The sequence below is a fragment of the Streptomyces sp. NPDC048415 genome (assembly GCF_040651675.1).
GTDB lineage: Bacteria > Actinomycetota > Actinomycetes > Streptomycetales > Streptomycetaceae > Streptomyces.
The window spans coordinates 57672-113030 of sequence record NZ_JBEZKJ010000006.1 but is presented as its reverse complement, the minus strand read 5'-3'; the positions used below and the strand labels follow the sequence as shown (position 1 = coordinate 113030).

The window sequence follows — 55359 nt, the reverse complement described above, 5'->3', positions numbered from 1 at the left end:
CACCGGCGAGCTTCCGTCCGCTTCCTTGATCTCCGAGATCTCGCTGTCGAAGGCGAAGGAAATCTTGTCGTCGGAGAAGGCGCGGTTCTGCATGACCTGGGAGGCGCGCAGGGTGGAGCGCCGGTGGACGACGGTGACCGAGCGGGCGAAGCGGGTGAGGAAGGTCGCTTCCTCCATGGCCGTGTCGCCGCCGCCGACCACCACGATGTCGCGGTCGCGGAAGAAGAAGCCGTCGCAGGTCGCGCACCAGGACACGCCCAGTCCGGACAGCTCGGCCTCGCGCGGCAGCCCGAATAGGACGCTCTTAGCGCTTGCGTCGACGCCCGCCCCGGCCTGCGGCAGCTCCGCCGGCCGCCACCGCGCCTGCGGCCGCTGTGGCCGGCTCCGGTCCCGGGCGGTCGGCGGCGACCACCAGTGCCGCGAGCAGGGTCGTGACGGGCACGGAGGCGACGAGGCCGATCGAGCCCACCAGCGTGCGTACGATCTCCTCCGCGACCAGCTCGCTGTTGGCGACCGTTCCCACGCCGCTCTGTGCGATGGAGAAGAGCAGCAGCAACGGCAGCGCGGCTCCCGCGTAGGCGAGGACGAGGGTGTTGACGACGGACGCGATGTGGTCGCGGCCGATGCGGATGCCTGCCCGGTACAGTCCCCGCCAGCCCATCGACGGGTTGGCCTCGTGCAGTTCCCAGACCGCCGAGGTCTGGGTGACCGTCACGTCGTCGAGAACGCCGAGCGAACCGATGATGACGCCCGCCAGCAGCAGACCGCTCATGTCGATCGACGGATACAGGCCGTGGATCAGGCCGGTGTTGTCGTCCGTGTTGCCGGTCAGCGCGGCCCAGCCGATGAACCCGGAGCCGAGCAGGCCGATCAGCACGAGAGAGAGCAGCGTTCCCAGGACTGCCACGGACGTACGGGCCGACAGACCGTGGCACATGTAGAGAGCGATCAGCATGATGGCGCTCGACCCGATCACCGCCACCAGCAGCGGGTTCGAGCCCTGCAGGATCGCGGGCAGGATGAAGAAGGTCAGCAGCATGAAGCTGACGGCCAGCGCGATCAGCGCCATGAGGCCGCGCATCCGGCCCACCACCACGACGGCGAGCGCGAAGATGCCGGCGAGCAGCGCCATGGGGAATCTGCGGTTCACATCGGTGACCGAGTACTGCAGGTCCTTGGGTGCCGAGGGCTCGTAGGCGGTCACGACCTTCTCGCCCTCGTGCAACTGCCGTGACTGGTCGGGCTGCACGATCTCGGTGAACGTACGGCCGTTGTCCTTGCCGGTGTCGACGCGGATCGTCGCCTTCTTGCAGGTGCCGCCTGCCTGCTGCTGGGCGGAGGAGCCCTCGGCGGTGGAGGTGTCGCCCGTCGGGGTCTCGCCGGAGGCGTTCACCGACTTGCAGCTCACGCTCAAGACCTTGGTGACCGTCGCCTGCTGGGTCTGCCGGTCGAACCCTACGCCGGTGCGCTGGTGCGGCGGTGCGCCGCCCGGCCACAGCACCACGAGCCCGACCACCACGGCCGCCGTGAACGGGATGAGGATCGCCGCGATCACTTTGCGCAGGTGCTTGGAGACGGGGGCAGCCGGACCGTGGCTGTGCGAGTGACCGTGCCCGCCACCGGAGACGGGACCGGGACCGGTGCCGGTCACTGCGGTGCGCCCGTCGCCCACCGGGCTGTGCCCGTGGTCAGGCGCAGGGGAGCGTATATGGCCAGGGGAGGGTGTATGGCCCGCGTCGGCATCGGGGCCGTAGCCGCGGTGAGTTGCTGACTCGGAGAACTCCCCGTGCTCGTAGTCGGCTCCCATGCAATCTCCCTCGCGGTTGTCCGTGCCCCCTCCCGAGCCGGGCCTGCGCGGCGGCTCCGAGGAAGGGTACGGGACAGCTGCGGCGTGGTCTCAGCACGATCACCGCGAGAACATCGGGGGTGCTCTGTTCACCGTCCCTGGGTCATGCCGGTTGCGGGGCGGACCTTCGGGATCCCCACCGACGGGTGCGGTAGATGCCCGCCATTCGGCAGGCGAGGTAGATGGTGAAGGAGATCGTCGTCACGTACGGGCTGATGGGGATGCTGCTGCCCAGGGCGAGCAGGATGCCGCCCTCGATCGACATGACCGCGAAGGCCACGCTGAGCAGGGGCAGCAGCACGGGCGACGCGGTGACGCGGGCGGCGGCCGCCGCGGGGGTGACGACCAGCGTGAGGACCAGCAGCGCGCCGACGACCTGCACCGACAGGGCTACTGCGAGCCCGAGCACGATCATGAAGGCGAAGGACAGCCCGCGCACCGGAACCCCGCGGGCCTCGGCGACGTCCGGGTCGGCGCTGGCGAACGTCAGCGGCCGCCACATCACCGCCAGTGCGACGAGTACGACGGCTGAGGTCCCGAGCAGCCATGCCATCTGCGGGGTGTCGACTGCGACGATCTGGCCGGTCAGCAGGCCGAACTTGTTCGCTGCCCGGCCTTTGTAGAGCGCCAGGAAGAGCACTCCGAGGCCCAGGCCGAACGGCATGAGGATGCCGATGGCCGAGTTGCGGTCCCGGGCCCGTGTCCCCAGGACGCCTATCGCGCCGGCCGCGACGAGCGAGCCGACGATGGAGCCTGCTACGACGTTGGTCTCCAGCAGCAGTGCCGCCGAGGCGCCGGCGAAGGACAGTTCGCTGATGCCGTGTACGGCGAAGGGCAGGTCGCGCATGATGACGAAGACCCCGGCCAGGCCGCCGATCAGGCCGAGGGCGGCGCCGGCGATGAGGGAGTTGCGGACCAGGGCGAGGAGCTCGCCGTAGTTGTCGTAGGCGAAGATCTGGTGCCAGATGCCGTCGGCGAGTGTCATGGGCGGACTTTGTCGCTCTCGTGGAGTTCCTGGGTGTGGTGGGGTTGGACGGCGGGTTCGTCGGGGGCTCCGACGACCACGATGCGGCCGTGGACGCGGACCACGTCGACCTGGGTGCCGTACAGCCTCGACAGCGACTCGGAGGTCAGGACCTCCTCCGGGGTGCCGACCCGGTGGCCGCCCGGTGCCAGGTAGAGGACCCGGTCCACCAGGTCGAGGACCGGGTTTATCTCGTGCGTGACGAAGACGACCGCCGTGTCGTGGGTGCGGCGCCGGGCGTCGATCAGTTCGGTGACGGCCCGCTGGTGGTGGAGGTCGAGGGAGAGCAGCGGCTCGTCGCACAGCAGGATCCGGGGGTCGGTGGCCAGGGCCTGCCCGATGCGCACCCGTTGCCGTTCACCGCCGGACAGCAGGCCGAGGGGGACGTCGGCGTAGGCGGCGGCCCCGACCGCTTCCAGGATCTCGTCCACCCGGCCGCGTACGGCACGCGTGCGCAGCCCGAGTCCGAAGCGGTGCCCGTCGATGCCGAAGCGCACCAGGTCGCGGGCGCGCAGCATCGCCTGCGCGGAGAGCGTGGCTTGTTGCGGGACGTAGCCGATGTGCCGGCTCGCCTCGCGAGGCGAGTGGCCCAGGATGGCCAGCGTGCCGGCGGACAGCTGCTGTCGGCCCAGCAGGGCCTTCACGAGGCTGGTCTTGCCCGACCCGTTCGGCCCGAGGACGGCGATGAACTCCCCGGGCCGAACCTCGAGTTCGAGGCCCTGCCACACCGTGCGCGCGCCGTAGGACAGCGCGGCACCGCGCAGGCTGATCACCGGGGTGGTGCCGATGCCGGCACCGCCCGTCCCGGTCCTGGTGTGGCCCTCGCGGGCCTGCGGTACGGAGGCCATGCCCGGCCGCCTCACTTGTCCAGCGCCGCGGCGAGCGCGTCGATGTTGGCGGTCATCCAGCCGAGGTAGTCCTTGCCCTTGGGCAGGGTCTCGGTGACGGGCACGACGGGGATCCCGGCCGCCTTCGCCGCGTCCTCGACCCTCTGCGTCTGCGGTCCGGAGGTCTGCGCGTTGTACACCAGCGCCTTGACCTGCTTGCCGCTGTACAGCGCGAGCGTCTCCTGCAGCACCTTCGGGGAGACGTCGTCGCCTTCCTCGATCGCCTCGCTGAAGTCGGCGGGCGTCTTGTTCACCAGGCCGCTCGCCTCGGTCAGGTACAGCGGCACGGGCTCGGTGATGCTGATGGCCTCGCCGCCGTGCTTCTTCTTGATGTCCGCTTCCTTGGTCTCCAGAGACGTCAGCTGCGCCTTGAAGGCTTCGGCGTTCTTGGTGAAGGTCGCGGCGCTCGCGGGGTCGGCCTTGCCGAGGGCCGCGGCGATCCGGTCGGCGATCTTGGCGACGGTGGGGAAGCCGTACCAGACGTGCTCGTTGAGCTCGCCGCCCTTGGGGGCGGTCTTGCCGGACACCTTGACCGCGTTGATCAGCTCGGCGGAGGAGTTGTTGCCGCTCTTGAGCATGCGGTCGATGAAGTCGTCGTACCCGCCGCCGTTCTCGATGACGACCTTGGCCTTGGACAGGGCCAACTGGTTCTGGGTGTTGGCCTCGTAGGAGTGCGGGTCCTGGTCGGGGTCGCTGATGACCGCGGTGACGGAGACCTTGTCGCCGCCGATCTGCTTGACGATGTCGCCGTAGACGTTCGTGGAGGCGACCACCGGGATCGCGGAGTCGGAGGCCGGGCTCGCCGAGGCGCTCCCGTCGCTTCCGGAGTCCGACGAGCTGCCGCAGCCTGCCAGCAGGGCCAGACAGGCGCCCGATATCAGGGCTACCAGGCGACGGGACGGGAACGCGGGCATGGATCCTCCACGACAGATGGGGCGATGTCACCGCCACGCTAGATGGAAACGAATGTCAAGACCAGGTTCCAGCCTGATCGATATGAAAATCGTTGCCAAGTGTTGACTTCTCCTGGCAGCGGTCGCAGATGCCGGAGAGCTCCACGGTGTGCTCGACCTCGGCGAACCCGGTGTCTGCGGCCACGCCGTTCGCCCAGCGCTCGACGGCCTCCGCCTCCACGGCCCGGCTCAGGCCGCAGCGACGGCAGACCAGATAGTGCCGGTGTCCGTCGGTGGGCCGGGGGCGATAGAGGCGCTCACCGGCCTTTTCTCGTACGACGTCGACGTGCCCGTCCCGCTCCAGCGTTCGGAGGGTTCGGTAGACCGTGGTGAGCCCAACAGCGGTTCCTGCCGCCGTCAGTGCCTCGTGCAACTCCCGGGCGGAGATGAAGCCGGGGCAGTCCAGCAGTACGCGCAGCACGGCGTGCCGCTGCCGGGTCAAACGCCAGGCCGGCAGCCGCTCCCCGGTCGACGAGTCGTGCACGGCGCACCTCCCGCGATGCTGGGATCGATTCGCCGTGTCAAGTTAGTTGAACATGATTTCCATGACTAGCGTCAATCTCGCCCCGTCGGGCCGTATTGGCGTCCGCCGGGCTGCTCACCGCCCATGTTCGTGCCACCCCTGGGGCGGTCGCGCGCGAGGGCGTCGCTGTCCCGGCGGCGCCGCCCAGCGAGGTGAAGGCGTGAGGCATCCGGCCTCAGCAGTCGCGGAACTCCGGTGTCTGGTTGAGGATCTGGGCCCGCAGCGAGGTGAAGCGGGTGTGGGTCTCGCTGCCGCGTGCCTCGGGGTGGAAGGCGGCGACGCGGTGACAGTTCTGGAACGCCAGTGTCACCCCGAAGTGCCGTTCCAGGCTGCCGCGGATGGCGTCGCTGGACAGTGCGCGCAGCAGCTGGCCGCGTTCCTTCTCGGAGGGCGGAGGGGTCTGGTTGTCCGCGAACTCCGCGGTGCCGGAGCGCAGTTCGTCGGCCAGGCGGGCGATGAGGTCGTAGGCGTACGGCAGGGAGGTGCGGACGGTTTCGACGAAGTCCTGTTCCCGCACCTCGCCGTTCTCGGCCTCGGCGAGCAGTTGCGGGGAGACGTCGAGCGACATGAAGGGCTGTCCTGTTCTGTGGTTCTGATCTTGCGGTGGTGGGCTCAGGCGAGTGCGGCCAATGCCGTGGGGCCGTGCTGGAAGTCCGGGTCGACCTGAGTGGCGAGGTCCTGGCCGGTGGCTTCGTTGGCCCAGGCGGCGGCGTTGCGCAGGTGGAACTCGACGGCGTGCTTCTGGAATGCGGTCCAGTCCTTGGGGCGGGCGTCCACGGCCGCGCGCAGCCGCTCCAGCGTGCGGGTGTTGTGTGCTTCCAGATCGCCGTGGCCGCGGCCCTGTTCGTGGGCGCGGACGTAGGGGGACTGCACGCAGTGGGCGAGCAGGTCGTCGCCGACGTGGGTGCGGAGGAAGTCGAGGTCGTCTTCGCCGGTGACCTTGTTGCCGACGACGGCGACCGGGATGCCGAACTCGGCGGCGTGGTCGCGGTACTGGCGGTAGACGGACACGCTCTTCCGGGTGGGTTCGGCGACCAGGAAGGTCATGTCGAAGCGGGTGAACAGGCCGGAGGCGAAGGCGTCGGCGCCGGCGGTCATGTCGACGACGACGTACTCGCCGGGCTCGTCGACGAGGTGGTTGAGGTAGAGCTCGACCGCGCCGAGCTTGGAGTGGTAGCAGGCCACTCCGAGGTCGCTCTCGTCGAATGCCCCGGTGACCATGAGGGCCACACCGTCGACCTCCTGGACGTGGTGGGAGTGGACCTCGTCCTCGCCCAGCAGCCGCAGCAGGCGGGAGCCGCGTCCGGGCGGGGTTGTCTTGACCATGGCCTCACGGGACGGGATCCGCGGGTTGGTGCCCCGGAGGTAGTCCTTGATCTCACCGGTCCGCGCGCTGAGCGGCGGGGCCATGAAGAGCTCGTCCTCGTCGAGGCCGAGGGCGTAGGCCAGGTGCTGGTTGATGTCGCCGTCGATGGCGACGACCGGCGCGCCGGAGCGCGCCAGATGACGGGAGAAGAGGGCGGACAGGGTCGTTTTGCCGCTGCCGCCCTTGCCCACGAAGGCAACGCGCATGACTAGTCACCCCTGTTGGAAATGGAATTCATGAGCATAGGCTGGTGGTGTGCGGAACGGGAGTCAAATCACCCGCGCCCCAACTCACCCGACTGCTGGGCGAATTGGGGCGCCCATGGCGCAAACAGGGGCTCTCTTTGACCATCACGCAGGAGGCACGGAGTTGAGCGAGGACAGATACGACCCTCGAAGCCGCCCGTTCACCCTCGTCGTCTGCGGCGCCTGCCATGCCGCCGCGGCCGGGCGCGTGAGGGACCTGCTGCGCCGCGCGGTCCGGGGCTGCCCTCATGGGGTGATGGTTTCCACCGGCTGCCTGGAGAAGGTGGTCCACTGCCGGAGCGGCCGTGGGCTGTACGCCGCCGCGCAGCCGTGCGGGGTCGACCGCAGGCCCACCGGGGCCGTCGTACGCCTCGGCCCGCTCGCGAGCGAGGATGACGCCGAGGCGGTCGGGGCCTGGCTGCGGGCCGGAATGCCCGACGACGGCACACTGCCCGACCGGCTCCGCGCGGCCCCCGCTCCACGGCAGGTGGCCCACCTCAACTGACGGGCTACTCCTGGGCGTGCCGGATGGCGTCCAGCACGATGTGAGCGACGTGGTCGTCGGTGAGGGCGTACTGGATCTCCCGGGCCTGGCGGTGTGCCGTCACGATGCGGGAGGTGCGCAGCACGCGCAGGTGCTGGGAGACCAGCGGCTGGCTCACTCCGAGGGTGTCGACCAGTTCGTGGACGTATTTCCCGCCCTGGGCCAGCTCGCGGACGATGCCGATGCGGACGGGCGAGGCCAGTGCCCTCAGGAGGTCACTGGCCGCTTGCAGGGCCCGTATCGGCTCGTCCGTCGATGGTGTCGGGGAAGAGGGAGTCGTCACATGCACACATTAGCATGTGGCAATGATTTTCGATTTGGGGCGGCGGGTGCGGCAGGCGGTCAGTGGTCGTCCCAGTGGCCCTCGTGGGCGGCGTGGCGGTGGCCGTCGTGCACGTAGTCGACGTGGTCCTCGTGCGGCAATGCCACGTGGCCGCAGCCCTCGCCGTGCCGGTGGTCGTGCGCCTCGTGGGTGGTGTGGCCTGCACTCGCACACTCGTCGACGTGGCCGTCGTGGAGCTTGTGGAGGTGGCCGTCGTGGGCGTAGTCGGTGTGGTCGCCGTGCGGGACGGCGACGTGGCCGCAGCCCCCGCCGTGGGTGTGGGTGTGATTGTCGTGGGTGCGGTGTTCGGTGGCGGTGGTCATGTGCTTCTGCTCCTGGGCGTGCTGATCGGTGGTCCGCGGGTGGTGCTGTCGCGGACCGTGCATGGCGAAGTTAATATATAGCAATCCTTGCATGTGTTGGCGGGGGCGCGCCGAGTCGGCCGTGATGTGCGGTCAGCCGAGGTCGCGTACCCCGAGGCGCAGGTGCTCGATGTGGTGGACGGCCTGGTCGAGGAGCTGGGCGACGTGGTCGTCGTAGAGGCTGTAGACGATGCGGCGGCCGTCGCGGCGGCCGGTGACCAGGCCGAGGGCGCGCAGCAGGCGCAGCTGGTGGGAGACGGCGGACTGTTCCATGCCGACGGCGGCGGCGAGTTCGGTGACCGGGTGCGGGGACTGGCGCAGGGCCGTGAGGATCAACAGGCGGGACGGCGTGGCGAGGGCCTGCAGGGTGGTGGCGACGGAGGCCGCCGTGACGTCGTCGAGGCAGGCGGCCGTGACGACGTCATCAGCGGAGTGATCAGGTGCCTCACCGGCGTGCATGTGCCCGGGCCTCTCGCGGCGGCCGGACGAACTGCAGCTCGAGCGCGGCCGGGGGCTCCGCGACGCCCGGTCCGCCGGCCTCTGCCCAGCGCAGCAGTTCCTCGGTGCAGTCGTCGTCCATGGCGAAGCCGATCCAGGTCGCCCGGCCGCCCTGGCGCCGCCCGGCGCCGGAGGGCTGTATGACGATGACGTTCGCCTGGTCGCAGGGGCCGAGGCAGTCCGTGGTACGGACTGTGAACTGCCCACCGGACGCCTCGGCGCCCGCCTGCAGCCGTTCCAACTGCCAGGCGTGATCGGTGTCGGGATACTTACGCGCGTTGCCGCAGCAGCAGCCCCGGCAGACGACCAGGGTGCAGGGCCGCTCGCGCGCGGTGCCGATCACCACCGTGCGAGGGTTCACAGGGCGGTCGGCGAGGGTACGCCGTACGCCTGGACGCGCCCGTCGCGCCGGGCGGTGACCAGCAGATGGGGTCCGGCCCAGGCCAGCGCGGCCACCGGGGAACCGCCGTCCTCCAGCGTGCGTGCCGGGCGCAGCAGCGCCTCGGGCCGTCCGGCCGTCGCGTGCCACAGCGCCACCGTGCCGTCGTCGCCGCCGCTGGCCAGCTGTCCGGCGGCGCCTGGCCGCCAGGCCAGAGCCGTGACGGTCTCGTGGCAGCGTAGGGAGCGCGGCGCCGTCCTGGCGGGCCCTTTGCCGGAGAAGTCCCAGACCGTCACGTCCGGTGCGCCGTCGGCGGCGAGCCAGAAGCCGGTCTCGTCGAAGGCGAGCCGGGAGACCTTCTCCGGGTATCCGGACATGGTCAGTTCATTGCCGTCGCGGGTGCGCCAGATGTGGATGGAGGCGTCCTGGTTGCCGCTGCAGATCCACTGCCCGGTGGGTGCGACGGCGAGCGCCAGGTGCGAGCCGATGTAGGGGTAGGTCACGACCGGTTTCTCGGTGTGCCGTTCGTGACCGTGCACAGCGCCGTAGGCGGCCACGGCCAGGCGTCGCCCCTGCCGCATCCAGGCGAGATCGGTGACCGTCGACGCGGCCGGCTCCGTGCGCCACAATTCGCCGCCGTCCTTGTCGAGTACGAACGCGTGACGTCCGGAGGTGACTGCGACCCGCTCGTGGTCCGCCCAGGCGGCGGCCGCTGACCAGGCACCGGACTCACATACCGTCGTCTGGCCGTCCGCGCGCCGCCACAGCGCGTACCCCATCGGGCCGGTGGCCACCAAGTGCCCGGCGTCGGGGGAGAGTTCGACACTCAGTGCGCCACTGGGCAGTTCCAGGGCGCCGATCTCGGCGCCCATGGCTGCATCGAGGACGCGGATAGTGCCCTCGGCCCCGGCGACGGCCACCAGGTCGCCGCGCGCGCTGAGTGCGACCGGCGCGTCGTCGACGGTGATGTCCCAGGCGGTGGCGAGGTCGGAATCGATGGTGGCGCTCATGCGGCGGCTCCTGCCGTGGCCAGGCAGTCGGCGAAGCCGCGCTCCAGTGCGTCCCGGTAGAGGTTTCGACCGATGAAGACGAGCCGGTTGCGGCGCTCCTCGCCGTCGTGCCAGTCCCGCCCGAACTCGCCGTCCAGCAGCATGTGCACGCCCTGGAAGACGTACCGCTTCGGCGCCCCGGCGATGGCGAGGATGCCCTTGGAACGGAAGATGTCGACGCCCTTCGTACGCAGCAACTGCCCCAGCCACCGGTTGAGCCGGTCCTCGTCGAGCTCGCCGGGCAGGTCGATGCCGACCGAGGTGACGGTGAGGTCGTGCTGGTGCTCGGTCTCGGTGAGGAAGGACGGGTCCTCGGCGAGCACCCGCTCCAGGTCGAACGCGCCCACGTCCAGCACCTGTTGGAGGTCCAGCTTCGCGTGCTGGGCCGGGATGATCCGTACGCCGCTGTTGATGGCGCGGATGCGTGCGGTGACCTCGACGAGGGTGGCCTCGTCGGCCAGGTCGGTCTTGTTGAGGACGATGCGGTCGGCGAAGGCGATCTGCTCGACGGCCTCGTTCTCCACGCCCTCGGGCTTGACCTCGTCCAGATGCTGGAGGACATGCGCGGAGTCGACGAGGGTGACGATGGCGTCCAGGCGCAGCTGTGAGGCGATCTCGTCATCCATGAAGAACGTCTGCGCGACCGGCGCCGGATCGGCGAGGCCGGTGGTCTCGATGAGGATGTGGTCGAACTTCTCGCGCCGGCGCATGAGCGCGCCCAGGATGCGGATGAGGTCCCCGCGCACGGTGCAGCAGATGCAGCCGTTGTTCATCTCGAAGATCTCTTCTTCGGCGTCGAGGACGAGGGCGTCGTCGATGCCGACCTCGCCGAACTCGTTCTCGATGACGGCGATCCGCAGGCCGTGGTTCTCGGTGAGGATGCGGTTGAGGAGGGTGGTCTTGCCCGAGCCGAGGAAGCCGGACAGGACGGTGACGGGCACCCGCTCGTCACGGGGTTCGGGGGTGGTCATTCACAGGCTCCTTCATGCGAGGTGTCGAGCAGGGCGGCCCGCAGGTCGTCCTCGGTGATCTGTTCGGCGGGGCGGTGCAGGGTCCAGCGACGGGCCTCGCCGTCCATCGGGAGGACGGCGACAACCGTCTCCAGTGGCGGGCAGCCCGGCTCGGTGCAGGCGAGTTCCCGGACCATGACCGCGGTGTCATCGTCGAGACCGAGCAGGCTGCGCACGGTCTCCTTCAGCTCGCGCTGGCCCGGGCTCGGCCCCGGTCTTCCCGGGCGGGCTCCCAGTGGCATGGCGGCGGTTCTCCTTCGTCCGGGGCTGGTTGGCAGCCGGCGCAGATGCCGGTGAGTTCGACGGTGTGCTCCACCGCGGCGAAGCCGGTGTCGGAGGCGATCTGTCCGGCCCACCGCTCGACGACCTCGGATTCAACTGGGCGGCTGCGACCGCAGCCACGGCAGATCAGATAGTGGCGGTGCCCCTCGTCGGGTCGCTGCCGGTAGAGCCGCTCGCCGACGTCGTCGCGTACGACATCGACACCGCCCGACGCCTCGAGCTCCCGCAGGGCCCGATACACGGTGGTCAACCCGATCCGGGTCCCGTCCGTGGTCAGCAGGCCGTACAGCTCCTGGGCTGACACAAAGTCCTGACAAGCAGTCAGGACATGCAGGACCGCTGCTCGCTGCCGGGTCGTTCGGCTGCTCACACAGATCACCCCCAAGGCGGCTACCAATTGGTGCGCTTCCAACATGTTCACCGTAGATGAAAATGAAACCCATCGCCATATGAATGGCGAGTCATGGATGGGGGAGCGTCGGCGCCCGGTGTGTCGGTGCCTACTGTGGGGCTGCTGCCATCCGAACGCACCCGCATGGAGAGGGCGGTGGCCATGTGGCCGTGCGCGCTGGGGTCACGTGGACGCGCTGGCCATGACGGGTACTGGAACGACCACTGATCCGACGTGCTGACGGGTGGCCTTACAGGTGAGGGTCGGCCGCCTGTTTGTGAGGGTTGCGGAGGTGCGGCTCGCCCTGCTGGATCAGGGCGCGGTCACCGCGGAGGTGGTGGCGGCCGGGGTGTCGCGCAGGCCGAGGCGCAGGTGCTCGACGTGGTAGAGGGCCTGCTCGAGGAGTTCGGCGACGTGGTTGTCGTGGAGCGCGTAGACGACCGAGCGGCCGCGGCGCTCCCCGGTGACCAGGTCGAGGTTGCGCAGCAGTCGCAGCTGGTGTGAGCAGGCGGACTGTTCCATGCCGACGGCGTCGGCGAGTTCGGTGGCCGCGCAGGGGCCTTCCTGGAGGCGGGCGAGGATGCGCAGCCGGGAGGGGGTCGCGAGGGCCTGGAGGGTGGCGGCCACGTCGGCGGCGCCCACGGTTTCGAGGCGCTCGCGCGCGGTTGCGGTGATCTCGGCGTCAGCTCCATGGCCCATGGCGCCATCCTACCGATATGAAGAAATGAATGAGTCTTCATGTGTTCCTGTATGGTGGAGGGGATAGCCGCGGGCACCCGGCGTGCCCGTGCGCCCTCATGTGTCCCCCATGAAGGACCTCATCCTGATGACCTCTACGCTCACCCCCACCCCGGCCGGCCTGGCGGCCTCCAGGCGTGATGCGGGCTCTCCCCGCCGGCGCACCCGGATCCTCGCGCTGCCCGAGGCGCGCTGGGCCGCTTCGGCCACCGTCCTCTTCCTGCTTGCCCTGCCGCTGCAGTTGAGCGGCGTCCCGGCGTGGACGTGGGGACCGCTGTACGCGCTGGCGTACGCCACCGGCGGCTGGGAGCCGGGCTGGGAGGGGCTCAAGGTGCTCCGTGAGAAGACCCTCGACGTCGACCTGCTGATGATCGTTGCCGCGCTCGGCGCGGCCGCGATCGGGCAGGTGATGGACGGCGCGCTACTGATCGTCATCTTCGCGACCTCGGGCGCCCTGGAGGCTCTGGCCACCGCCCGGACCGCCGACTCGGTGCGCGGCCTGCTCGATCTGGCGCCCGCCACGGCCACCCGGCTGACGCCGGACGGCAGCGAACGGACCCTCCCCGTCGAGGACTTGGCGGTCGGAGACACCATCCTGGTACGCCCTGGAGAGCGCGTCGGCGCCGACGGCCGAGTGCTGGACGGGGCGAGCGAGGTCGACCAGGCGACCATCACCGGCGAACCGCTCCCCGTGGCGAAGGAATGCGGGGACGAGGTGTTCGCGGGAACGGTGAACGGCACGGGCGCACTGCGCGTCCGGGTCGAACGCGACGCCTGCGACTCGGTGATCGCCCGGATCGTGCGCATGGTCGAGGAGGCGTCCGAGACGAAGGCGCCCACCCAGCTGTTCATCGAGAAGGTCGAGCAGCGCTACTCGTTGGGCATGGTGGCCGCGACCCTGGCCGTCTTCCTCGTCCCGCTCGCGTTCGGCGCGGAACTGGCCGCCTCGCTGCTGCGGGCCATGACCTTCATGATCGTGGCGTCGCCGTGCGCGGTGGTGCTGGCCACCATGCCGCCCCTGCTCTCCGCGATCGCCAACGCCGGACGGCACGGTGTGCTGGTCAAGTCGGCCGTGGTGATGGAGCGCCTCGGGCAGATCGACGCGGTCGCGTTCGACAAGACCGGCACGCTGACCGAGGGCACGCCACGGGTCACCGACGTCCGGCCGCTGCCCGGATCCGGCCTGGGGGAGAGCGGGTTGCTGGCGCTTGCGGCGGCGGCCGAGCACCCCAGCGAGCATCCGCTGGCACGCGCCGTGGTGGCCGCGGCGCGCGAGCGCGGACTGGCACTGGCCGCGGCGGAGGACTTCGCGTCCACGCCGGGCGTGGGGGTGACGGCCGTCGTGGACGGTCGAGTCCTCGCGGTGGGCGCCCCGGCCCGGCTGCCTCGTAACGCGACGGACGCGGGTTTCGCCCGGGCGGAGGCGCTCGCGGCTGAGCTGGAGGACGGCGGGCGAACCGCCGTCCTGGTCACGGCCGACGATGTCCCGGTCGGTGTCCTGGGCCTCGCAGACCGCCTGCGTCCGAGGGCCGCCGCGACCGTCGCTGCACTGACGGAACTCACCGGATCTGCGCCGGTGCTGCTGACCGGCGACAACCCGCGGGCCGCGATCCGCCTGGCCGCCGAGGTCGGCATCGAGGACGTACGAGCCGGGCTGCTGCCGCAGCACAAGGTGAGCGCGGTCAGGGAGCTGGAGGGGACGGGCCGCAAGGTCCTGGTCGTCGGGGACGGCGTCAACGACGCCCCGGCCCTGGCCGCCGCGCACATCGGAGTCGCCATGGGCCGGGCGGGCTCCGACCTCGCCCTGGAGACGGCCGACGCGGTGATTGTCCGCGACGAACTCGCCACCGTCCCCACGGTGATCGCTCTCTCCCGCCGCGCCCGGAAGCTGGTCGTTCAGAACCTGGCGATCGCCGGGGTGTTCATCGCCGGCCTCGTCGTCTGGGACCTGGCCGGCAACCTGCCGCTGCCGCTCGGCGTCGCGGGCCACGAGGGCTCGACCGTCATCGTCGGCCTCAACGGACTGCGCCTGCTGCGCGACGCGGCCTGGAAACGGGCCGCGTCGCAGGACACCGGGTGAGCCGTTGCAGGATCAGAGCTTCGGCGGCCGGGGGACGCTTGATGAAAATGCCCCTGCTGGCGCTGTCCGTGGGGCGGAAGCTGCTACCTGCTTGAGTAGGGCAGCAGGGCCATCTCCCGGGCGTTCTTGATCGCTGCGGCGATCTGCCGCTGCTGCTGGGCGGTGACGCGGGTGACGCGGCGGCTGCGGATCTTGCCGCGGTCGGAGATGAACTTCCGCAGCAGGTCCGTGTCCTTGTAGTCGATGTAGGTGATTCCGGCTGTGTCGAGGGGGTTGGGGCGGGCTTTCAGGGGCTTATGGGGGTCGGGGCGGCGGGCCATGAGAGTTTCCTTGCGTGATGGGTGCGGGAAGGGGCGGATCGGCAGCCAGGTCTAGGAGACGGGGTCGAGGAGGGAGTCGAAGGCGGCCGGAAGGTGCTTCCATGCCTCGGGGCCGGCCGCGTACTCGGCATCGGTGAGCAGGCACGACTGCAGGAGCTGTGCCAGGCCGTGCCGGTCGAGGCCAGGGGAAGTGAAGACCAGGTGCTGGCAGCGGTCGCCGTGCTCGGGGTGCCAGTCCAGTGCGGCAGCGGCTCGGCGCATCGGGGGCACCATCTCCCAGGCGGCGTCCGGCAGTGCCGCCATCCAGGGGCCGGCGTTCTCCACGCACAGCGCGCCACCTGCGCAGTCCCAGGCGAGCAGGGTGTCCGGGCGGTCGGCGAGCCAGAAGCGGCCGCGGCTGCGGGCGGCTGCGCAGCAGAGGTCTTCCAGTGCCTGGTAGAGGCGTTCGGGGTGGAAGGGGCGGCGGCGGTGCCAGACGAGGGTGGCGACTCCGGCTTCGTCGGCCTCCTGGGGGAGCAGCGCGCAGGCCGGGTGCTGGGCGGCCGCTGCCGATTCCACGTCGAAGCCGGCGAAGGCCAACTGGCCGAGTTCACCGGATCCGGCGGGCACCTGGCGGGCGGTCGGATGCAACTGAGCGAGCAGGGCGCGGTCCTCGTCATCGGCGTCTTCGCTCTCGATGAGTGCGAGCACGGGCGCGTACTCCAGCTGCCGGGCCCAGGTGTCTGCGACGGTGCGCTGGTCGGTGGCGGCCGCCGCGAGGCCCACCTTCGCCAGGTCGTCTCCGTTCGCGAGGCAGGGCAGCACGAGGGCGGGGTCGACGGCGGTCATCACACTGGTGAGGTCGAGGACGTCGCCGCCGTGTGCGGCGACGACTTCGGCCATCGCCTTGGGCTCGACGGAGTCCCACAGCTCGACGATCGCGAGCCGGGTCAGACCGCTGGCGGCCAGCCGCTCCAGTTCGGGAACCAGGTCTTCACGCAGCGCGCAGCAGGCGCAGTCGTTGACGAGCGGGGCCTCGCCACAGGACAACTGCCCCGAGGCGTCCCGGACACTGCGCTGCACGGTGCCGTCGGCGGCTGTGGCCAGGTCGTGGTGGAGCGCGACACTGCCGGGAACCGTGCGCAGCAGGCGGTCCACGACTTCTTTGCGGGCCTCGGAGTGGAGCCCGCCGACGATGACGACGGGCAGCCGGGCCTTGTCCTGCATCAGTGCGCCCCGCGCCGGCCGTAGCGGCGTTCGAATCGCTCGACGCGGCCGGCGGTGTCCAGGACGCGGGCGGTGCCGGTGTAGAAGGGGTGGCTCACGTTCGAGATCTCGACGTCGACGACGGGGTAGGTGTTGCCGTCCTCCCACTGGATCGTCTTGTCGCTGGTCATCGTGGAGCGGGTGAGGAAGGCGGAGCGGGCGGCCTTGTCACGAAAGACGACGGGGCCGTACGAGGGGTGGATTCCAGGTTTCATGACGTGGTCCTTCGAGGTGGCTGAGGAGGTGGGGTCAGCGTTCTTCGCGGAAGTCGACGTGCTTGCGGGCGATCGGGTCGAACTTGCGCAGGACCATGCGGTCGGGATCGTTGCGGCGGTTTTTGCGGGTGACGTAGGTGTAGCCGGTCCCCGCGGTGGAGCGGAGCTTGATGATCGGGCGTACTTCGTTGCGGGCCATGAACCGGCACTATATGGGAATGGTTACCATTATCAAAAGCACTCGCCCGACGAGAGGCAGGTAACCCCTTGTCCGCCCACTGCCAACTGACCGGCGCCCAGCCGGGCTTCGGCAACAACATCTCCCACTCGCACCGCCGCACCTCCCGGCGCTTCGACCCCAACATCCAGCGCAAGCGGTACTGGCTGCCGAGCGAGGGCCGGACCATCCGGCTCACTGTGAGCACCAAGGCGATCAAGACCATCGACAGCATCGGCATCGAGGCCGCTGTGGCCCGCATTCGCGCCCGGGGAGTGAAGATCTGATGGCCAAGTCCAGCAAGATCGCAATGAATGAGAAGCGGAAGGCGACCGTCGAGCGGTACGCGGCCCGGCGAGCCGAGCTGAAGGAGATCATCCGCCGGCCGTCCTCCACCGACACCGAACGCCGGGCGGCCGTTCAGGAGCTTCGGCGCCAGCCCCGCAACGCGAGCGCGACCCGGGTGCGCAACCGGGACAGCGTGGACGGCCGGCCCCGCGGACACCTGAGGAAGTTCGGACTCTCCCGCGTCCGTATGCGCGAGCAGGCCCACGCCGGATTCCTCCCCGGGGTCACCAAGTCGTCCTGGTGACGCCGCCGCCCGCGTGACGGATGGCGGCGCCTGGCCGTGACTCGGCGGGGTCACGACCAGGCTGCCCCGGGTGCGCCGCCCCCTTGGGATCTCGACGCATACGAGCCACCCTGCCCCACGCGGACACTCCCGGAGTGACGATCAGGGCCCCCTCGTACCTGTGAACTGTGCGGCGCCGTGTGCTTCGCCGGGACGCGGCACCGGGCCTTCTCCCGCCTTGCCGCACTCAGCGCAGCCGAGGCCGCAGACCGCGTCCTGGTTGTGGCGACCGGTGACGAGGGAGGCGACCGGCGAGCCGCACGGTGCTCCGCACGCCTTCCTGGTGCGTACGGATTCACAGGTTTCCCCGCGGCCCGGCACAGGCCGGACGATTAGCCTCCGGGTCGCGAACGCGTAGGGTCGCGGTTCGAGGTTGGGGCGGCGAGGCGGGGAAACGAGGGCGTGGAAAACCGTGAGTACGTGGAGAGTCGCTGGGGTCTGGCCGACGGGGTTCGTTTCGTCGTCCGTGCGCTGGTGTACGCAGTGCTTGGCGGAGTGGCCCTGATCGCGATCGCCACGGTCGCCTCGGTGCTCGGGCCAATGATCGCCCTCGACCTCTACACACCCGCGGTCGCCGCCTGGTGGACGGTCTTCACGGCCGTGGTCGTCCAGGCCATCCCGTTCCTGATGCTCGGCACGCTGGTGTCAGCAGCGATCGGGGCCTTCGTGCCGGAGCGGGTGTTCAGCAAGGTGCTGCCGCGAAATCCCGCGCTCGCCGTGCCGGTCGCGGGTGCGGCGGGCGCGGTGCTGCCGGGGTGCGAGTGCGCGTCGGTGCCGGTGGCCGACAGTCTGATGCGGCGCGGTGTCGCGCCGGCCGCCGCGCTCGCGTTCCTGCTCTCCGCGCCCGCGATCAACCCCGTTGTGCTGGTCGCTACGTCCATCGCCTTCCCGGCCCAGCCGATGATGGTGCTGGGCCGGCTGGTCGCGTCCCTGGCCACAGCGGTCGTCATGGGCTGGCTGTGGGTCAGGTTCGGGCGGGAGGAGTGGCTGCGGCTGCCGAAGCGGCCCACGACCGCCGGGGTGGAGAAGATCGGAGTGGGCCGGCTGCTGGAGTTCCGGGCCGGTCTGCAGCACGACTTCCTTCAAGCGGGCGGGTTCCTGGTTTTGGGTGCGGCGGCCGCGGCGACGTTCAACTTCGCCGTGCCGCGGTCGGTGCTCGATGCGTTCACCGGGTCGGGCTGGCTGTCGGTGCTGCTGTTGGCCGTCCTCGCGGTGGTGTTGTGCGTGTGTTCTGAGGCGGATGCGTTTGTGGCGGCCTCGCTGAGCGGGTTCTCGCCGATGGCGCGGCTCGCCTTCATGGCCGTGGGGCCGATGGTCGACCTGAAGTTGATCGCGCTTCAGGCGGGGACGTTCGGGCGGGGCTTCGCGGTGCGGTTCTCGGCGGCCACCTGGGTCGTCGCGGTGGCGAGCAGCGTGCTGGTGGGGTGGTGGTTGCTGTGAGGCGATACGGTCCGGCGTTGCTGCTGGTTCTGAGCGGCGCCGCGGTGCTGCGGATCTCGCTGTTCAGCGAGCTGTATCTGCGGTACGTGCAGGCGGGGCTGCGACCCTACTTGATCATCTCAGGCGTGCTGCTGCTCGTTCTGGGGATCGCGGGCGCCTTCGTTGCCAAGCGGTCGGCCACGCACGAGAACGACCATGACCATGATGGCGAGCACGTCGACGACGGGCACGGGCACAATCACAGCCGCGGGCCCAAGGCCGCCTGGCTCCTCGCGGTCCCGGCCGCCGCCCTCCTCCTCTTTCCGCCGCCAGCCCTCGGTTCGTACAGCGCCGAGCGGGAGGCGGCGAAGTACGACGCCCAGGGCATTGGCACGTTCGACCCGCTCCCGAAGGAAGACCCGGTCGATCTCACCCTCAGCCAGTTCAGCTCCCGGGCCATCTACGACAGCGGCAAGACGATGAAGAGCCGCACGATCCGGATGATCGGGTTCGTCACCACGGACGACGACGGCACCTGGTACCTGACCCGGCTCCTCATCTCCTGTTGCGCCGCCGACGCGCGCTCGGAAAAGGTCGAAATCCGCGGCGCCGACGCCCCCACCGTCGACAGCTGGGTGACGGTCACCGGCACCTGGCACCCCAAGGGCAAACTCGGCTCGGACGCGGCGTGGCCTCCTGCGCTCGACGCCACCGACGTCAAGCAGGTCAAGCAGCCCGAGCGCCCCTACGAGAAGCGGTAGCTTCGCGCTCGCCGATCGGTCTCCGGGCGAGCGGACGCGGTAGTCACAGCAGACTGATCTACCCCGCATGCTGGGTGGGCCACGGCGACTGCTATCTTGGCGGGTGGCTGCGAGCAGGCATGGACCGCGCTGCTCGCCTCGTGTCACCTCGGCGGAGATGTCGATGCCGACCTCGCGCATAGCCTCGACGACGGCCAGGTTGACGTTGGCGCCCGGTTGGGATCGGCGGAGCGGACCTCGACGCGGTCCCCGGCCAGGTGGGTCAGCCAGGCGGCAGCCATCTGGGAACGGCGCACTACAGGCGCCTGTCCGGACTTCTGGCCACCCCAGCCACCGTCGCGTCTTCCCTGGCGCCGTTCGCGGGAGCCGCGCTGGCTGGATCATTCGGCGGCTATCCCGGCCTGTTCGCCGCGCTCGCACTGGTCTCCGCCGCAGCGGCCCTCCTCGCGCTGGGAGCTGAGGAAGGTCACTGAAAATTGGGAAACGTCTCGCGGTCAGACCCGGGGATCTCTGGGTGTCTGCGGGCGGTCAGTTGCAGCAATCGCAGCCTGGGCGGCAGCCACACGCACCGTCCGCCTCAGCGCCGATGGTCGGGACCGCCGCCGCTGGGGGCGCGCAGCAGCTTTTGCCCTGCCGGGCGTCGCGACCTTCCTTTGTGGCAACGGCTGCGATGACGAGGGCGGCAATGGGATCGGCCCAGGACCAGCCGAGGGTGGCGTTGAGGACCAGGCCGACCAGGAGCACGGCCGAGAGGTACGTGCACAGCAGGGTCTGCTTGGAGTCGGCGACCGCGCTGGCGGAGCCGAGTTCACGGCCCGCGCGGCGTTGGGCGGCTGACAGGAACGGCATGACTGCGAGAGAGAGGGCGGCGAGCACAATGCCGGGGATGGAGCGTTCCGCCTCCCCCGTGCCGGTCAGCGCGCGAACGGCGTCGACGCTGACGTAGGCGGCGAGCGCAAAGAACGACAGCGCGATGATCCGCAGGGTTATCTTCTCTCGTGCCTCGCGCGCGGCGTGGTCACGGGCGGAGAACTGCCAGGCCACCGCAGCGGCAGAGGAGACCTCGATGACCGAGTCCAGGCCGAAGCCGATCAGGGCGGTGGACGAGGCGAGAGTTCCCGCGGTGATGGCGACGATCGCCTCGATGACGTTGTAGATGATGGTCGCCGCGACCAGCAGACGTATCCGATGGGCGAGTTCGTCTCGGCGGGCCGGGGAGGGTCCGAGGGATATCGCGGTCATCAGCAGCATCCCTTGTCGTCGGCGTCGGCACAGGTGCGGTCGGTCTCCACGGCCACCACAGCGGCGCGCAGGTCGTCCAGCGCGTGACCGAGGCGCTCGTCCGCCAGTTCGTAACGGGTGCGGCGGCCGTCGGGCAGTGTGACGACCAGGCCGCAGTCGCGCAGGCAGGCGAGGTGGTTGGAGAGCCGGGTGCGCGAGACGCCGAGAGCGTCGGCGAGATCGGCGGGGTAGGCCGGGGCTTCGCGCAGCGCGAGCAGGATGCGGCAGCGGATTGGATCGGCGAGCGCGCGGCCGAAACGGGCCAGCACCTCGATGTCTGAGGCAACAGTCAGCACAGCACGACAGTACACAGTTTCCTGAATTCAGAAAAGCATGGATCGTGGGCTGAAACGGCGGTGCGCGCTCTTCCGGGACGCTTGCGCCGCCGGGGCGAGTGCGTCGTGACCGAGCCCCGAAGGGTCGGCGGAGTATGTGATACGTCATCCCAATCCTCGGCCGGGCAAGCTCGTGCAGTTCTTGAGTTCTGGTGATCGTCCCAACATCGAAGACCCGGGACGAGGTCAGCGACGCGCTGATAGTGATCACCTGGCGATGTGCTGGGACATGCCGGGCCGGCCGAAGGAGCAGCGGCTCGCCGTGTCCTGCGGCACGGGCCTTTCGTACCCGGTCCGGGGCAGCTGGAGATGCCGTCGGAAGACCGGCTGGTCTTGCAGTGGTTGGCGCATGCCCCTGTCGACCAAGGAGATCCACTCGGCCGTCGGTGCCGCCGCAGGCTGCGGCCGGGAGGCGCCATCGTCTCCACCGTCCGTCATACCGGCGACGCCCACTGCGGCGCCGGCGTGCCCTGCGGAGACGACATCTTCGTACACGGCGGCTTCGCCGTGCACTTCTTCTCCCGGGCTCTCGTCGAGGCCCTCGCCGAGGGCTGCTGGAAGAGGTGTATCGGTGCTAGGAGGGCGAACTGCCGCATCGCCTAGTGTTCACACCCGCCGGGCCCTGCACACGCCACCGGCGGATGCCATTCGCGCCCGGTGAGGCCGGATAGTGTCGCGGGTACCCTGGGAGCAGGTGGTTTCTGTTTCAAGCAGCTCACCTCGCCCGGAGGTCGTGATGGACGTCCTGGTATTCATCGGCCGCATCCTGTTCGCTGCGCTCTTCCTCGGCTCGGCCGTCGGCCATCTCACCCAGACCAAGGCCATGGCGGGGTATGCCTCCTCGCGGGGCGTGCCTGCCGCCGTGCCGGCCACCTTCGGCAGCGGTCTGCTGCTGCTCCTCGGCGGTCTGAGCGTGCTGCTCGGTGTCTGGGCCGATCTGGGTGCCCTGCTGCTGGTCGTGTTCCTGGTGCCGACCGCGCTGCTGATGCACGCGTTCTGGAAGGAGACGGAGCCGCAGGCGAAGCAGATGGAGATGGTCCAGTTCAACAAGGACATGGCGCTGGCCGGTGCGGCCCTGATGCTGCTGGCGTTCTTCGCCTACGCAGGCGGGGACCTGGGGCTGACCCTCACGGGCCCGCTGTTCGACCTCGGCTGACGCGCAGTCAGCGGCCGTGGCCGGGCGGGGCCCGCGGCATGGCGGTGGACGGTTCGGCTCTCCTTGGGGTGCCGCATGCGATCACCGCAGGGCCGGTGGCCCTGGCCGAAGGCTGCGCGCCCGAGCGGACTGAAGACTGTACCGGCCGACGTGGGCGGACGAGGCGTTGACCGCCGTCGGCCGGGCGGGTTTCGGTTGGAGTTTCGCCTTCGAGCCGAGGCCGGGCGCCGGCTCCGACGAGCGGCGGTTCGTTTCCCCGGGCATCACCGCTTCCCGGGGCACCCGCGCGGTGACGGTGTGGAGCGTGCCCTTTGACGGGCACCGCCCCGGTGTTTTCCATCTGTCCGTCACGGAGAACGGCGAGGAGCGGTACGGATTCACCGTCCGGGCGGACGCCATCAGCAGACGGGGGCCAATGCTGGCCGCGCTGGACCCGGTCCGTCTCTTCCCTTCGGACGAACCGCACGAGGAACGGCTGGGCGAGCGCCGCGCCTTGGAAGCTCTCGCCACCGAGCTCGGCGTCCGGCTGCCGCGGTTCGCCCTCACGCGCGGACGTTTGCACACTTTTCGCACCCGGTCCTGGACCCGGCCTCCGGGCCCCGGCGAGACGTACGTGACGGTGCGCATGTTGCGGCAGCGGCCATAAGTGAAGGTTCCTGGCATGTGGGGTGCACAGCACGCCGTGCCGGCGCTGCGGTTGGCCGGAAATGAGAGTGCCCAACGGCGGTTGGTCTGGCCGACTGATCAGGTTGTTTCGGCCTTGGGAGTGGTGAGGTCGGGTGGGTAGCCCTTGGCGCGAAGGAAGGCGTCCAGGGCGAGGGCGACGATGTCGCCGTGCTGGATGCCGGTGTCGGCGTTGTAGCGGCGGATGCGCTGTTGGAGTTGGAGGGCTTCGGGGACGGCGTAGTTGAGTTGGCTTCGGCTGGTGTGGCGGGTGCTGAGGATGGTCTGGGTGTTGGGGTGGGGGGCGAAGGGGTCGTCGGCGGGGTCGGATTGGGCTTCGAGGGCGTCGGCCAGGCTCCGCAGCAGGCGGACGTGGTGGGAGTGGTCGGGCACTGGTTGCTCCGGTTGGTTCGACTAGCCGAATAGTGATCCGCCTAGTCGACTATTGGCCTATTGGAATAGTCGGCAAGGGGTGGCCGTGAACGTGCTGTTGCGTTCCCGGCCACCTCCTGCCTTGCGTGGGTTGCAGTGTTGGGCCGTCAGAAGCCGCGGGCGGTGAGCCACTCGTCCAGCGCGACCGAGACGATGTCGCCGATCGGCAGGTGATCGAGTTCGTTGTCCAGAGCGAACCGCTTGAGCCGCTTCTTCAGCTTCAGGGCGGCGGGGACCGAGGAGTCGAGGCTCTCCCGCGTGATGATGCGCTGGTTGAGAACGACGGCCGCCTCGGGGATGTCCTGGGGCCGGCCGGAGCCCTGGGTCCACGGCGCACTCTGGCTGGGGGCCGAGTGCGTCCTTTCGTCCTGTTCCTGCCGGGTTCTTTGACCATCGGTCCTCACCGGGAACGTCGTTCCACCTGCCATCGGGGCAACGGTTTGGCGGACCGCCACTTCACCGGCCACGGCCACAGCTGGAGTGGCTGTCGTGGCGTGGAGTGTTCCCGGCTGCACCGCCTGCCCGGTCGGCTGGTCGCCGTGAACCGTCGGCAGCACAGGGGCGGCAGCCGGAACCGCAGGAGACGCCTGCTGCTCCGCCGGCTTCTTGGCGGACTGCCACCGTGCGTCGGGGGCGGGGGTGGCAGGGTGAAGCGGCTGGTTCACTGCCGGTTCTGGGTCACGGCCGTCCGGCGTGCCCTCCACAGTCGGCTGCGGAGTAGCGGCCAGCACCTCGGGCGAGGTCTCGGTGCGGCCCTGCGCCGACCCTTCGACGGGGACCGTGGAAGGAGCGGGCTCAACCTGCGACTCGTTGGCAGCGGGGCGGCCATCGCCCTGGTCGGCCGCCCGTTCGGCAGCGAACTGCTCGGGGGTGAGCTCGGCAGCTGGCGGAGGGGGAGGAGGGGTCGTCTTCTTGGCTCCGCCGAGGGTGCGACCGGTGGTTCGGCGGGCCGGGGGCTTCATACGGTCGGTCATGCCGTCAGCTCCTTCATCAGGCTGCCGTACTCGCTCAGTTCGGTCGGGATCTCGCCGAAGGCCTCCATGTAGTGCACCCAGGAGTGGATGACGGTCTGGGCGAGCGGGAACGGTTCGTCGCGGTCCGGGCCGATGCCCTCGCCCTTGACGGGATCGAGCAGCTTGTCCTTGGCGGTGCGGGGCAGGCTGGTGCGGTCGTCGGCCTTGACCAGGACCACGTGGGCGGTGACGTCGCGTTCGTTGCGGGCGGCAGCGCGCTCGGCCTCGTCGAAGGTGGCCACGAGCTTGCGGCGCTCGATCTTGGTGGGGGCGACCGGCACGATTAGCCGGTTCGCCTCGGTAACAGCCTCGTGGAACAGCTTCGCGCTACCGCCGCCGGCGTCGACCACGATCGCGCCGAACTCGGCACGCTTCTCACGGATGTACTCGGCGATGTCATCGAAGGGGTACCGCTCGACCATCAGGTTCTCCGGGATTTCGAAGCCCTCGGCCTTGGCGACCTTGAACCAGTCGTAGGCGGACTGGCTGGTCGCGTCGGCGTCCAGGAGCAGCGTTGGCAGTTGGAGGACGACGGCGTAGTAGAGGGCGATGAACCAGGCGGAGGTGGTCTTGCCGGTGCCGCCCTTGAGCATGCCGACGACGATCACGAAGGCGTCCCAGGTGCGGGCTGTGGCCTCGGCCAGGGTCTTGTGACGGGTGTTCTCGTTCACGTGTGCTTGATCTCCTGAAACTGGAAGGTGTGCTGTCTTTTGTGGGTCAGTGAGCGGAGCGACGTCCGAGTGGCCGCTGGGTGTCGACGAAGGGGGTGCCCGTGCCGCAGGGCTGCGGCCGGGATAGCGCACGGTCCGCCTCTTGATGCGCTGGCCACGGTTGGGAACGCCGACGAGGACGGGGGCGTTCATGCGTTCTTCCTCGCCTGGTTCGCCGGGCCGTGGCGATGCCGGGGCCGCATGGGCGTGTTGGCCTCGTGCAGGAGCCGGTAGACCGTTGCACCGGAGTAGTTGCACTGCTCGGCGAGTTCCGGGACTGTGGCTCCGGCCTCGTATCGCGCCCGCAGAGACAGCGCGAGCTTCTTCCGCTCGGCGGCACGCGCTGCGGAGCGCATCCGCAGCGTTTGCTGCGTCGTGCGCACGGTGCCGCCGGCCTCGATCAGCAGGCGTCGCGCGGCACGCCTCGTCTCTCCCGCGGCTGCGGCGAGTTCGGTGAGGGTTGCGCCGTGATCGTCGTATAGGGCGCGAAGATGGCTCGCGAGACGTTGGCGCGCTTGTGGGTCCTCGCGCATTCTGCGGGTCTGCCAGGAGGTGCGCATCACGGTTCCGGCATCGTGCAGCCGGTTGAGGACCGTGCCGTAGGAGAGGCCGCTGGTGGCGACGAGTTCGTCGACCGTCGCACCGGACTCGTACTGCTTGCGCAGGGACTCAGGGGTCACGGTTTGGCTCTCGGCGGTGCTGGTTGGAGGGGGTTGTGGGTTCATGCGGCGGAGTTCCATTCGCTGAGGGCTTCGGCATGGGCGGCGGCCAGCTCGTCGTAACTGCGCTGGTCGGCAGGGGTGGTGAGGATCAGGCGTCCGTCGGTGGCGATGCGCCAGTCGGCGGTAGGGCGGCCGGTAGCCGGGTCGAGGACGCATCCCCCGGGGGCGTGCCACGTGGGCGGGATCTCGTCCGGGCGGGGTGCCGGGACCAGGACCTGGCACCCGTCGCGGACGATCACTACGGCCTTGCTGCGGTGTTCCGCGAGCCGCTCCAGCGCCTGCCGGTAGGCCGCGCGCTCGGCTGCGTGAAGGGCCTTGCGCCGGGCTGCGACGCCTGTCGTGTCGTGCCGCCGGGCGACCTCGTCCCAGCCCTGCGCCGGCCGTTCCTGCGGGCCGGTGACAGCATCCAGAGGGCTGTTGCCGAAGCCTTCCAGCGCACGGGGGGTGAGGGCCCAGGTCTCTCCGGTGCGGTGGACGAGGCCGTGGTCGGCCAGGCGTCGCATGGCCCGGTAGGCGGTGGCACGGGACACTGACGCCGTCCCGACGAGTTCACCGACGGTCTGGCCGGGCCGGGCGTGCAGTGCGCCGATGATCATGAGGGCGGAGCTTCCGAGGCCGTGGTGGGCGAAGGCGTCGTGGCTCATCAGGTGGGCGATGACGGTGGAGTCGATGTCGGCCGTCGTGGCTGTCTCAGGGGTGGGCCACTCCTCAAGTGCCGGGTCGGGGGGGAACTGAGTGGTCCGGAAACGAGACAACGAAGCGAGGGCGCCGTGCGGGTGGGTGCTGCCGTGGTCGAGGTACCAGGTGGAGCCCTCCCGGTCGTGGCCGACCCGCAGTCGGCGCAGCCAGCCGCGCGGTTTGAGGACGGTCTCGTAGACCACCCGCAGCGTCGTACGAGAGACGCCTGCTTCCTCCGCGGTCTGCCGCTCGCTGGCATGGTGCAGGGGGCCGCCAGCGATCTCGGCGAAGTTCAGATGCGCCCGCAGTACCCACAGCGCGGTTCGTCCCCGTTCCCCGCGCCAGGGCGTCGTCTCGATGTGGTCCCGCAGCGCGGCGAGAACCTCGTGGGCGTGCTGGCGGGACTCCACCCCGGTAGTGCTGCTGACGGCTGCCGTCGCGCTGGCCCACACCCGGCGGATGTAGTCCAGGGCGCGTGCCTGCCCGGAGCGCAGCATGATGTGCCGGGCGTGCCGACCGCCTTCGTGCTCGGGGTGCAGCAGCAGCCGGGTCAGCTGGTCGACATTGCCGCCTGCCCGGGCCATGTGGCAGGCGATCGCCGCGGTGATCCGGTGGCCGTGCTCGGCCGCGCCCTGACGGTCTTCTCGCAGGGCCAAGGTGCGGCCGTCGGAGCCGAGCCTGCTGTAACTGCCAGTGGCGTAGCGGCCGGTGAGGTCCCCCAGCAGGACGAGATCGGCCGCGGCCGACGGCAGTTGGGAAAGGCCCAGTGGGCCGCCAGGGTGCGTGGGGCGTCGTTGGAGGAGTGGCTGGTTGCTGTCTGACATTGTGGGGTCGTCTCGCAAGGACGTGGACGCCACCCAGGCCCGCTAAAACCACGGGTGGTATCCGGAACCGACCTCCATCGGCGCCAGCGAATTCTCCAGGATTGCCGTTCCTGAGAATTCGCGCTTCTGGCCCCGAGTGGAGGCAGGCGTCCCCATCACAACTCGACCGAGGTCGGAAAAGAGAGCCGTCGAGGTTGTCGCATTTGATCGACACCGGTCAACTCCGGGCGCTCGAAGGTAATTTCAGAGGGATCGCCTCTGACTGCCTCCGAGCGGCCCGGGTCGATCCGGGGTCGAATCAGAGCGTTTTCCTCTGACTGCCTCCGATCGCCTCTGCAACCCGTCCTAGCAGGTCACAGCCGCTTCGACCCTCCATAAGCCCAGGTCAGAGAGGTGCGGCAGATTTACCACGAGTACACGGTCATCACGCCGGGCTCCTCGACGCGTGGCGCCCGTCGCATCGTGACCGGTGAGGAGTACCAGGAGGACTACTACACCTCGGATCACTACGTCACGTTCAAGCTGATCGACTTCGGCTGCTGATCGGCTGCTGATCGGCCGCCGATCCGCAGCTGATCGCGACGCTCGCGTCCGCTCCATGTGATGACCCTCGCCCCGCGGCCCCCCCCACGTTCACCGGCCGCGGGGCGAGACATGTACGACCGAAGTCTGAAGGGATGCGACTTTGGTCGCTGATCCCGCTCGAAGGGAAGTGGCGGCGGGCGCGCCTGCGTAGATTCGTCGACCGTGAGTGGTGACAGTCCGGGGCACGAAGCGCGGGAGACGGCGACCGCGGCGCACGAGGTGCCGCCTTCGCCGGAAAGGCTGACGGCGCCGGTGCGGGCTCTGCCGGGGCGACGGTGGCTGCTGCCTTCGGCCGTGGTCGCCGAGCTGGATCCCGACACCGACCGCAGGGACCGCTCCGGACGGCCGCGTCGCACCCTGCGTGACTGGATCGTCGACTTCGGGTTCTTCCTGCTGGCCATCGTCATCGGGCTGGCCGCCGCGAACACGCTGACCCACGACCCGAACACCCCGCACGGCCTGGCCGTCACGGACCAGTGGCTCGGCGCGCTCGCCTGCGCGGCGGTCTGGCTGCGACGCCGCCTGCCGCTCGGGCTCGCGGTGGCGATGGTTCCCGTCGGACTGGTCTCGAACACCGCGGGCGGCGCGGGCATGGTCGCCCTCTTCACGCTCGCCGTGCACCGGCCCTTCAAGTACGTGGGCTGGCTGGCCGGTGTCTCGCTCGCGCTGATTCCGGTCTTCTTCTGGCTGCGGCCCGACCCCGATCTGCCGTACGCGGCGGCGGTCGGCGTCACAGCGCTGCTCACCGCGACGGTGGTCGGCTGGGGCATGTTCGTACGGTCCAAGCGTCAGCTCATGCTGAGCCTGCGGGAGCGGGCGCGGCGGGCCGAGACGGAGGCGGCGCTGCGGGCCGAGCAGGCCCAGCGGCTCGCGCGCGAGGCCATCGCGCGCGAGATGCACGACGTGCTCGCGCACCGGCTCACGCTGCTGAGCGTGCACGCGGGGGCGCTGGAGTTCCGGCCGGACGCGTCCCGGGAGGAGGTCGCGCGGGCGGCCGGGGTCATCCGGGAGAGCGCGCACGAGGCGTTGCAGGACCTGCGGGAGATCATCGGGGTGCTGCGGGCCGGGGACTCCGACGACGCGGGGCGGCCGCTGCCGACGCTCGCCGCGCTCGACGCGCTGGTCGCCGAGTCCCGCTCGGCGGGCATGAAGGTCGTCCTCGACAACCGCGTCGCCGATCCGGCCGCCGTGCCCGCGTCCGTCGGGCGGACCGCGTATCGCATCGCTCAGGAGGCTTTGACGAATGCCCGCAAGCATGCGCCGGGGGCGGAGGTGACGGTGACGGTCCGGGGTGCCGTCGGCGACGGCCTCACCGTGACGGTCCGCAATCCCGCGCCCCCCGGGGACGTCCCTCGCGTCCCCGGCTCGGGGCAGGGGCTGATCGGCCTGACGGAGCGGGCGACGCTGGCGGGGGGCCGGTTGGAGCACGGGGCCGAGGAGGACGGCGGGTTCCGAGTGCGGGCGTGGCTGCCGTGGGCCGGGTGACGGCGGGGTTTTCGCCCCCTCCGCCCCTACCCGTCCCGTATCTGGGGGGGCTCCGCCCCCCCAGGCCCCCCGTATCGCGCTTCGCGCTCGTCCTCAAACGCCGGACGGGCTAGAGGTTTTCAGCCGCTCCGGCGTTTGAGGAGCGGGTACTTGGGGGCGGAGACCCCAAGTACCCAGGCGTCCTGACCGTGGGCGGCCGACCTGGTTAGGTGGGCCCCATGACCGCGATCCGACTGCTCCTCGTCGACGACGACCCCCTGGTGCGAGCCGGCCTGTCCTTCATGTTGGGCGGCGCCGACGACATCGAGATCGTCGGTGAGGCCGCCGACGGCGACGAGGTGGAGGCGCTGGTGGACCGCACCAGACCCGACGTCGTCCTCATGGACATCCGCATGCCGGCGGTCGACGGCCTCACGGCCACAGAACGGCTGCGTGCCCGCAGGGAGGCGCCGCAGATCGTGGTCCTGACCACCTTCCACGCCGACGACCAGGTGCTGCGGGCGCTGCGCGCGGGCGCGGCCGGGTTCGTACTGAAGGACACCCCGCCCGCGGAGATCCTGGCCGCGGTGCGGCGCGTCGCGGCCGGCGATCCCGTGCTGTCACCCGCGGTCACCCGCCAGTTGATGGAGCACGCCGCCGGCTCCGCGCTCGACACCCGCCGCTCCGGTGCCCGTACGCGGATGGCCGCCCTGAACGACCGCGAGCGCGAGGTCGCCGTCGCGGTCGGACGGGGCGGCTCCAACGCCGAGATCGCCACCGAGCTGTTCATGAGCGTCGCCACGGTCAAGACGCACGTCTCGCGCATCCTCGCCAAGCTCGACCTCAACAACCGGGTACAGATCGCCCTGTTGACGTACGACGCCGGGCTTCTTGAGGGGGACGGGCGCTGAGCGGTCTCAGTCCCGTCCGCCCAAGATCTCCGCGAGCCGCACCGGGCGCCGCTCCCGTCGCGACAGCTCGCAGGCCTCGGCGATGCGCAGCGCCTGCAGGGCCTCCCGGCCGTCGCACGGGTTGGCGCGCTCGCCGCGGACCACCTCGACGAAGGCGGCGAGTTCGGCCTCGTAGGCGGGGCCGAAGCGCTCCAGGAAGCCCATCCACGGCTTGTCGGCGGGCGGCGGCCCGGCCGGTTCGGTGGAGGCGATCGGCGTACGGTCGTCCAGTCCGACGGCGATCTGGTCCAGTTCGCCGGCGAGTTCCATGCGGACGTCGTAGCCCGCGCCGTTCACCCGGGTGGCCGTCGCCGTGGCGAGCGTCCCGTCGTCGAAGGTGAGCACGGCCGCGGCGGTGTCGATGTCGCCCGCCGCGCGGAACATCGCGGGCCCGGCGTCCGACCCGGCCGCGTACACCTCGACGATCTCGCGGCCGGTGACCCACCGCAGGACGTCGAAGTCGTGGATCAGGCAGTCGCGGTAGAGCCCGCCGGAGAGCGGCAGATAGCCGGCCGGGGGCGGCGACTGGTCGGACGTCATCGCCCGGACCGTGTGCAGCCGGCCGAGCCGTCCCGACCGCACCGCCTCGCGCGCTGCCGTGTAGCCCACGTCGAAGCGGCGCTGGAAGCCCAGCTGCAGAACTGTTCCGGCGGCGTCGACCTCGGCCAGCGCGGTCAGCGTGCCCGGCAGATCGAGCGCTATGGGCTTCTCGCAGAAGACGGGGAGCCCGGAGCGTGCTGCCCGACCGATCAGTTCGGCGTGGGCCGACGTCGCCGCCGTGATGACCACGGCGTCCACGCCCCAGGTGAAGATCTCGTTCACGCTGGGCGCCGCCGTCGCGCCCAGCCGGTCCGCCAGCTGATGGGCCCGCGCGGTGTCCGCGTCCGTGACGATGAGGGAGCCGCCGACCTCACGGTGACGGCTGAGAGTGGTCGCGTGGAATGTACCGATACGACCCGCTCCGATAAGTCCGATGCGCATGGGAACAAACTGAGGGCCGAGCCCACACCATGTCAATGGTTTGTCCGGACAATCGAACTTCACGACTTCCCGTCAACATCTCCCGGAGCTACGCTCGGGCCGTGCCGAAACCAGATGTGGATCCGACCGTGTCGCTCCAGCTCAGCGTCGACCGCAGCAGTCCGGTCCCGCTCTACTTCCAGCTGTCCCAGCAGCTGGAGGCCGCGATCGAGCACGGAGCGCTGACCCCGGGCAGCCTGCTGGGCAACGAGATCGAGCTCGCCGCGCGGCTCGGCCTGTCCCGGCCCACGGTCCGCCAGGCCATCCAGTCCCTCGTCGACAAGGGTCTGCTCGTGCGGCGCCGCGGAGTCGGTACCCAGGTCGTGCACAGCCAGGTCAAGCGCCCGCTGGAGCTCAGCAGCCTCTACGACGACCTGGAATCGGCGGGCCAGCGCCCGGCCACTCACGTGCTCGTCAACGCCGTCGAACCGGCGTCCGCCGAGGTCGCGGCCGCGCTGGGCGTGCCGGAGGGCGGCGACGTACACCGCGTCGAGCGACTGCGCCTGGCCCACGGCGAGCCGATGGCGTACCTCCGCAACTTCCTGCCCCCCGACCTGCTGGAGCTGGACAGCGAGCGGATGGAGGCGACCGGGCTGTACCGGCTGATGCGCACGGCGGGTATCACGCTGCACAGCGCCCGTCAGTCCGTCGGCGCCCGCGCGGCCACCGTGGAGGAGGGCGAGCGGCTCGGCGAGCCGGCCGGCGCGCCCCTGCTCACCATGCAGCGCACGACCTTCGACGACACCGGCCGCGCCGTCGAGTTCGGCTCCCACATCTATCGCGCCTCGCGCTACTCCTTCGAGTTCCAGCTCCTCGTACGACCCTGAAGCCCCCTGTAGTCCGGTGCCCTGACGTCGCGGTCGTGAAATGCGCCGGCCGTCGCAGCCGCCGCGACCGGAACGGACGTACCCCCACCCGGCGCGCTCACGCGCGCGGGACCCGCTGGTGGGGTGCATGATCCCCGTGATTGATACTTGGGCGTTTGGGCCGGTGAGACGCCGGCCCCGAAAGGGCCTACGGAAGGGCCCGCCGGGCCGATCCGCAGGGCCCGGCGACCAAGGAGCACGGCAAGAAGGGCACGGCCTCGTGGCACGGACTCGGACCTGGGTAAGCATCGCGCTCGCAGGGGCGCTGGGGGTGTCCCTCGCGGGATGCAGCAGCACCGGCGGGAAGCGGGCCGAGGACGCCCGCAAGGCGGCGGCGGCCCAGGGCAGGGCCGCGGTGAACACGCCCAGGTGGACCTTCGCCATGATCACCCACTCGGGCGACGGCGACACCTTCTGGGACATCGTGCAGAGCGGCGCCAAGCAGGCCGCCGTCAAGGACAACATCAACTTCCTGTACTCGCACAACGCCGAGGCGCAGCAGCAGGCGCAGCTCGTGGACGCCGCGGTCGACAAGAAGGTCGACGGCATCATCGTCACGCTCGCCAAGCCCGACGCGATGAAGGCCGCCGTCGCGCGCGCCCGGAAGGCCGGCATCCCCGTGATCACGGTGAACTCCGGCTCCGAGGAGTCCAAGGCGTTCGGCGCGCTCACCCACATCGGACAGGACGAGACGATCGCCGGTGAGGCGGTCGGCGACGAGCTGAACAAGCGGGGCCGCAAGAAGGCGCTGTGCATCCTGCACGAGCAGGGCAACGTCGGCCACGAGCAGCGCTGCGCAGGCATCAAGAAGACCTTCGACGGCACCGTGCAGAATCTCTACGTCCAGGGCACCAGCATGCCCGACGTACAGGCCTCCATCGGCGCCAAGCTGCAGGCGGACAAGTCCATCGACTCCGTCGTCACGCTCGGCGCGCCCTTCGCGGACACCGCGGTCAAGGCCAAGAAGGACGCGGGCAGCAAGGCCGAGATCGACACCTTCGACCTGAACGAGAAGGTGGCCGCGGAGCTCAAGGCCGGCACCCTCGGCTTCGCCGTCGACCAGCAGCCCTATCTCCAGGGTTACGAGGCCATCGACCTGCTCTGGCTCTACAAGTACAACGCCGACACCCTCGGCGGCGGCAAGCCGGTCCTGACCGGGCCGCAGATCATCACCAAGGACCAGGCCGGCGCGCTCGAGGACTACGCGAAGCGGGGGACCCGATGAGCACCACGGCACCCGCGCCCGCGCCGTCGCCGGGCACCAAGACCGACGAGCGCCTGCTGAAGACCTCGCCGCTGCGCAAGCTCATGGGCCGCCCGGAGCTCGGCTCGGTGGTCGGCGCGATCGCGGTCTTCGTCTTCTTCGCGCTCTTCGCGGACAGCTTCGTGCGGGCGCCGAGCCTGAGCACGGTCCTGTACGCCTCGTCGACCATCGGCATCATGGCCGTACCGGTCGCGCTGCTGATGATCGGCGGCGAATTCGACCTCTCGGCGGGCGTCATGGTGACCAGCTCCGCGCTGATCTCCTCGATGTTCAGCTACCAGATGACCGCGAACGTGTGGGTCGGCGTCTTCGTCTCGCTGCTCGTCACGCTCGCCATCGGCGTCTTCAACGGCGTCATGCTGACCCGCACCGACCCGCCGAGCTTCATCATCACGCTCGGCACGTTCCTCATGCTGACCGGCATGAACCTCGGCTTCACCAAGCTGATCAGCGGCACCGTCTCCACGAAGTCGATCGCCGACATGGAGGGCTTCTCCTCCGCCCAGGACGTCTTCGCCTCGACGCTCACCATCGGCGGCGTCGACTTCAAGATCACCATCCTGTGGTGGCTGGCCCTGGTCGCCGTGGCCACCTGGATCCTGCTGCGCACCCGCGTCGGCAACTGGATCTACGCCGTCGGCGGCGGCGAGGAAGCGGCCCGCGCGGTCGGCGTCCCGGTCGACAAGACCAAGATCGGCCTCTACATGGGCGTCGCCTTCGGCGCCTGGATCTCCGGCCAGCACCTGTTGTTCTCGTTCGACGTCGTACAGTCCGGCGAGGGCGTCGGCAACGAGCTGATCTACATCATCGCGGCCGTCATCGGCGGCTGTCTGATCACCGGCGGCTACGGCTCCGCGGTCGGCGCGGCGGTCGGCGCACTGATCTTCGGCATGGTGAGCAAGGGCATCGTGTTCGCCGAGTGGAACCCGGACTGGTTCAAGTTCTTCCTGGGAGTGATGCTGCTCCTCGCGACCCTGCTCAACCACTGGGTCCGCAAGCGCGCGGAGGCGACGAAGTGACGACGGACGCGGACATGATGACCGACTCGACCGCCACGGAACGTACGGCGCTCGTCGAGCTCGACGACGTCAGCAAGTACTACGGCAACATCCGCGCCCTCGAAGGCGTCTCGCTGGAAGTCCACGCGGGGGAGATCTCCTGTGTGCTCGGCGACAACGGCGCGGGCAAATCCACCCTCATCAAGATCATCGCGGGCCGCCACCAGCACGACGCGGGCACGCTGCGCATCGAGGGCGCGGAGACCCGCCTCGGCTCGCCGCGCGATGCCCTGGACCGCGGTATCGCCACGGTCTACCAGGACCTCGCCGTCGTCCCGCTGATGCCGGTCTGGCGGAACTTCTTCCTCGGTTCCGAGCCGCGTAAGGGCGTCGCCCCCTTCAAGCGCATGGACGTCGACTTCATGCGCCGGACGACCCACGCGGAACTCCTGCGCATGGGCATCGACCTCCGTGACGTCGACCAGCCGATCGGCACCCTCTCCGGCGGCGAGCGCCAGTGTGTGGCGATCGCCCGCGCCGTCTACTTCGGCGCCAAGGTCCTCGTCCTCGACGAGCCCACCGCGGCCCTCGGTGTGAAGCAGTCCGGTGTGGTCCTCAAATATGTGGCCGCCGCACGGGACGCCGGACTGGGTGTTGTGTTGATCACCCACAACCCGCATCACGCGTACCTGGTGGGCGACCGCTTCGTCCTCCTGAAGCGCGGCACGATGTTCAGCAGCAACGCGCGTGACGAGATCACCCTGGACGAGCTGACCCGCCAGATGGCGGGGGGAAGCGAGCTGGACGATCTGCGCCACGAGCTGGAACGCGCCCCTTAAGGGCCCCGGGGCCGTGACATTGTGCGGCTCCGCGGCCGGGTGCGACCAGCCACAGGCGGCCCGCAGCGCACTGGCGGCAGCAAGCTCCCACAGTGCAGCGGGCCGGGTGTGACCAGCCGCAGGCGGCCCGCAGCGCACTGGCGGCGGCAAGCTCCCACAGTGCAGCGGGCCGGGTGCGAGCAGCCGCAGGCGGCCCGCAGCGCACTGGCGGCAGCAAGCTCCCACAGTGCAGCCCCGCCGGGGCGTAAGGCAGAATCGGCCCGATGAGCACCTACCGCGACCTCGCACACCGCGGCTCCGCGCGGGCCACCGTCCTGCGGACCGTGGGCACGCGTGAGCGCCGTTCCCACCTCACGGCGCCCCGCGTCCCCACCGTCGGCATCGACATCGGCGGCACGAAGGTGATGGCGGGCGTCGTGGACGCCGACGGCAACATCCTGGAGAAGGTCCGCGCCGAGACGCCGGACAAGTCCAAGAGCCCCAAGGTCGTCGAGGACACCATCGTCGAGCTGGTCCTGGACCTCTCCGACCGGCACGACGTGCACGCCGTCGGCATCGGCGCGGCGGGCTGGGTCGACGCGGAGCGCAACCGCATCCTGTTCGCCCCGCACCTGTCGTGGCGCAACGAGCCCCTCCGGGACCGCATCTCAAGCCGCCTCGCCGTCCCCGTCCTGGTCGACAACGACGCCAACGCCGCCGCCTGGGCCGAGTGGCGCTTCGGCGCGGGGCGTGGCGAGGACCACCTCGTCATGATCACGCTCGGCACCGGTATCGGCGGCGCGATCCTCGAGGACGGCCAGGTCAAGCGCGGCAAGTTCGGAGTCGCGGGCGAGTTCGGCCATATGCAGGTGGTCCCCGGCGGCCACCGCTGCCCGTGCGGCAACCGCGGCTGCTGGGAGCAGTACAGCTCCGGCAACGCGCTGGTCCGCGAGGCCCGCGAACTCGCCGCCGCGGACTCCCCGGTCGCGTACGGGATCATCGAGCACGTCAAGGGCAACATCGGCGACATCACCGGCCCGTTGATCACTGAGCTGGCCCGTGAGGGCGATGCCATGTGCATCGAGCTGCTCCAGGACATCGGCCAGTGGCTCGGCGTCGGCATCGCCAACCTGGCCGCCGCCCTCGACCCCTCCTGCTTCGTCATCGGCGGCGGCGTCAGCGCGGCCGACGACCTGCTGATCGGTCCGGCGCGCGACGCGTTCCGCAGGCACCTCACAGGGCGCGGCTACCGCCCCGAGGCCCGGATCGCCCGCGCCCAGCTCGGCCCCGAGGCCGGCATGGTCGGCGCGGCCGACCTCGCCCGCCTCGTCGCCCGCCGCTTCCGCCGCGCCAAGCGGCGCCGGGTGGAGCGCTACGAGCGGTACGAGCGCTTCACCGAGACGCGTCGTACGACCCAGGGGTCGCTGTGACGCCCTCGTTGCCGCGCCAGGCGTCGCCGCCGGACGAGCCGCAGCGGCCCTCGGAGGATCCGCGCCACAAGGTCCGCCGCCGCGCCCTGACACTGCTGATCATCGTGCTGCTCATCGGCGTCCCGGCCGGTTACCTGGTGATCTCCGCCAACCAGAGCCGCGACAGCGGCAAGCAGAAGGAGGAGAAGTACTCGGCGACCGGCCTCACCTCGGGCTGGCCGTCACGCGTCCAGCGCCGCCTCTACCAGGTGCCCGTCCCCGACAATTCCACCGACGTCGCCTACTACGAGACGAACAACTGGAAGACCAGCCGCCTGTACGTGCAGTTCGGCACCACCGACGCGGGCCTCGACAAGTTCCTCGCGGGCGTGGGCACCAGCCGGGCCGCGCTGAAGAAGAACGACATCACCGTCAGCGACCGCAACCAGAAGGTCGTCGGCTGGGAGTTCACCGGACCCGGCCCCTGGTCGGGCCTCGTACACGAACAGAAGGACCCGGCGCCCACCCAGGACATCGTCGTGAACGGGTCCGAGCCCGGGCACCCCATGGTGTACGTGGTCTCGCGCACCATTCCCTGACCGGTCCCGGAGCCGCTCGGCGTGGCCGCCGAGGCCGATTGTCAGACCCCGCCCGTAGAGTCGAAGACAACTGATTCGACTGAGGGGCGGGAGGTGACCGGGCGTATGGGGGACGGGGTGGACTCGGTGGCCGAGCGGTCGCTCTCCGCGCGTGCGCTTCCCACAGGGGCGCATCCCGCGCGGGCGGTGTCCGTGCGGCTCGCCGCCGTCTTCCTGCCCGCGCCGCTGCCGCGCGAGGGGCGGGTCGCCTTCTGGGACCCGGCGGGGGAGCCGCTGCCCTCGGGTGAGCTTGTCGAGGGCATGGCGTCGGGCGGGTCTGTTGAAGGTGCGGCGTCGGCTGACCGCACCGAGCTGACGGTCGTACGACCGCACGGCCCCGGAGTCCGCCGAGGCACCGTCCCCGCGGTGACCCTGCCCATCGGCGAAGCCCTGCCCCTGCTGGCCGGGGCGCGCCGTGATCCCGCCGCGCATCCCGCCACGGCCTGCTGGGGCGCCGCCGCGCTGCACGCCCTGCGACTCGTCGCGCGCGGGCGGCTGCTGCCGGGACTGACACCCGACGGTCTCGACGCCTGGCGCGCCGGCCCGCTGGACCCGGACGACATCGCCCACCTCAGGGCGGTGGCCACGGCGCTCCCGTACGAGGGACACGCCGTTCCGCTGCCCGGCAAGGGCCCGCTGCGGCTCCCCGAACCGGAAGCACTGATGCGCTCCTTCCTGGACGCGGTCGCCGACACACTGCCACGCACGCCGGCCGCCCCCTACACCTCCGGGAGGCCCTTCGCGGCGAGCGAGCCGCAGCGGCTGCCCGGCGCGCACGACTGGGCCGCCGAGGTCGCCGCGGGCATGGACGCGGGCGTCCGGATCTCGCTGCGCCTGGACCTGTCCGCCTACCAGCTCTTCGACGACGGCGAGGGGGCCCGTCGCGCGGGCGCGGCCGTCGTCCAGGTGCACAGCCTCGCCGACCCCACCCTCGTCGTGGACGCGACGGCGCTGTGGGCGGGGGAGGCCGACGCGACCTTCGGCCCCCGCGCGCGCGTCGACGCGGCCCTGGCCGTGCGCCGCGCGGCCCGTATCTGGCCACCGCTGGACCGGCTGTCGGAACAGGACGTGCCCGATGTACTCGCCCTGTCCGAGGAGGAGTTGTCCGATCTGCTCGGGGTCGCGGCGACCCGCCTCGGCGCGGCCGGAGTCGCCGTGCACTGGCCCCGTGACCTCGCCCACGACCTGAGCGCGGCGGCAGTCGTACGGCCCGCACCCGGCTCGGCGACCGATGGCACCGGGTTCTTCGAGAGCGAGGAACTCCTCCAGTTCCGCTGGCAGTTGGCCCTCGGCGGAGATCCGCTCAGCGACGCCGAGATGGACGCCCTGGCCGAGGCCCACCGCCCGATCGTCCGGCTGCGCGACCAGTGGGTGCTCGTCGACCCGGCCCTCGTCCGCAAGGCCCGCAAACGGGAGCTGGGCCTGCTCGACCCGGTGGATGCCCTGTCCGTCGCGCTCACCGGCAGCGCCGAGGTCGACGGCGAGACGGTCGAGGCGGTGCCGGTCGGCGCGCTGGCCGCGCTGCGCGACCGCCTGACGGCGGGCGTGACACCCGTTCAGCCGCCACCGGCCCTCCAGGCCCGGCTCCGGGACTACCAACTCCGTGGCCTCGCCTGGCTGGACCTCATGACCTCCCTCGGTCTCGGCGGCTGCCTCGCCGACGACATGGGGCTCGGCAAGACCGTCACCCTCATCGCGCTGCATCTGCGGCGGGCCCGCAGCGAGCCGACTCTTGTGGTCTGCCCGGCGTCGCTGCTCGGCAACTGGCAGCGGGAGATCGTCCGTTTCGCGCCCGGTGTCCCCGTGCGTCGCTTCCACGGCCCCGACCGCACACTTGACGACCTCGACGGCGGCTTTGTCCTCACCACGTACGGCACGATGCGGTCCACCGCGCCGCGACTCGCCCAGCAGCGGTGGGGCATGGTCGTCGCGGACGAGGCACAGCACGTCAAGAACCCGTACTCGGCGACGGCGAAGGCCCTTCGTACGATCCCGTCCCCCGCGCGCGTGGCGCTCACCGGCACCCCCGTGGAGAACAACCTCTCCGAACTGTGGGCCCTGCTGGACTGGACGACCCCCGGCCTGCTCGGCCCCCTCAAGTCCTTCCGCGCCCGGCACGCGCGCGCGGTGGAGAACGGCGAGGACGAGGAGGCGGTGTCCCGACTGGCCCGGCTGATCCGCCCCTTCCTGCTCCGCCGCAAGAAGTCGGACCCCGGGATCGTCCCCGAGCTTCCGCCCAAGACGGAGACGGATCACCCGGTTCCCCTGACGCGGGAACAGGCCTCCCTCTACGAGGCGGTGGTCCGGGAGTCGATGCTCGCGATCGAGACCGCCGGCGGCATCGCGCGCCGGGGCCTGGTCCTGAAGCTCCTCACCTCGCTCAAACAGATCTGCAACCACCCGGGGCTCTACCTGAAGGAGGACGCGCGAGCCGCCGCCCACGGACCGACCACCCGCTCCGGCAAACTCGCCCTGCTCGACGAGCTGTTGGACACGCTGCTCGCCGAGGACGGTTCGGCACTGGTCTTCACGCAGTACGTGGGCATGGGTCGCCTGATCACCGCCCACCTCGCCGCGCGCGCCGTCCCCGTGGAGCTTCTGCACGGCGGCACACCGGTGGCCGACCGGGAACGCATGGTGGACCGTTTCCAGAGCGGTGCGACCCCGGTCCTGGTGCTTTCCCTCAAGGCCGCGGGCACCGGCCTGAACCTCACCCGCGCCGGGCACGTCGTGCACTTCGACCGCTGGTGGAATCCCGCGGTCGAGGAACAGGCCACCGACCGTGCCTACCGCATCGGCCAGACCCAGCCCGTCCAGGTCCACCGCCTCATCACCGAGGGCACGGTGGAGGACCGCATCGCCGAGATGCTCGAAGCGAAGCGCGCACTGGCCGACGCGATCCTCGGCTCCGGCGAGTCCTCCCTGACAGAACTGACGGACCGCGAGCTGTCCGACCTGGTGTCCCTGCGGAGGTCCGCGTGAACGGTGCGGAGAGCGACATGGACGGCCTGGGTTCCGGCGGCCCGGGCGAGGTGACCGGGCGGTCGCGTGCCGAGGGCAGTGGGCGACTGGGTCCTGGCGACGGGGACGAGGGAATCGAACGGCTGGGTTCCGGGGGCCGGGGCGAGGAGACCGGGCGGTCGCGTCCCGCCGATGCGGCCCGTCGGGCGCTGCGGGCGGCACGGGAGCGTGAGGGGTGGGCGGCCGAGCCCGCCGACGACCGGCCGGAGCGCCGCTCCGCGCGCGGACCGGCAGATACATCGACCGACGCCGGGGCCTCGTCCGGAGCGCGGCCGGGCGACGCGGCTCGCGAGGCCTTGCGGCGGGCGACGGGCGCGGGGAGGCCGTCGAGCGCCGATGCCGCCGCGTCGCCTCCGGTGTCCGGCGGGGCCGGTGGGGCCGCCGGGGCCGACGGGACCGGCGAAACAGGCTCGGTGCGAGCAGACGACGAGACGGAGAGCACCCCGGTGAGCCGCCGTCCTGCTGAAGGGGCCTCAGGAGGTGCACGTCCCGGTGACATCGCGCGCGAGGCGTTGCGCGCGGCGCGGGACGAGGCACGGCGGCCGCGGACGCGGGCGGGGGCCGAGGACACCGAGGTACCGGACGCTGGAGCCGAGTGGGCGACCGGCGCGGTGTCCGCCGGGGGCAAGGCAGTTGAGGCGGGCCGCCGATCCGCCGAGCCGACCGGTTCCGGGGCTCGACCAAGCCAGGATCAGGGCCCCCGGGTCCGTGACGTACGGGATCTGCTCGCCGGGGCCTTCGAGTTGCCCGCCGACGTGGCTCCGAGCGACGCCTCCTCCACGGGGCGCCCGGGGCGCACCGAAGGCGAGGCGCGCGGGCGCCGGTCCGCGCTCGGGGGCGCCCCGCACGAGGCGGCCTCGGACGCGCCCCCGGTCCGGCTCGGGGACGCGGCGCAGGAGGTGCTGGGCACGGGCTCCACGCATCCCGGGATCACCCGCGAGGACTCCTTGGACACGCGTCCTGCCCGGTCCAAGGAGCCGGAAGCGTCGACCTCGGGTACGCGGGTCGGGCAGCCGGGCGAGGAGGATGAGGCGTCACTGGGGCGGCGCTCGGTGCGTCCCGGGGCGGGGGAGGGCGTCTCGGGTACGCGGTTCGGGCGGCCGGGCGAGGAGGATGAGGCGTCACTGGGGCGGCGCTCGGTGCGGCCTGGGGGCGTCGGGGAGGTGATCTTGGGTGCGCGGTTCGCGCGGGCCGGTGAGGACGACGAGGCGTCTTTCGGACCTCGCCCCGCGCGGGCCGGGTCCCCGTCCGACGCGAACCCTGGCGGCCAGCCTTCGTCGTATCCCGGCTCCGAGCAGCGGGCCGTGCCTCCGCCGTATCCCGGGCCGGACCGGCGGAGCGCGCTCTCGGCGTCGTCCGGACCGGAGCGGGCCTCGGGACCGGTCGGCCGCCGCCCTCGGTCCATGGGATCGCCAGGGCGGGACGGGGAGTTGCGCCGGACCTTCCCTGCCTTCCCGGCGCGGGTGTCGGGGGCGGACTCCTTCGCGGAGACGTGGTGGGGGAACGCATGGGTGAGCGCCCTGGAGGAAGGGGCGTTGGACGCGGCGCGGCTGGCGCGCGGGCGGGTGTACGCCGGGCACGGGCATGTGGACGCGATCACGGTCACGCCGGGGCTCGTGCTCGCGTACGTTCACGGGAGCCGCCCGCGGCCGTACCGCGTGCAGGTCAGCGTGCGGACACGGTCCGACAGTGACTGGGACCGTTTCCTGGACGCGGCCGCCGAGCGGCCCGGGCACATCGCCGCGCTGCTCGACAAGGAGATGCCCAAGTCGCTCGCGGAGTGCGGGGTCCCGCTGCTGCCCGGCCCCGGCGAGCTCGAACCGCACTGCAGCTGCCCCGACTCCGGGCACCCCTGCAAGCACGCGGCCGCCCTCTGCTACCAGACGGCACGTCTCCTGGACGAAGACCCCTTCGTCCTTCTCCTGCTGCGCGGCCGCGGCGAACGCGAGCTGCTCGACGAATTGTCCCGGCGCAACGCCGCCCGCGCGGCCCGCGCCGCCCAGGAACAGGAGCCGGCCCCCCTCCCCGGCGTACGCGCCCGAGACGCCCTCGCGCGCCGCACACTGCCACCGCTCCCCGCGCCGTTGCCACCGCCCGCGCACCCCGAGCAGCCGCCGACCTACCCGGGCGCGCCGGGGGGCCCTGACCCGTTCGCGCTCGACCAGTTGGCCACCGACGCGGCTGCCCGCGCGCACGCGCTGCTCACCACGGGTCGCGATCCGGTGGCGGAGCTGACGCTCTGGCAGGACGCGGTGCGCATCGCCGCGGCCCGGCCCGGTTCCGGCCTCACCGCCGCGACCCGCGCCCTCTACTCCTCGCTCGCCTCCGCGACGGGGCGTACCCCGGCTGACCTGGCGCGGGCGGTCGCCGCGTGGCGGCAGGGCGGTTTCGAGGGGCTCCGTGTGCTGGAGGAGCCCTGGGATCCGCCGGCGGGCCGTTTCGACCGAGCCCGGCCGCTCCTCCTCGCCGCCGACCTCCCCGCCTTCCGCCCCTGGCGCAATCACCTCACCCACCCCCGTGGCCACGCCCAACTCCGCCTCGGCCACAACGGCCTCTGGTACGCGTACGAGTCCGAACCGGGCCGCGACGACTGGTGGCCCCGAGGCACCCCCGACCTCGACCCGGTCGGAGCCCTCACCGGCCTCGGCACACCGGACGACACCTGACGCGCCGAGGCGTACCGAGCGGCGCATGAGCGTGCGGAGGCCTACTGGCCAAGACCCGCGCACTGCTCGTCGGCGCCCGCGCCCGCGCGACCTGAGGCACCCCGGTCGCCCACCGGCGTACAGGTGCCGAGGCCCGCCGGACCGAGCCCCGCGCCCCCCCGGAACCGTCACGACGTCGGACCCGCCCCCGACTGACCGAATTCCCCCGCGAGTTGAGCCGCCGCCTCGTACCATGGCGCGCATGATCCTCGGCATCCACCACCCCGCTCCGCGGTCCCGCGCGCTGCTGTCGCGCGGTCGTTGTCGCTGATCCTCGTCACCTCGCCCGTCACGCGGCCCATGCGGCCCGCGTCACCTGCGCCGCGATCGTGTGGCCGACGCCGTAGCCCGGTTTGGTTCCGGCGTCCCCGTCCCCGCAGCGCCGTCCTCCACGCACGGCCGCATCGCCGAGCCCCGCCCCTCGCCGCCCGGCTCCAGCTTCCGAAAGGCAGGCCCTTCCATGCCCCACCCCGCATCCACCTCCGAATCCGGCTACGACCGCCGCAGACTCCGTCAGTGGCTCGCCGGCGACGCCCGTGCCGACGGTGTTGCCCGCCGCGACATGCTCAGACTGCTGGCCGCGGCCGGACTCACGGCGGCCGCGCCAGCCGCGTTCGCCGGGCCGGCGGTGGCCGCGACGGGGACCACCGCCACCGCGGCGGGCATCGTCAAGCCGCTCCCCGACGACTGGTTCACGATTCGCGGGACCAACGCCGAGACCAAGTTCGCGGCCCTCGCCGGAACCGGTTATCACACGCCCATCGACCACTTCTTCGTACGGAACCACACCGCCACCCCCGTCCTCGATGCCGAGACGTGGAAGCTGACCGTCTGGGGAGACGGCCTCGCCCGCCCGGAACCCGTCGAGTTCACGCTCGAAGAGCTGAAGCGGCTGCCGGTCACGACCCGGAGCGCGTTCGTGGAGTGCGCGGGCAACGGCCGTAGCCTCTTCACGACGCAGCAGGGCCAGACGGTCACCGGCACGTCGTGGACGCTGGGCGCGATCGGCACGGCGCGCTGGAAGGGCGTACGGCTGGCCGAAGTCCTGAACAGGGCTGGGCTCACCCGTCGCGCCGTGGACGTGTTGCCCCGCGGCCTCGACGCCGAGTACGTCACCGCGGACGGCACCAACCTCGGTCATGTGCGCCGCCCGCTGCCGCTGTCGAAGGCGCTGGACGACGTACTGCTCGCGTACGAGATGAACGGCGAACCACTGCCGCCGGACCACGGTCACCCGGTGCGCCTGCTCGTACCTTCCTGGGTCGGCATCGCGTCCATCAAGTGGGTCGGGGACATCGAAGTCGCCGACCAGCCGCTCTACTCGCCCTGGAACACCGACTTCTACCGGCTGTTCGGCGACGCGTATCCCGAGGGCGGCAGCGCACCCCTCACCCACCAGACGCTGAAGAGCGCCTTCGAGCTCGGCTGGAACGCGACGCTCCCGGCGGGCACCGACCACCACCTCACCGGCCGCTCCTGGTCCGGCACCGGTGGCGTCGTCCGTGTCGACGTGAGTACCGACGGCGGTGCGACCTGGCTCCGGGCCCGGCTGCACGACGCCCCGCACCGCGCGGGCTGGGTCCGCTGGTCCACCGACTGGCGGCCGTCGACTCCAGGGACGTACACGCTGCTGGCCCGCGCCACCGACACGACGGGCCGCAGCCAGCCGGAGACCACGGCCCTCAACACGCAGGGCTACCTCTTCGACGCGGTGGTCCGGCACCCCGTGCAGGTGGCCTGACCACATGTGATGGAGCCGTGCGGGCGGCGTGGACAAGCGGGGCCCATGTCCGCCCCCCACTGGAGCGGAAGCCAGCGTGGTGCGCGGCATGCCCTCCGGCATCGGCGGCATGAACGAGGTCGACACCGGCAACGACTGCGTGCAGACCTACGCCACCCGCGTCAAGCAGGGCGAATGGCACTTGTACGACGACATCCGTGAAGCTGCTCCGACCTGGAAGGAAGTATGTGGCCGCTCGGCCATGTCGGGCTGGATCAACTCCACCTCGATGGGCGGGGCCTTCAGCTCGGGCTTCTCGGGCAAGTACCGGCTGCTGGACAAGGACCCGTACTGGGTGGACTTCCCGCAGTTCGCGCACTGCGACGCATCGAAGGCGACCGTAGCCTGCACGGTTCCCAAGCCCTGACCGGCTACTGACAACTGGTGGGGCACAGCACAAGATCTACGCTGTGCCCCACCAGCTCTACGTTACGAACGGGAGGGAAACCAGCAGTGCCCGAAAATCTTGCCTGGATCGCCGACGCCTGGCGCGGCACCAACCTGAACGCCAGCGACCTCTACATCACCTGCGCCCGCGGCCTCAGCCCCCAGCAGCTCGCCGAACGCATGTCCGACCATGAACCTGTCGAGATCGGCGCAGCCCTCACCGGCCAGGAAGCATCCGCCCTGGTCGACCTCACACAGATCTACTGCGTCGGCCGCCTCGGCCGAAGCGGCAACTGGTCGTTCATCGTGGAGTCCGGAGGCAGCGAAGGTTGGGCTCTCGACCCGGCAGTCTCCCGAGACGGTGCCGAGGTACTGATCTTCGATCCGCGGCCGGACGACCCGCCCTCCTTCTTCCGATACCTCGCCGACGGTGAGGTACAGCTGCACTTCGAGCTGGGCGCCGGCTACTACCCCAGCGGCGCCCAACCCGACCTGCTGCGCCCGGCGCTGGAAGCCGCAGGGGCCATCGCGCCGGAAGACTCCATCGATGACCTGCTCGGCGACGACGAGGAACTGTCGCCTCTCGAAGCCAAGCGCAAGGCCCTTCAGGTCATCGGTGAGCATTTCGGACTGGCCCTGTCGCGGCAGGTGCTCGAGAGCGGCCAGCTTCCTTCCGTGGTCACACGCACCTCGCCTCCCACATCCTGGTGACCATCCTTGCCGCCTCGCAGTGTCACGTGTCGGGGCTACAGTCTGTCCGACGGCTCGTCTGATTCAGGTGGGAGTTCCCTGGATATCGGACGGCACGCAGAGAAGCTGCTGCCGATACGTCGCCGCCGAGTCAGTGCCGTGTTCCACCAGCAAGCAGGACCCCCATGAGCAGCCGCGTATCGCCGCCCCGCTCGTCAGCGGAGGACGCGGCTGAAGCTCTACTTCCGGACACTCAAGGGCCCACGTGCCCCGGCGGCGTGGGGACGCGGCCTCGCACCGTCGGTCGCTCAGCCCTTGAGGGTGGCGGCAATTCCCTCGGCCAGGGGGATCGACGCAACGAATCCGAGGTCGATGCGGGCCCGTTCGGTTGAGCACGTCCATGCCGTGCAGCGCAGTTCCCGGGTCTTGTCTCGGTTGAGTGGTGGTACGAAGCCGCCTAGCCGCCCCAGTGCTTCGGCGCACTCGGCGACCCCTCGCGTAACGGCGTGCGGGACGGGGAGCACCAGCGGAGGGCGGCGACCCAGCGCGTCGGCCACTGTCCGGCAGATCCCTTGCCAGGTGTGTTCCATGCCGTCCGAGACCGTGTAGACGCCCGAGTCCTGGACTTCGGGGCGCATCGTCCTGCCCCGGGTTGCGGCTGCGAGCAATGCGGTGCACAGGTCGTCGACGTGGATGACGGAGTAATGCCTCGGCCCGAAACCGCTTTTGACGACGAGTCCGCTGCGGATCATCGGCAGCAGCGACGGCAGGAACGCCGGGTCGCCCGGCCCGTACACGATGGGCGGCCGGATCGCGACCACTGCCAGGCGGTCGGCGAGTTCTCGGACGGCGAGTTCTCCGGCGAGCTTGCTGCGCCCGTAGTGGGAGACGGGGGCGGGTGGTTCGTCCTCGGTTCGCGGCTGCCCCGGCCGTGCGGGACCGGCGGCGGCCAGCGAGGAGCACACGACCAGGCGCGGCGGGGAGGCAAGAGAGGCCAGCGCCTTGGCGAGTCGTCCGGAGCCCGCTGCGTTGCAACGCCAATAGCCCTCGGCGGAGCGGGACTTGACCACTGCGGCGAGATGGAACACGCAGTCCGCAGCGGCGGCCGCCTCGCGCACCGCCTCGGTGCCCTCCGCGGTGGTGAGATCGCCCACGGTCAGTTGCGCGTCGGAGGGGAGGCCGGACCGGACGGAGGTTTCTCGCACCAGGGCTGTGACCCGGGCGCCTTGTGCGGTGAGTCGGGCGCACAGGCGCCGTCCGACGAAGCCAGTGGCGCCGGTGATCAGAAACCGTTGCCCGGCGAGATCGTCGAAGCCGTGGCGGGTCACTGTACGACTCGCTGCTCGAAGTCCGCGCGGACGACCGAGCTGTGGCGGTGATCGGCCTTGGCGGCCCGGTGCGCCTCGGTTCTGTGGAGGGTCGGGCTCCGCACCATGCCTGCCTTCGGGGGTGGTTGTCGCCAGGAACGGCACCGTATCACCGTAAGTACGCTATGTATGTGGCCTGTTACTTTCCGTGTCTGATCTCGTTGAAGAGAAGGCAGTCCGGAAAGCGGGTCGAGGAGGACCATTTGGTGGCGTACGACGGGGACCTCGCGCGACCGTGCGCGACGTTGACCGAGGTTCTTCGCACGCACGCTCGCTCGGGGGTGTCGGCCACGGTGGGGGCGGTGGGGGACGCGGAGTTGACCTATCCCGAGTTCTGGGTGCGCGTCGTGGAACGTGCCGCATGGTTCACCGGGCACGGGGTGAAGCGGGGTGACGCCGTCGCACTCGAGATGGACAGCACCACGGTGGCGATGGTGGCGTCCTTGGCGATTCCGCTCTGTGGGGCTGTCCTGGTGCCGACCGGTGTGCCGAGAGGGTTCGGCCCCAATACCCAGGAACGGCTCCGGGCCCTGGCCGCGCTGCGGGTCGGCGGAGCGCGCTGGTATGTGTCGGACGGCGCACCCATGATCGCCCCGGAAGAGACTCGCGCCGCCGGACTGAAGGTGGCGCATCTGTCTCTGGCGGAGGTGCCGGAGCGGGTCGCCGCACATGGGGCGGAACCGCCCGTACTCACGCCCGATCCGGACGACGTCGCGGTGGTCCAGTTCAGTTCGGGCAGTCTCGCCGCCCCCAGAGGAATCGTTCTCACCCACCGCAACCTGGCCGTGAATCTGCGCGCCATCACCGAACGCATCGGACTCGTGGCAGCCGGGCGCGCGGTGTCGTGGCTCCCGTTCTCCCATGACATGGGCCTGATCGGCAGCTTCTGGGCCAGTCTGTACGCGGGATTCGCCTTCCGGGCGCTGCCGCCGGGTTCGTTCGTACGTGATCCGCTGCGCTGGATCGAGCAGTTGGGCGACTTTCGCGCCACACACACTACCGGCCCTCCCTTCGCCTACGAGATGGCCGCCCGCGCCGCGGGGCGTGCGCCCGCCCGGCTGGCCGGTGTCGACCTGTCCGCGCTGAGCGTCGCTGTCATCGGCGCGGAGCGTGTCGCGCCGCGGCTCTGCGAGCGGTTCGAGGAGACGTTCGCCGGGCAGGGGATGCGTCGCCATGTGCTCCTGCCCGCTTACGGGTTGGCGGAGAATTGTGTCGCGGTCGCCTGCCGGGCACCGCTGGTCGGCTCGGTGGTGCGCCGCTTCGACACGGCTGCCCTGGAGCGCGGACGCCTTGTCCCGCTGCCGCAGCCCCGATCCTCGACGGAGTCGGCCGACGGCAGCGGTGGCGTGCGGGAACTCATCGGCCACGGCGCCCCGTTGCGGGGCACCGAGGTGCGGATCGTCGGCCCGGACGGGCGAGAACTGCCCGAAGGACGAGTCGGCGAGATCCTGATCGGCGGAGCGTCGGCGGCGCGCTGGACGATCGGCCCCGACGGCGTACGACGCCCGGCGGCCGGGGACGAGGGCCTCGTTGCGACAGGGGATCTCGGTGCGCTGGCCGACGGCGAGCTCTTTGTGATCGGGCGTTCGAAGGAAGCCGTGAAGTACGCCGGACGGCTGCTGGCCCCCACGGACATCGAGCAGACGGTTCTCGACGCCTCGCCGGAGACATTCGGAGCGGTCGCCGCGGTCGCCGTGGCGCGGGAATCAGCGGCGACCGAGGACCTCGTGTTGTTCCTGGAACTGGCGGATGCCCGGAGGACAGCCACCGGGGCTGCCGGCGAGGCCGCTCTGGTGAACAGCGCCCGGCTCACCGTACTTCGTGAGTTCCGGGTGCCGGTGAGCGATGTCTACATCGCACGGCGAGGCGCGCTCCCACGGACGGCCAGCGGCAAGGTACGACGGCTCAGCCTGGGCGCCGCCGTCATGGCGGGAGAGCTTCCTCCCGGAGTGCGACCGGCCGTCTCGGCGGAGTCCTGAACCCTCAAAGTCCTGAACCCTCGGTGTCCTGGCCGCTCGGCCCGACACGCACGGATTCCCGCCCCCCCAGTACCACGCGAAGACCGAAACAAGGCAGAGGAAGAGGACACCGTGGAAACAGCGCCGACGTCGGCCGAGGCAGTCCGTCAGGTCCCGGACCGGGAGGGCCTCAAGCAACGTCTGGCCGCTCGGCTGCGTATTGACGCGGCGGCGCTTTCCGAGAAAGCCACGCTTGATCAACTCGGGCTCGATTCACTGCTGTTGGCGGAGACGGTGGCCGACGTCGAGACTCGCTACCACGTGGAGTTCGACATGGCGGTGTTCGCCGAGAACCTCGTACCCACTCTCCCTCTCGGCGCGTTCCTCGACCTGCTGGGCGAGGGGCAGAGCCGGGGTTCCTCCCATGCCGGCGCCTGACCGGGGTAACGACGCGGGGCTGGGCGGGGCCGTGCTCGGGACCGTCGCCCGACGGCTGACCCTGCACCTGCTCGACCGTTTGGCACCGGACTCCTCGACACGGCCGGACCGGGTGAGTACCGCGCTGGGCCATGCGACCACCCACGGCCTACTGGGCACCCACTGCGACATCGCACTGCACGGACCCCCGGGCCGCCTGGAGGCACACGGATACGCGGATCAGGTTCTCGGTCTGCCCGACGCCCGGGCAGTGCTCGCCGAGGGCATCCGCCGACATGACGGTCGTCCCGTACTGCTTCTGCTACACCTCGACACTGCGCACACGCAGGTACGGGAACAGCGGTTCGGCGCCTTGGCCGGCGTCCGGTTCGCCAGGCTGGAGGTGACCGCCCTTCCCGTGCCCGACCATGCGCTGCTGGGCACCGTGGAGCAGCATGCTCCGTTGCTCGGCGACGCCGTGGCGGCCACCCGGCTGGGTCTTGCCCGGCTGCTGACCGACCTGGCCCAGCAGTCCGTCTCGGATGTCCTCGGGTACGCGAGCCGCAGGCCGTTTCAGGACGGTGTTCTGGCGGACCGCCAGGCATTCCTGCACGCTGTGGCAGAAGCTACCGCGGAGGTGCGGATGTGCCACGCGGTGACGCGTCGCGCAGCCACCGTGCACGGACCCGCCCAGTGGGACCGTGCCGTGCGGGCCGGGGTGTTCGTCTCCCGGGCCGTACCCCGGGTGGTGGGCACCGCCTGTCGGCTCTTCGGCGGGCAGGGGTTCATGGACGGGCATCCGATCGCTGCGGCCTACCGCGCGGCGGTCTTCGCCCCAGTGCTGCTCGGCGGAGAGCAGCGGCTGGTGCACAGCATGCGCGAACGGCTGGCGGGCGAGGCGTCCCTCCCACAGACGGTCGGGCGGCCCAGGCAGCCCGTGTCGGGGAGCCTTCGGTGAAGCGTGCCACGCCGCTGCGCGCTGCGACGATGCTCGATCCAAGCTCGCCCGCCGGGTTTCGCGAGTCGGCGCGCGTCCTGGTCGACGCCGAGATCACACCGCATCTGCTGTGCTGGGAGCGGCAGGGGAGCGTGACGCGCTCCCTGTTCGAAGCCATGGGCCGAGCCGGAGTGTTCGGCATCGGCGTACCCGTGGACCAGGGCGGACTGGGGCTGGACCTCGCCCATGGCATCGCGTTCGGCCGCGCCGTGATGCGTGAGCCGGCCGCCGGAGTGTGCACCAGTCTGTCGGTGCTGACGCACTTGGTCGCCCCTCTGCTGGCCGGCCACGGCACCCCCGGACAACGGGACAGGTGGCTGCGCCCGATCCTCGCGGGCGAGGCCGTCGCCTCGGTCGCGTTGACCGAGCCCGGCGGCGGCTCCGATCTGGTCCGTTCCGTTGCCGCCACGGCCCGGTCCGAACCTGACGGGTGGGTCCTGCGGGGCGAGAAGACGTTCATCACCAACGCGCCTCTCGCTGATGTCCTGGTCGTCCTGGCCCGCACCACTCCCGGCGCCTCCGCCCTGGGTCTGACCTTGTTCCTCGTACCCGCTGATCTGCCCGGGGTCGTTGTCACACCGCTCACGACGGCCGGGCTGCACCCCTCCCCGACCGGACGGGTGAGCTTTGAGGACTGCCGGCTGCCCCGCGAAGCGGTGCTCGGGCGCCCCGGACTGGCCCTGGCCCTCCTGGCGGGAATCCTTCCGCAGGAGCGTCTGGCGATCGCGGCGGGAGCGCTGGCCTGTGCCCGCTGGGCACTGGAACGAACGGCGCGTCTGGTGGGTCCGACGAGCCAGGCGATACCCGAACTTGCCTGGTGGGACGCCGAACTTGAGGCGGCAGAGACCTTCGTCGACGCCACCGCGGAACAGATCGGCGGCGCCGACGTTCAGCTGAACGCCGCGTTGGCCAAGACGGCCAGTGCCCGGCTGGCTCAGCGGGTCGTACAGGAATGCGCCCGGCTGTCCGGCCCCGACGCCTTCCGGGACGACGAGTCCGTCCCCGGCATGCTGACCGCGCTGCGTGATGTCCGCGTCTTCAGCGTGTACGGCGGCAGCTGCGAGACGGTCCGGGACACGGCCGCCGCAGAGATTCTCCGAGGCACACGCACCACTGGGTAGGGCCCGCACCACGCACATGAGTGAGAAAGCGAGATGAGAGCGCCGATGGAATTCGGTCCCGCGCACAGCAGCACGCTCGACCTGGTGGACCGCTGGCAGCAGGAGGACACCTATCCGCTGTTTCCACTGATCACGGAGGCCGCGACGACCCGGGCCCGGATCGGGGTGCCGCACGCCCGACCCGGCTCGGGGAACGCCCACGGCCAGTCGGTCACCGTCTTCGGGTCCGCCGACTATCTCGGGCTTGCCCGGCATCCGCAGGTGCTGGAAGGCGCGCTCGCGGCCACCCGCCGGTTCGGCACGGGCACGTACGGAACGCAGGCGGTCGGCGGATACACCCAACTGCACCAGGAGTTGGAAGCTGCCGTGACCGCCTGGTCCGGGCGCCCGTCCGCGCTCCTCTTCCCGACCGGGATGCAGGCCAACCTGGGCGTACTCGGCACCCTGGCCGGACCTCGTGACCATGTCTTCGCCGACCGCTTCAACCATCAGTCGATCACCATGGGGATCCGACTGTCCGGAGCCACCACACACGTCTTCCGGCACAACGATCCCGAGCATCTGGCGGAGTTGCTCCGTGCGGCGCCCCGGCGGCAAGGGTCGGGGCGGCGGCTGATCGTCGTGGACGGCCTGTTCAGCGCCGACGGTGACCTCGCCCCGCTGGCGGAGATCGCCGATCTGGCCGAACAGTACGACGCCCTGCTGGTGGTGGACGAGGCGCACAGCGCGGGCACGCTCGGCCCTCAGGGGCGGGGCGTGGCCGAGTCGCTCGGTGTGCTGGACCGGGTCGACGTCATCACGGGTACGTTCAGCAAGGCGTTCGCCTCCACAGGAGGGTTCGTCTGTGCCGACGCCGACGTGGTGACGCTGCTCAGGCATTCGGCGGACGCCTATCTGCTGTCCCTGGGCCTGCCGCCCGGCACCGTCGGGGCAGCACTGGCGGCGTTCTCGGTGCTGGCGGTAGAAGGGGCTGAGCGGCGGCGCAGGCTACAGGACAACGCGCGTACGCTGCGCGCCCGGCTGCACGCCGCCGGCGTCGGTACGGCCGACTCCGCCGCCCATGTGGTGGTGGTGCCGGTGGGCACCATGGACCGCACCGCGCGTGTCACCCGGAGACTGGCCGAACGCGGCCTGCTGGTCTGCCCGTTGTTCCCGCCGGCCGTGCCGATCGGCGGAGCCCGGCTACGGCTCGGCGTCTGCTCGGAGCACACCGAGGAGGACATCGACCAGGCGGTCGGCCTGATCGCCGCCGCCCTCGCCGAGGACGAGGACGCGCGCGCTGAACCGATCAAGGGGACGGTGTGACGGCCATGTCACGCGCCCTGTCCGATCCACCCCGTGTCACGGTGGTGCGCGACTCCGCGCGGCGCCGGGAGTTCATCCGGCTGCCATACCGGCTGTACCGGGGCGACCCCTGCTGGGTGCCGCCCCTGGAGAGCGAGCGCAGGGCGTTCCTCGACCCGCGGAAGAACCCCTTCTTCGAGTTCGGCGACGCCGAACTGTTCCTCGCTCATCGGGGAGACCAGGCCGTCGGACGTGTCGCCGCCGTCCACAACCCCCGGCACAACACCCACCGCGGTGGCAGCGACGGATTCTTCGGGCTCTTCGAGTGCGCGGACGATCCCGGCGCGGCCCAGGCGCTGTTCGAAGCCGTCGGGGACTGGCTGCGCGGGCGCGGGCTCACCTCGTCGGTGGGGCCGGTGAGCTTCTCGACCAACGGCGAATGCGGCACGCTCGTAGAGGGTTTTTCCTCATCGCCGACCGTCCTGATGCCGTACAACCCGCCCCATCACGACACGTTGTTGCTGTCCTGCGGATTCACCAAGGCCAAGGACCTGTGGGCCTGGGAGTGGACCACACAAGCACCGGTGGACGATGCCGTCACCCGGCTCGCACGATGGGCGCAAGAGCGCGGTGGCGTCCGCGTACGACCGCTCGATCTCAGCGACTTCGACGCCGAGGAGCGGCGGCTGCGGGACATCTACACCCACGCCTGGGAACGGAACTGGGGCTTCGTACCCCCCACGGAGCGCGAGTTCCGTCACCTCACGGCACAGCTTCGGCGCATCGTCCGGCCCGAACTGGTTCTGGTCGCGGAGGTGGACGGGGACCCGGCGGCATTCTGCCTGGCCGTTCCCGACGCCAATCAGGCGCTGAAGGCGGCCGGTGGCCGACTGACCCGATACGGGCTGCCCGTCGGCCTGATCAGGGCCACCAGAGCCGCCCGCAGGATCGACCGGTGCCGACTGATCGCCCTGGGAGTGAAACCGGAGTACCGGAACCGGGGCCTCGACGCGCTGCTGTACACGCGCCTCGCCCAGGCCGGACGCCAACTCGGCTACAAGGGTGGCGAGTTGTCATGGGTCCTGGAGGACAACTCCGCCATGAACCAGGCCATCGCGCGGATGGGAGCGCGGCGGTCCAAGACCTATCGGATCTATCGGCGGCCCCTGTGATCAGAGGGCTGAGGCACACGCTGAGGCACACGAAGGTGAGACGCGATGACAGCGAATGAGCCACTGCGGTGTGACGAGAGCGCCGGGCGGGCGGACCGGCTGCGCGCGTCTCCGCCCATGTTCCGCTCACGCTTCCTCGACCGCTTCACCCGTGTGCATCCCGCCGTACCCCCGTTGCTGCACGGCCCGGTCGTCCTGCTGCTGCTCGCCTGGGCGGTCCGGCACACCGGGGCGCTCCTGCTCCTGGCGTACGTTCTGCTCGGCTACGGAGTATGGACGCTGACCGAGTACTGGGTGCACCGGGCGCTGTTCCACTTCACCCCGCGCAGTGCGTGGGGGCGCCGGGCACACTGGATGGTGCACGGGGTCCACCACGACCACCCCAACGATCCCCGGCGGCTGGTCATGCCCCCCTCGGTCAGCGTCCCCGGCGCATACGGCGCCTACGAGCTGTTTCACCTGCTGGCGGGAGCGGGGCCGGGCGCCGCCCTGACCGGCGGATTCGTCGCGGGCTACGTGGTGTACGACGTCCTGCATTTCCACATGCACCACCACCGCCCGTCCACGGCTCTGGGCCGACGCCTGCGCAACCGCCATCTGCGCCACCACTTCCAGGACGAACGGCGCGGGTTCGGCGTGAGCTGCCCCTACTGGGACCACGTCTTCGGTACTGCCTCGCGCTGAAGGCTTCGCCCCCAGGTCGGCAGCCACCAGTTCACCCTGCCCGCGAGCTGCATCACGGCGGGTACGAGCAGTGCGCGTACAACCGTGCAGTCCACCACAACGGCCACCGCGAGGCCGACGCCCACCACGCGCAGATGCAGCAGCCCGGACAGCGCCAAAGAGGACATGGATACGGCGAAGACCAGCGCGGCGGACGTGAAGAGCCGCCCCGTCTGCTGCAGACCGGTCACGACCGCGAGTGGGGTGGGGCTGCCGCGCCGGTGCTCCTCAAGGATCCGCGAGAGCAGGAAGACCTCGTAGTCCATGGAGAGACCGAACGCCACAGCGAACATCAAGGGGATGAGCACATCGGTGATCCCCGCAGGAGACACACCGGGAAACCAGCCCTCCTGGAAAACGGCGACCAGCACTCCGAAGGTGGCAGCCAGACTCAGCATGTTCAGCAGCACAGCCTTCACCGGAACGAGCAGACTGCGGGTGTAGAGCAGCAGCAGGAGGAAGGTCCCACCACAGGCGAGTACCGCGACGAGCGGCAGCCGGTCCGTCATCACCTTCTCGGTGTCCGCCAGCCGGGCACCCGGACCACCGACGAGAGCCGGAACCGGTGCGGGGACCCGGCGGAGCCGCTCCACCAGCCGGCTCC

Annotated in this window: 59 protein-coding genes and 3 pseudogenes (2 of these 62 running past the window's edge); 30 read left to right on the top strand and 32 right to left on the bottom strand. The window is 70.7% G+C overall.

What is annotated here, in order from left to right; translation table 11 throughout:
- The 8 genes and pseudogenes from AB0D27_RS07075 to AB0D27_RS07040 all read right to left on the bottom strand — a co-directional run.
- Positions 1-291 (bottom strand): annotated as a pseudogene (locus AB0D27_RS07075) (FAD-dependent oxidoreductase); its annotated part reaches 326 nt to the left of the window's first position; the annotation flags it as partial.
- Positions 292-304: 13 nt separating this feature from the next.
- On the bottom strand, positions 305-1807 hold the full coding sequence (locus tag AB0D27_RS07070; RefSeq protein WP_362503176.1) for a YibE/F family protein: 1503 nt from the start codon (positions 1805-1807) through the stop codon (positions 305-307).
- A 142-nt stretch (positions 1808-1949) separates the two neighbouring features.
- On the bottom strand, positions 1950-2831 hold the full coding sequence (locus tag AB0D27_RS07065) for a metal ABC transporter permease (protein ID WP_362503174.1): 882 nt from the start codon (positions 2829-2831) through the stop codon (positions 1950-1952).
- Positions 2828-3718 carry a metal ABC transporter ATP-binding protein gene (locus AB0D27_RS07060; protein ID WP_362503171.1) on the bottom strand — a complete coding sequence of 297 codons (891 nt, stop codon included), beginning with the start codon at positions 3716-3718 and terminating at the stop codon, positions 2828-2830. The genes AB0D27_RS07065 and AB0D27_RS07060 overlap by 4 nt, the downstream gene beginning before the upstream one ends.
- Before the next feature lie 11 nt (positions 3719-3729).
- On the bottom strand, positions 3730-4671 hold the full coding sequence (locus AB0D27_RS07055) for a zinc ABC transporter substrate-binding protein (protein ID WP_362503168.1): 942 nt from the start codon (positions 4669-4671) through the stop codon (positions 3730-3732).
- Positions 4672-4726: 55 nt separating this feature from the next.
- Entirely contained in the window at positions 4727-5194 is a 468-nt protein-coding gene (locus tag AB0D27_RS07050; RefSeq protein ID WP_362503165.1) for a transcriptional repressor, read from the bottom strand.
- A gap of 214 nt (positions 5195-5408) precedes the next feature.
- Complete coding sequence (locus AB0D27_RS07045) at positions 5409-5801, bottom strand: SCO5389 family protein (protein WP_362503162.1); 393 nt, start codon at positions 5799-5801, stop codon at positions 5409-5411.
- Positions 5802-5845: 44 nt separating this feature from the next.
- Positions 5846-6805 carry an ATP-binding protein gene (locus AB0D27_RS07040; RefSeq protein ID WP_362503160.1) on the bottom strand — a complete coding sequence of 320 codons (960 nt, stop codon included), beginning with the start codon at positions 6803-6805 and terminating at the stop codon, positions 5846-5848.
- Positions 6806-6968: 163 nt separating this feature from the next.
- Between AB0D27_RS07040 and AB0D27_RS07035 the strand changes: the two genes are divergently transcribed.
- Entirely contained in the window at positions 6969-7349 is a 381-nt protein-coding gene (locus AB0D27_RS07035; protein ID WP_362503157.1) for a hypothetical protein, read from the top strand.
- A gap of 4 nt (positions 7350-7353) precedes the next feature.
- Here AB0D27_RS07035 and AB0D27_RS07030 read toward each other — a convergent pair whose 3' ends face one another.
- From AB0D27_RS07030 to AB0D27_RS06990, 9 genes are all read right to left on the bottom strand, one after another.
- A complete protein-coding gene (locus AB0D27_RS07030) occupies positions 7354-7671 on the bottom strand; it encodes a metalloregulator ArsR/SmtB family transcription factor (RefSeq protein ID WP_362503154.1) in 318 nt (105 codons plus the stop codon).
- Positions 7672-7730: 59 nt separating this feature from the next.
- Entirely contained in the window at positions 7731-8033 is a 303-nt protein-coding gene (locus AB0D27_RS07025; protein ID WP_362503435.1) for a hypothetical protein, read from the bottom strand.
- 132 nt (positions 8034-8165) lie between these two features.
- Entirely contained in the window at positions 8166-8531 is a 366-nt protein-coding gene (locus AB0D27_RS07020) for a metalloregulator ArsR/SmtB family transcription factor (RefSeq protein ID WP_362503151.1), read from the bottom strand.
- Positions 8518-8931, bottom strand: a complete 414-nt coding sequence (locus AB0D27_RS07015; protein ID WP_362503148.1) for a (2Fe-2S) ferredoxin domain-containing protein — start codon at positions 8929-8931, stop codon at positions 8518-8520. The genes AB0D27_RS07020 and AB0D27_RS07015 overlap by 14 nt, the downstream gene beginning before the upstream one ends.
- On the bottom strand, positions 8928-9959 hold the full coding sequence (locus AB0D27_RS07010) for a hypothetical protein (protein ID WP_362503145.1): 1032 nt from the start codon (positions 9957-9959) through the stop codon (positions 8928-8930). Before AB0D27_RS07010 ends, AB0D27_RS07015 begins: the two co-directional genes overlap by 4 nt.
- A complete protein-coding gene (locus tag AB0D27_RS07005; RefSeq protein ID WP_362503142.1) occupies positions 9956-10969 on the bottom strand; it encodes a GTP-binding protein in 1014 nt (337 codons plus the stop codon). The genes AB0D27_RS07010 and AB0D27_RS07005 overlap by 4 nt, the downstream gene beginning before the upstream one ends.
- Positions 10966-11184, bottom strand: coding sequence for a hypothetical protein (locus AB0D27_RS07000; RefSeq protein WP_362503139.1), 219 nt, complete (start codon positions 11182-11184; stop codon positions 10966-10968). The genes AB0D27_RS07005 and AB0D27_RS07000 overlap by 4 nt, the downstream gene beginning before the upstream one ends.
- Positions 11185-11192: 8 nt before the next feature.
- Positions 11193-11705, bottom strand: a complete 513-nt coding sequence (locus AB0D27_RS06995) for a Fur family transcriptional regulator (protein WP_362503136.1) — start codon at positions 11703-11705, stop codon at positions 11193-11195.
- 288 nt (positions 11706-11993) lie between these two features.
- Complete coding sequence (locus AB0D27_RS06990; RefSeq protein ID WP_362503133.1) at positions 11994-12380, bottom strand: metalloregulator ArsR/SmtB family transcription factor; 387 nt, start codon at positions 12378-12380, stop codon at positions 11994-11996.
- Positions 12381-12507: 127 nt separating this feature from the next.
- Here AB0D27_RS06990 and AB0D27_RS06985 point away from each other — a divergent pair, with 127 nt between their 5' ends.
- Positions 12508-14499 carry a heavy metal translocating P-type ATPase gene (locus tag AB0D27_RS06985; RefSeq protein ID WP_362503432.1) on the top strand — a complete coding sequence of 664 codons (1992 nt, stop codon included), beginning with the start codon at positions 12508-12510 and terminating at the stop codon, positions 14497-14499.
- Positions 14500-14582: 83 nt separating this feature from the next.
- On the opposite strand, the gene rpsR is transcribed toward AB0D27_RS06985, so the two are convergent.
- From rpsR to rpmG, 4 genes are read right to left on the bottom strand one after another with little or no spacing between them, the layout of a single operon-like run.
- Complete coding sequence (rpsR, locus tag AB0D27_RS06980; protein WP_362503130.1) at positions 14583-14819, bottom strand: 30S ribosomal protein S18; 237 nt, start codon at positions 14817-14819, stop codon at positions 14583-14585.
- Positions 14820-14870: 51 nt separating this feature from the next.
- Positions 14871-16025: a GTP-binding protein gene (locus AB0D27_RS06975; protein WP_362503127.1), complete on the bottom strand. Its 1155-nt coding sequence runs from the start codon at positions 16023-16025 to the stop codon at positions 14871-14873.
- Positions 16025-16279, bottom strand: a complete 255-nt coding sequence (locus AB0D27_RS06970) for a type B 50S ribosomal protein L31 (RefSeq protein ID WP_362503124.1) — start codon at positions 16277-16279, stop codon at positions 16025-16027. The genes AB0D27_RS06975 and AB0D27_RS06970 overlap by 1 nt, the downstream gene beginning before the upstream one ends.
- A gap of 34 nt (positions 16280-16313) precedes the next feature.
- Positions 16314-16478: a 50S ribosomal protein L33 gene (rpmG, locus tag AB0D27_RS06965; RefSeq protein WP_134028780.1), complete on the bottom strand. Its 165-nt coding sequence runs from the start codon at positions 16476-16478 to the stop codon at positions 16314-16316.
- 68 nt (positions 16479-16546) lie between these two features.
- Here rpmG and rpmB point away from each other — a divergent pair, with 68 nt between their 5' ends.
- From rpmB to AB0D27_RS06945, 4 genes are all read left to right on the top strand, one after another.
- A complete protein-coding gene (rpmB, locus tag AB0D27_RS06960; RefSeq protein WP_362503120.1) occupies positions 16547-16783 on the top strand; it encodes a 50S ribosomal protein L28 in 237 nt (78 codons plus the stop codon).
- Positions 16783-17088, top strand: a complete 306-nt coding sequence (rpsN, locus tag AB0D27_RS06955; RefSeq protein ID WP_362503117.1) for a 30S ribosomal protein S14 — start codon at positions 16783-16785, stop codon at positions 17086-17088. Before rpmB ends, rpsN begins: the two co-directional genes overlap by 1 nt.
- Positions 17089-17529: 441 nt before the next feature.
- The gene (locus tag AB0D27_RS06950) at positions 17530-18567 is read left to right on the top strand and encodes a permease (protein WP_362503114.1); all 1038 of its coding nucleotides are present in this window, start codon (positions 17530-17532) and stop codon (positions 18565-18567) included.
- Positions 18564-19307 carry a TIGR03943 family protein gene (locus AB0D27_RS06945; RefSeq protein ID WP_362503111.1) on the top strand — a complete coding sequence of 248 codons (744 nt, stop codon included), beginning with the start codon at positions 18564-18566 and terminating at the stop codon, positions 19305-19307. Before AB0D27_RS06950 ends, AB0D27_RS06945 begins: the two co-directional genes overlap by 4 nt.
- A 144-nt stretch (positions 19308-19451) precedes the next feature.
- Here the strand turns inward: AB0D27_RS06945 and AB0D27_RS06940 are convergent.
- The 3 genes and pseudogenes from AB0D27_RS06940 to AB0D27_RS06930 all read right to left on the bottom strand — a co-directional run.
- A pseudogene (locus AB0D27_RS06940) lies at positions 19452-19588 on the bottom strand (phosphotyrosine protein phosphatase); the annotation flags it as partial.
- A 247-nt stretch (positions 19589-19835) separates the two neighbouring features.
- The gene (locus AB0D27_RS06935; RefSeq protein WP_362503108.1) at positions 19836-20549 is read right to left on the bottom strand and encodes a cation transporter; all 714 of its coding nucleotides are present in this window, start codon (positions 20547-20549) and stop codon (positions 19836-19838) included.
- Positions 20549-20884, bottom strand: coding sequence for a metalloregulator ArsR/SmtB family transcription factor (locus AB0D27_RS06930; protein WP_362503105.1), 336 nt, complete (start codon positions 20882-20884; stop codon positions 20549-20551). The genes AB0D27_RS06935 and AB0D27_RS06930 overlap by 1 nt, the downstream gene beginning before the upstream one ends.
- 504 nt (positions 20885-21388) lie before the next feature.
- Here AB0D27_RS06930 and AB0D27_RS06925 point away from each other — a divergent pair.
- The 3 genes from AB0D27_RS06925 (at position 21389) to AB0D27_RS06915 (ending at position 22725) form a co-directional block, all read left to right on the top strand.
- Positions 21389-21526: a hypothetical protein gene (locus tag AB0D27_RS06925; RefSeq protein ID WP_362503102.1), complete on the top strand. Its 138-nt coding sequence runs from the start codon at positions 21389-21391 to the stop codon at positions 21524-21526.
- A gap of 133 nt (positions 21527-21659) precedes the next feature.
- Positions 21660-22079: a DoxX family membrane protein gene (locus AB0D27_RS06920; RefSeq protein WP_362503099.1), complete on the top strand. Its 420-nt coding sequence runs from the start codon at positions 21660-21662 to the stop codon at positions 22077-22079.
- A 166-nt stretch (positions 22080-22245) separates the two neighbouring features.
- Positions 22246-22725 carry a hypothetical protein gene (locus AB0D27_RS06915; protein WP_362503096.1) on the top strand — a complete coding sequence of 160 codons (480 nt, stop codon included), beginning with the start codon at positions 22246-22248 and terminating at the stop codon, positions 22723-22725.
- Positions 22726-22823: 98 nt separating this feature from the next.
- Here the strand turns inward: AB0D27_RS06915 and AB0D27_RS06910 are convergent, their stop codons facing one another.
- The 5 genes from AB0D27_RS06910 to AB0D27_RS06890 form a co-directional block, all read right to left on the bottom strand.
- The gene (locus tag AB0D27_RS06910) at positions 22824-23135 is read right to left on the bottom strand and encodes a hypothetical protein (RefSeq protein WP_362503093.1); all 312 of its coding nucleotides are present in this window, start codon (positions 23133-23135) and stop codon (positions 22824-22826) included.
- Positions 23136-23281: 146 nt separating this feature from the next.
- Positions 23282-24148, bottom strand: coding sequence for a hypothetical protein (locus AB0D27_RS06905; protein WP_362503090.1), 867 nt, complete (start codon positions 24146-24148; stop codon positions 23282-23284).
- Entirely contained in the window at positions 24145-24858 is a 714-nt protein-coding gene (locus AB0D27_RS06900; RefSeq protein ID WP_362503087.1) for a ParA family protein, read from the bottom strand. The genes AB0D27_RS06905 and AB0D27_RS06900 overlap by 4 nt, the downstream gene beginning before the upstream one ends.
- 188 nt (positions 24859-25046) lie before the next feature.
- On the bottom strand, positions 25047-25637 hold the full coding sequence (locus AB0D27_RS06895; RefSeq protein ID WP_362503084.1) for a helix-turn-helix domain containing protein: 591 nt from the start codon (positions 25635-25637) through the stop codon (positions 25047-25049).
- Positions 25619-27121, bottom strand: coding sequence for a helix-turn-helix domain-containing protein (locus AB0D27_RS06890; RefSeq protein WP_362503081.1), 1503 nt, complete (start codon positions 27119-27121; stop codon positions 25619-25621). Before AB0D27_RS06890 ends, AB0D27_RS06895 begins: the two co-directional genes overlap by 19 nt.
- Before the next feature lie 405 nt (positions 27122-27526).
- On the opposite strand from AB0D27_RS06890, the pseudogene AB0D27_RS06885 reads away from it, so the two are divergent.
- The 3 genes and pseudogenes from AB0D27_RS06885 to AB0D27_RS06875 form a co-directional block, all read left to right on the top strand.
- Positions 27527-27664 (top strand): annotated as a pseudogene (locus AB0D27_RS06885) (ribonuclease domain-containing protein); the annotation flags it as partial.
- A 261-nt stretch (positions 27665-27925) separates the two neighbouring features.
- Positions 27926-29191 (top strand): histidine kinase, encoded by a 1266-nt coding sequence (locus AB0D27_RS06880; RefSeq protein WP_362503429.1) that lies wholly within the window; start codon positions 27926-27928, stop codon positions 29189-29191.
- 218 nt (positions 29192-29409) lie between these two features.
- Entirely contained in the window at positions 29410-30081 is a 672-nt protein-coding gene (locus AB0D27_RS06875; RefSeq protein WP_362503079.1) for a response regulator transcription factor, read from the top strand.
- 6 nt (positions 30082-30087) lie between these two features.
- On the opposite strand, the gene AB0D27_RS06870 is transcribed toward AB0D27_RS06875, so the two are convergent.
- On the bottom strand, positions 30088-31101 hold the full coding sequence (locus tag AB0D27_RS06870) for a Gfo/Idh/MocA family oxidoreductase (protein WP_362503076.1): 1014 nt from the start codon (positions 31099-31101) through the stop codon (positions 30088-30090).
- A gap of 128 nt (positions 31102-31229) precedes the next feature.
- On the opposite strand from AB0D27_RS06870, the gene AB0D27_RS06865 reads away from it, so the two are divergent.
- From AB0D27_RS06865 to AB0D27_RS06815, 11 genes are all read left to right on the top strand, one after another.
- Positions 31230-31967 (top strand): GntR family transcriptional regulator, encoded by a 738-nt coding sequence (locus AB0D27_RS06865; protein ID WP_362503426.1) that lies wholly within the window; start codon positions 31230-31232, stop codon positions 31965-31967.
- A gap of 259 nt (positions 31968-32226) precedes the next feature.
- A complete protein-coding gene (locus AB0D27_RS06860) occupies positions 32227-33231 on the top strand; it encodes a sugar ABC transporter substrate-binding protein (RefSeq protein WP_362503073.1) in 1005 nt (334 codons plus the stop codon).
- On the top strand, positions 33228-34289 hold the full coding sequence (locus AB0D27_RS06855; protein ID WP_362503071.1) for an ABC transporter permease: 1062 nt from the start codon (positions 33228-33230) through the stop codon (positions 34287-34289). Before AB0D27_RS06860 ends, AB0D27_RS06855 begins: the two co-directional genes overlap by 4 nt.
- Positions 34290-34306: 17 nt before the next feature.
- Positions 34307-35107 (top strand): ATP-binding cassette domain-containing protein, encoded by an 801-nt coding sequence (locus AB0D27_RS06850; RefSeq protein ID WP_362503423.1) that lies wholly within the window; start codon positions 34307-34309, stop codon positions 35105-35107.
- 263 nt (positions 35108-35370) lie between these two features.
- The gene (locus AB0D27_RS06845; RefSeq protein WP_362503068.1) at positions 35371-36516 is read left to right on the top strand and encodes an ROK family glucokinase; all 1146 of its coding nucleotides are present in this window, start codon (positions 35371-35373) and stop codon (positions 36514-36516) included.
- A complete protein-coding gene (locus tag AB0D27_RS06840) occupies positions 36513-37094 on the top strand; it encodes a sugar kinase (RefSeq protein WP_362503066.1) in 582 nt (193 codons plus the stop codon). Before AB0D27_RS06845 ends, AB0D27_RS06840 begins: the two co-directional genes overlap by 4 nt.
- 105 nt (positions 37095-37199) lie before the next feature.
- On the top strand, positions 37200-40115 hold the full coding sequence (locus tag AB0D27_RS06835; protein WP_362503063.1) for an SNF2-related protein: 2916 nt from the start codon (positions 37200-37202) through the stop codon (positions 40113-40115).
- A gap of 485 nt (positions 40116-40600) precedes the next feature.
- On the top strand, positions 40601-42820 hold the full coding sequence (locus AB0D27_RS06830; RefSeq protein ID WP_362503420.1) for an SWIM zinc finger family protein: 2220 nt from the start codon (positions 40601-40603) through the stop codon (positions 42818-42820).
- A gap of 499 nt (positions 42821-43319) precedes the next feature.
- Entirely contained in the window at positions 43320-44600 is a 1281-nt protein-coding gene (locus tag AB0D27_RS06825; RefSeq protein WP_362503060.1) for a sulfite oxidase, read from the top strand.
- 88 nt (positions 44601-44688) lie between these two features.
- The gene (locus tag AB0D27_RS06820; protein WP_362503058.1) at positions 44689-45006 is read left to right on the top strand and encodes a hypothetical protein; all 318 of its coding nucleotides are present in this window, start codon (positions 44689-44691) and stop codon (positions 45004-45006) included.
- An 86-nt stretch (positions 45007-45092) separates the two neighbouring features.
- Positions 45093-45737, top strand: a complete 645-nt coding sequence (locus AB0D27_RS06815) for a DUF6461 domain-containing protein (RefSeq protein WP_362503056.1) — start codon at positions 45093-45095, stop codon at positions 45735-45737.
- A gap of 287 nt (positions 45738-46024) precedes the next feature.
- Here AB0D27_RS06815 and AB0D27_RS06810 read toward each other — a convergent pair whose 3' ends face one another.
- On the bottom strand, positions 46025-47044 hold the full coding sequence (locus AB0D27_RS06810; RefSeq protein ID WP_362503053.1) for an NAD-dependent epimerase/dehydratase family protein: 1020 nt from the start codon (positions 47042-47044) through the stop codon (positions 46025-46027).
- A gap of 284 nt (positions 47045-47328) precedes the next feature.
- Here AB0D27_RS06810 and AB0D27_RS06805 point away from each other — a divergent pair, with 284 nt between their 5' ends.
- The 7 genes from AB0D27_RS06805 to AB0D27_RS06775 all read left to right on the top strand — a co-directional run bounded on the left by AB0D27_RS06805 (position 47329) and on the right by AB0D27_RS06775 (position 54716).
- Positions 47329-49062 carry an AMP-binding protein gene (locus AB0D27_RS06805; RefSeq protein ID WP_362503050.1) on the top strand — a complete coding sequence of 578 codons (1734 nt, stop codon included), beginning with the start codon at positions 47329-47331 and terminating at the stop codon, positions 49060-49062.
- Between the two features lie 111 nt (positions 49063-49173).
- Positions 49174-49479 carry an acyl carrier protein gene (locus AB0D27_RS06800; RefSeq protein WP_362503048.1) on the top strand — a complete coding sequence of 102 codons (306 nt, stop codon included), beginning with the start codon at positions 49174-49176 and terminating at the stop codon, positions 49477-49479.
- Entirely contained in the window at positions 49466-50416 is a 951-nt protein-coding gene (locus AB0D27_RS06795; RefSeq protein WP_362503046.1) for an acyl-CoA dehydrogenase family protein, read from the top strand. The genes AB0D27_RS06800 and AB0D27_RS06795 overlap by 14 nt, the downstream gene beginning before the upstream one ends.
- Positions 50413-51576: an acyl-CoA dehydrogenase family protein gene (locus AB0D27_RS06790; RefSeq protein ID WP_362503043.1), complete on the top strand. Its 1164-nt coding sequence runs from the start codon at positions 50413-50415 to the stop codon at positions 51574-51576. Before AB0D27_RS06795 ends, AB0D27_RS06790 begins: the two co-directional genes overlap by 4 nt.
- A gap of 45 nt (positions 51577-51621) precedes the next feature.
- Positions 51622-52881 (top strand): aminotransferase class I/II-fold pyridoxal phosphate-dependent enzyme, encoded by a 1260-nt coding sequence (locus AB0D27_RS06785; RefSeq protein ID WP_362503041.1) that lies wholly within the window; start codon positions 51622-51624, stop codon positions 52879-52881.
- 5 nt (positions 52882-52886) lie between these two features.
- Complete coding sequence (locus AB0D27_RS06780) at positions 52887-54032, top strand: GNAT family N-acetyltransferase (RefSeq protein ID WP_362503417.1); 1146 nt, start codon at positions 52887-52889, stop codon at positions 54030-54032.
- A gap of 45 nt (positions 54033-54077) precedes the next feature.
- Positions 54078-54716: a sterol desaturase family protein gene (locus AB0D27_RS06775; RefSeq protein ID WP_362503038.1), complete on the top strand. Its 639-nt coding sequence runs from the start codon at positions 54078-54080 to the stop codon at positions 54714-54716.
- Here the strand turns inward: AB0D27_RS06775 and AB0D27_RS06770 are convergent.
- On the bottom strand, positions 54680-55359 hold the 3' end of the coding sequence (locus AB0D27_RS06770) for an MMPL family transporter (RefSeq protein WP_362503036.1). The gene runs 1570 nt beyond the window's last position; the window shows 680 of its 2250 coding nt (coding positions 1571-2250); the start codon falls outside the window, past its right edge; it ends in the stop codon at positions 54680-54682. The genes AB0D27_RS06775 and AB0D27_RS06770 overlap by 37 nt on opposite strands.

Coding starts and splice junctions, on each gene's coding strand:
- AB0D27_RS06935 (WP_362503108.1), bottom strand. CDS start 20,549: ATGACCGCGATATCCCTCGGACCCTCCCCGGCCCGCCGAGACGAACTC.
- AB0D27_RS06845 (WP_362503068.1), top strand. CDS start 35,371: ATGAGCACCTACCGCGACCTCGCACACCGCGGCTCCGCGCGGGCCACC.
- AB0D27_RS07060 (WP_362503171.1), bottom strand. CDS start 3,718: ATGGCCTCCGTACCGCAGGCCCGCGAGGGCCACACCAGGACCGGGACG.
- AB0D27_RS06775 (WP_362503038.1), top strand. CDS start 54,078: ATGACAGCGAATGAGCCACTGCGGTGTGACGAGAGCGCCGGGCGGGCG.
- AB0D27_RS06780 (WP_362503417.1), top strand. CDS start 52,887: ATGTCACGCGCCCTGTCCGATCCACCCCGTGTCACGGTGGTGCGCGAC.
- AB0D27_RS06785 (WP_362503041.1), top strand. CDS start 51,622: ATGGAATTCGGTCCCGCGCACAGCAGCACGCTCGACCTGGTGGACCGC.
- AB0D27_RS06870 (WP_362503076.1), bottom strand. CDS start 31,101: ATGCGCATCGGACTTATCGGAGCGGGTCGTATCGGTACATTCCACGCG.
- rpsN (WP_362503117.1), top strand. CDS start 16,783: ATGGCCAAGTCCAGCAAGATCGCAATGAATGAGAAGCGGAAGGCGACC.
- AB0D27_RS06985 (WP_362503432.1), top strand. CDS start 12,508: ATGACCTCTACGCTCACCCCCACCCCGGCCGGCCTGGCGGCCTCCAGG.
- AB0D27_RS06835 (WP_362503063.1), top strand. CDS start 37,200: ATGGGGGACGGGGTGGACTCGGTGGCCGAGCGGTCGCTCTCCGCGCGT.
- AB0D27_RS07045 (WP_362503162.1), bottom strand. CDS start 5,801: ATGTCGCTCGACGTCTCCCCGCAACTGCTCGCCGAGGCCGAGAACGGC.
- AB0D27_RS06995 (WP_362503136.1), bottom strand. CDS start 11,705: ATGTTGGAAGCGCACCAATTGGTAGCCGCCTTGGGGGTGATCTGTGTG.
- rpsR (WP_362503130.1), bottom strand. CDS start 14,819: ATGGCCCGCCGCCCCGACCCCCATAAGCCCCTGAAAGCCCGCCCCAAC.
- AB0D27_RS06850 (WP_362503423.1), top strand. CDS start 34,307: ATGACCGACTCGACCGCCACGGAACGTACGGCGCTCGTCGAGCTCGAC.
- AB0D27_RS06970 (WP_362503124.1), bottom strand. CDS start 16,279: ATGAAACCTGGAATCCACCCCTCGTACGGCCCCGTCGTCTTTCGTGAC.
- AB0D27_RS07040 (WP_362503160.1), bottom strand. CDS start 6,805: ATGCGCGTTGCCTTCGTGGGCAAGGGCGGCAGCGGCAAAACGACCCTG.
- AB0D27_RS06875 (WP_362503079.1), top strand. CDS start 29,410: ATGACCGCGATCCGACTGCTCCTCGTCGACGACGACCCCCTGGTGCGA.
- AB0D27_RS06975 (WP_362503127.1), bottom strand. CDS start 16,025: ATGCAGGACAAGGCCCGGCTGCCCGTCGTCATCGTCGGCGGGCTCCAC.
- AB0D27_RS06820 (WP_362503058.1), top strand. CDS start 44,689: ATGCCCTCCGGCATCGGCGGCATGAACGAGGTCGACACCGGCAACGAC.
- AB0D27_RS06920 (WP_362503099.1), top strand. CDS start 21,660: ATGGACGTCCTGGTATTCATCGGCCGCATCCTGTTCGCTGCGCTCTTC.
- AB0D27_RS07010 (WP_362503145.1), bottom strand. CDS start 9,959: ATGAGCGCCACCATCGATTCCGACCTCGCCACCGCCTGGGACATCACC.
- AB0D27_RS06905 (WP_362503090.1), bottom strand. CDS start 24,148: ATGACCGACCGTATGAAGCCCCCGGCCCGCCGAACCACCGGTCGCACC.
- AB0D27_RS07070 (WP_362503176.1), bottom strand. CDS start 1,807: ATGGGAGCCGACTACGAGCACGGGGAGTTCTCCGAGTCAGCAACTCAC.
- AB0D27_RS07025 (WP_362503435.1), bottom strand. CDS start 8,033: ATGACCACCGCCACCGAACACCGCACCCACGACAATCACACCCACACC.
- AB0D27_RS07065 (WP_362503174.1), bottom strand. CDS start 2,831: ATGACACTCGCCGACGGCATCTGGCACCAGATCTTCGCCTACGACAAC.
- AB0D27_RS06895 (WP_362503084.1), bottom strand. CDS start 25,637: ATGGAACTCCGCCGCATGAACCCACAACCCCCTCCAACCAGCACCGCC.
- AB0D27_RS07005 (WP_362503142.1), bottom strand. CDS start 10,969: ATGACCACCCCCGAACCCCGTGACGAGCGGGTGCCCGTCACCGTCCTG.
- AB0D27_RS06890 (WP_362503081.1), bottom strand. CDS start 27,121: ATGTCAGACAGCAACCAGCCACTCCTCCAACGACGCCCCACGCACCCT.
- AB0D27_RS06825 (WP_362503060.1), top strand. CDS start 43,320: ATGCCCCACCCCGCATCCACCTCCGAATCCGGCTACGACCGCCGCAGA.
- AB0D27_RS06855 (WP_362503071.1), top strand. CDS start 33,228: ATGAGCACCACGGCACCCGCGCCCGCGCCGTCGCCGGGCACCAAGACC.
- AB0D27_RS06795 (WP_362503046.1), top strand. CDS start 49,466: ATGCCGGCGCCTGACCGGGGTAACGACGCGGGGCTGGGCGGGGCCGTG.
- AB0D27_RS07055 (WP_362503168.1), bottom strand. CDS start 4,671: ATGCCCGCGTTCCCGTCCCGTCGCCTGGTAGCCCTGATATCGGGCGCC.
- rpmG (WP_134028780.1), bottom strand. CDS start 16,478: ATGGCCCGCAACGAAGTACGCCCGATCATCAAGCTCCGCTCCACCGCG.
- AB0D27_RS06990 (WP_362503133.1), bottom strand. CDS start 12,380: ATGGGCCATGGAGCTGACGCCGAGATCACCGCAACCGCGCGCGAGCGC.
- AB0D27_RS07020 (WP_362503151.1), bottom strand. CDS start 8,531: ATGCACGCCGGTGAGGCACCTGATCACTCCGCTGATGACGTCGTCACG.